The sequence below is a fragment of the Pseudomonas brassicacearum subsp. neoaurantiaca genome (assembly GCF_013608025.1).
Classification (GTDB): Bacteria; Pseudomonadota; Gammaproteobacteria; order Pseudomonadales; family Pseudomonadaceae; genus Aquipseudomonas.
In genome coordinates, this window is record NZ_VDLV01000052.1 from 597 (window position 1) to 58,267 (window position 57,671).

The following is a 57,671-nucleotide window of genomic DNA, read 5'->3' on the forward strand; positions in this document are numbered from 1 at the left end:
GCAAGGCCTGCTGCTCAGCGACTACCGCTACGACGAACAGGGTCGCCTCAAGGCCCAGACCGTGTGGCAGACCCAGCAGCACCAATTGTTCTGGCGCGATTACTCCTACAGCGCCAACGGCAACCTCGCCGCCCTTTCTGACAATCGAAACCGCCGCAGCTACCAATACGACGCGCAAGATCGCCTGGTCCGCATCGACCATGCCCACAGCCAAGGCCCCGAACGCTTCGCCCACGACCCGGCCGGCAACCTCTTGCTGCAAGACCGCCCCGGCCCGACCACCCTCAAGGCCAACCGCCTGCTCATGGAGGGCAACCGTCACTACGACTACGACGCCTACGGCAACCTCATCCGCGAACGCCGCGGCAAAGCCCAATGCCTCGTCACGCACTACCGCTACGACAGCCAACATCGCCTCATCGGCGTCACCACCCCCGACGGCAACGAAACGTCCTACCGCTACGACGCCTTCGGCCGACGCATCGAAAAGACCGTGGCCGGCCAGACCACGGAATTTATCTGGCAAGGCGATCAAGTCATCGCCGAAAGCAGCGACCGCCATTACCAAAGCTACGTCTACGAACCCGGCACCTTCCGTCCATTGGCCCTGCTCGAAGGCGAAGGCCCGGACAACGCCACGCCGTTCCACTACCACAACGACCACCTCGGCACGCCCCAGGAACTGACCAGCCACCAAGGCGAAATCGTCTGGGCCGCGCGCTACAACGGCTACGGCAAACTCACCGAACTGCGCCACGGCGACGGCAAGCGCCTGGAACAACCGCTGCGCTTCCAAGGCCAATATCACGACCGGGAAAGCGGTCTGCATTACAACCGGCACCGGTACTACAATCCGGAGACGGGGCGGTATCTGACGGCTGATCCGATAAAGCTGGCAGGTGGGTTGAATGCCTACCGGTACGTGCCCAACCCGACGGGGTGGGTGGATCCGTTGGGGTTGAATTGTGAACTCCCGGGAAACAAAACTAAGTCTTCAGGTGATGTTGAAAAACCGGAAGATAAGACAAGGGTAAAACAAGGTGAACCGGACGCTCCTGCTCCTACAGTCCAAGCAGAAAAGACAGCTCGAGTTCGTCATTACACCAACAGAAAAGGTTCAACGGGTATTGAGCAGCAAGGAGTCATCCAAGCTCAGGATAACAACAGAGTTTATGTCGAGCCTGCGAATAGGAAGCCACTAAGCGCGTTTGATGCTGAAGATAAGTATCAAATCGGAAGAGGCCGTGGTAGGGATTACATTGAAACAGATGTGCCTGAGTCTAAACTTGAATGGGTAAAAAACCCAAGATATGGCACGATGGAGCTGACTATCAAGGGAAATCTAAAGTTGGAAAACCCAACCTTTAAACGGAGAAAATAATGTTAGAACAGAATAGGAAAATCATTATCCCCGGAGAATCTGCACTTGAAGCCCTAGCTGAAATCGAGTTTATTTTGATATCACTACACAAGATGGGCAGCTATTACAGCGACAAGTCAACTGAAGAATACCACCGCGCCACCACAGAGTTTATTGATAATGAAAAAGTAACACAGAAACTCGCTAAAGTTCGAAGAATTATCAGCGAAGGATTTGATACAACTCTAGGCACAGATGATATGGACGATATCGAACGACACATGGAAGGCCTTAACTTCTGGAAGCCCCAATAAATTTTTCGTTCGAAACATGTTCGCTTGACAGAAAGGAGTTAAATTTCTATAGCAGAAATATCGCCGCCTCCCCCAACAACAGCAGCTCGCGCGACAAAAAACCCCGACCAATAGCTAGGCCGGGGTTTATATAAGGTTTTTAAACCCCATCACCCATCAAAAAACATTAATCGGATAATCCACAAACACCCGCAGCTCATTACCGCTGACGTTGTACTCACTGGACTTCTGCGACACACGCAATACCGAACTGCGCAACCGCACGCTCAGGTCCTTGGCCGGGCCGCCCTGGACCACGTATTTGAACTGGTTGAAGATTTCGCGCTCGGTGCCGCCCTCGCTGGTGGAGGTGGTGATGTTGTCGCCGCGCACGTAAGCCACGTTATAGGTCAGGCCCGGGACGCCGAAGGTGGTGAAGTCCAGGCCGTAGCCCAACTGCCAGCTGCGTTCGTCTTCGGCGTTGAAGTCCGACCAGTAGGAGTTGGCCAGGTAGATGGTATTGCCGCCATCGCCGACACGATTCTGATCCCGCTGGTAACCACCGTAGGCGTAGCCGAGGTTGCTGTCGCCGGTGCTGCGCTGGTGGGCAAGGGTGAAGCTGTGCGGACCGGTGGCGAAGGTGGCCGCCAGGCTCCAGATCTTGTTGTCGTCGCCGGTGACGTTGTTTTCCCGCACGTAGCTGTTATCCAGCTTGGTGCGATAGCCGTTGAAGTCCAGGGTCAGGGATTGGTCCTTGGCCAGCGGGAATACGTAGTTGGCGTTCACGTATTGTTTCTTCAGCACGTCCTCGACGTCCGAGGCGTAGAGCGAAGCCTTGAACTGTTCGGTGAACTGGTAGCTGCCGCCCAGTACGTTGATCGACTTCAAGCCACCGCTGTCACGGCCTTCGGCGCTTTTACGCGACTCGGCGGTGAAACGACCGGCGTTCAGTTCGAGCCCTTTGATTTCCTTGGAGGTGATCAGTGTGCCGGTGTAGCTTTCCGGCAGCAGGCGCCCGTTGTCATAACTTAATACGGGCAAGGCCGGCATCTGGTCGCCGTAGGCCAGTACGGTGTTGGAGACGCGGAACTTCACCGCGGCACCGAACTTGGACAGGTCATCGGCCGCGTTGCCGCTGTCGCCTTTCTTGAAGAAATCGATGCCTTGCGCACCGGTACGTCCTTTGCCGCCGTCCAGACGCAACGCATACAAGCCGAATGCATCCACACCCACGCCCACCGTGCCTTGGGTGAAGCCGGACGAGAACGTACCGATGGCTGATTGGCCCCATTCGGCCTTGTCCTTGTTGCCGTCCTTGTAGTCGCGATTGATATAGGCGTTGCGCAACAGCACTTTCAAGCTGCTGTCTTCAACGAAGCCCTTGGACTCGGCCTGGTCATTGGCCATGGCTTGTGTGGTGCTCAAGATCCCCAGTGCGATCAAACTGATGCGCTTGTTCAACATGATTATTTTCCTTGTACGGGTTGATTCGCACTGCAACCGGCAACCGGAATGGCGCTTTTGCGCTCTTTATTCGGACTCTTGCTCCTGAAAATAATGAAAAGGCCCGCCCACGATGATCGTGTCGGGCCCTTTTATTATTTAAGAGTCATGGCTGTTGGCCACAGGCGTGGACGAATCCTAGTCGCGCCATGAACCCTGTGTCAATTTCGTGAATCATCTGTAATTAGGCGAAAAACGTCTAAGAACAGATCAGTTTGAACAGCCGTCCAGGCCACAGACCACTGTGGGTGCAGATTAGTGAGATGGCATGGCTTGCTTCAGCCATTGGGCGAACGCCTCGGGCTTGCCCAGCCAGGGACCGATATCGATCAGCGTCAGCCGGCCGTCCCGCTCCAAGGCGAGTGTCGGGAAACCCTGCCCGCCAACCTTGGCCAACAAGGCCCGGCTTGCAACGAAATGCGCTTGCACATCGACTTCGATGAATGAACGCCGGAATGCCTCGGCCTCGAAGCCAATGGAGTTGGCCAATTCCAACAGCACCGTTTCGTCAGCAATTCGCCGGCCTTCAACGTAATGGGCCGTTTGCAAGCGCTCCAACAACGCCAGGCCTCGGCCCTCGAGCTGTTCAGCCGCAAGAACCGCCGCAGTCGGAGGCGCCGAGTCGAAGACCGCCTCCTCGTCCCGCAAAAGCCCCTCGAAATAAGCCTCGCCAAACGGCTGCCCGGTGTATTCAGCGATTCTCCGGTCATGGGGCATCACGTAATTGCGCAACTGGGCGGAGACTTTCTGGCGATTAGCGCCGGTCATCATGCCGCCGCCATGGGCAATAACTGGCAATACTGTCCTGGCGGCCTGGATCAGCGGCTTGGCGCCGTAGCACCAGCCGCACAGGGGATCATAGATATAGTGAAGTTGGGTCATGAAGACTTCCGCCGGGGCTTTGGTTTCTGTAGCGGCAGGTTAGCCTTGGAGGACCGCGCGGAAAAACGCCGGAATAGTGTTCAGTCTGTTTCGTGGATCGGTCGAATCTGTGGGAAATCCACAGGCATAAAAAAACGCCGCCCTTGCGGGCAGCGCCTTTATCAATCCGTTGAATTTCTATCCTTGCATCACATCCCACAACGCTTCCATTTCCGCCTCGCTGAACAGGCCAGCGGGGTAGCGTTCCATGATCGTCCGACGCGGATCAGGCTCCCTGATCTGACGCGTTCCATTGGACTTCAACCACTGCGCCACGGCTTGAAGCGACTCACCATTAACGGCCAAAGGATGGCATGTGTGCTCGCTTATCATGTTCATTCCAGCGCCCTCCTGGTTGATGAGCGGCCAATTTATCCAAGGTTTATGACAAAACAACGCAGTTGCTCTCTTCAGAACTGCGAGGATGCCGATACAAGAGCTATGCCAATGTCGTCACGTCGGCAACAAGCCAGACACAAAAAAGCCCGCGCTCCAATCGGGGCGCGGGCTTGCTCTGCTTGGATCCAAAAACAGCGGCGCCAGGCCGCTGCGATGGACATCACCAGGCTGTTACATAGCCACTCATTTCATGCGCGGCGCCGGTTGTTGTTGGGTAAGGCAATGAATATTCCCGCCCCCCAGTAACAGTTCCCGTCCCGGCACCATGATGACTTCATGCTGCGGAAACAGCTTCTGCAAAATCTCCTTGGCAGTGGCGTCCAGCGGGTCGTCGAAACTCGGCGCGATGATGCCGCCGTTGACGATCAGGAAGTTCACATAGGAGCCCGCCAGTCGCACGCTTGGGTTGCGCTCCTGGGAACCTTCTACCGCGTCCACGCCAGCACATTCTTCCTCGGTGGCGTACAACGGCCCGGGGATCGGCATTTTATGCACCGTGAACGGGCGGCCCTTGGCGTCGGTGCTGTTTTGCAGGACATTCATGGCCGCTTGGCAACGCGCGTAGTTCGGGTCCTGCGGGTCGTCGGTCCAGGCGAGCAACACTTCACCCGGGCGCACGTAGCAGCAGAAGTTATCCACATGGCCGTCGGTTTCGTCATTGAACAATCCGTCCGGCAGCCAGATGACTTTATCCACAGCCAGTTGGTCGCCAAGCACGGCTTCGATCTGTTCGCGGCTCATGTGCGGGTTGCGATTGCGGTTGAGCAGGCATTCCTCGGTGGTGATAACGGTGCCTTCACCGTCGACATGGATCGAGCCGCCTTCCAGCACGAAACCTTCAGTGCGGTAACGCGGGCTGCGCTCGATTTCAAGAATCTTGCCCGCCACTTGCGAATCGCGGTTCCACGGCGAATACAGGCCTCCATCGAAACCACCCCAGGCATTGAAATCCCAATCGACGCCGCGTACTTCGCCGTTGTCATTGATCACGAACGTAGGGCCGGTATCGCGGACCCAGGCGTCATCACTGGACATTTCCACCAGGCGGATATTCGGCACATCGAGGCGCGCCCGGGCGTTTTCATACTGCGCGGCGGACACTGCCACGGTCACCGGTTCGAAACGAGCAATCGCCTTGGCGACCGCAACATGGGCGGCCTGCGCGGGCTTGCCGCCCAGGCGCCAGTTGTCCGGGCGCTCGGGCCAGATCATCCAGACCTGGCTCTGGGTCGCCCACTCGGCAGGCATGTGGAAACCGTCCGCGCGCGGAGTGCTGTACAAAGTTGTCATCAATCAGGACTCCAATGAGCCGTCGAGGGTTTTGATCGCGCCGTACAGGTTCGGCCGCCGATCACGGAAAGTGCCCCAGGCACTGCGAATGTGTTCCAGCTCGTCGAGGTCGAAGCTGTGTACTAGCACACCTTCTTCGGTTTCGTTCAGTTCCTGGACTTTTTCACCGAACTGATTGGCGATGAACGACGAGCCGTAGAATGTGATGTCGTAGCCATCCTGCTCTTCATTGCCGATGCGATTGCTCGCCACCAGCGGCATCAGGTTGGCGCCCGCATGGCCTTGTTGAACGCGTTGCCAGTGGTCACGCGACGAGATGGTCTTGTCGTGCGGCTCACTGCCGATGGCGGTCGGGTACAGCAGGATTTCCGCGCCCTGCAGCGCCATGCTGCGGGCGCATTCCGGAAACCACTGGTCCCAACAGATGCCTACGCCAATTTTTGCGTAGCGGGTATTCCACACTTTGAAACCGGTATCGCCAGGATTGAAGTAGTACTTTTCATGGTAGCCAGGACCGTCCGGAATGTGGCTCTTGCGGTAGACGCCCAGGTTCCGCCCGTCGGCATCGATGATCGCAATACTGTTGAAGCGCGCGCGGCCGGCCAGTTCAAAGAAACTGATGGGCAACACCACTTGCAGCTCTTCGGCGATTTTCTGGAAATGCTTGATGGCAACGTTGTCGTCAACCGGAGTCGCCAATTGCAAGTAGTCCGGGTTCGGCTTCTGGCAGAAGTACGGCGTCTCGAACAATTCCTGGATCAGGATAACCTGCGCGCCTTGGGCAGCCGCCTGGCGAACCAGCTTCTCGGCGGTCTCGATATTGGCTTCGAGATCCCAGGAACAGGCCATTTGAGTAGCGGCTACGGTAACGATACGACTCATGAATCATCTCCTGGGCGATGGACAGAGGCGTCTTTATAGCCGATAAAAATCGGCTTTTAAAGGAAATAAAATCAAAAACCCTATAATCAAGACTTAAAATACCGACAAAAATCGATTTTAAGAGCACCGAAAGACCTGTGGGAGCGAGCTTGCTCGCGATAGCGGTAGGCCAACCAAATCACTATCGGCCTTGAACCGTCATCGCGAGCAAGCTCGCTCCCACAGGGGAACAGCGTGGCGTGTCAGATTGGCTATAACCCCTCCTCCAATACCTTCGCCAGCATATCGACGAAGAAATCCACGCTCTGACGGCTGGTGACCATCGGCGGCTTGATCTTGAGAACGTTCAAGTAATCACCGGTCGGTTGCATGAAAATGCCCAGCTCCCTCAAGCGATTGCACAGCGCCGTGGTTTCTTCGGTGGCCGGCTCCAGGGTGTCGCGGTTGCGGATCAGCTCCACGCCCAGGTAGAAGCCCGAACCATGCACCGCTCCGACCAACGGGTATTGGTCGATCAAGGCTTCCAGGCGGGCTTTGAAATGTCCGCCGACCACCCGGGCGTTTTCCCAGAGGTTTTCTTCCTCCATGACATCCAGCACGGCCATGCCGATCTGGCAGCTGACCGGACTGCCGCCGGCAGACGAGAAGAAATACCCTTCGGCTTCCAGCGCCTCGGCGATCTCCCGGCGGGTAATGACCGCACCCAACGGTTGGCCGTTGCCCATGCCCTTGGCCATGGTGATGATGTCCGGCACCACGCCTTGCTCTTCGAAGCCCCAGAAGAATTCGCCCATGCGCCCGTAACCGACCTGCACTTCGTCGGCGATGCAGACGCCACCGCGCTCGCGCACCATCGCGTACACCTGCTTCAAGTAGCCCGGCGGCAGCGCGATGCCGCCGGCGTTGCCGTAGACCGGCTCGCAGATGAAGCCGGCGAGCTGGCGTTTCTGCTCGTCGATTTTCGCTAGGTTGTGTTCGACGCTGCGCACGTAGTCCGGCGCACTGTCGGGCCCACGGAACTCACCGCGATAAGTGTTTGGCGCGGCTACCGGGTGCACCCAGTCCGGACGACTGCTGAGGGCCTTGGGGTTGTCGGCGATGGACGTCGAGACCGCGTCTGCCGCCACCGACCAACCGTGGTACGCCTCCAGCACACTGAGCATGTCGCGCCCGCCGCTGTAGGCCCAGGCCAGGCGGATCGCCAGGTCGTTGGCCTCGGTGCCGCTGTTGACCAGGAACACGCGGTCCATGTTCGACGGCGCCAGCGCCAACAAGCGCTCGGAAAACTCGGCGATCGCTGCGTAGTGAAAACGCGAGTTGGTGTTGAGCAGCGACCACTGCCTGGCCGCCACCGCCGCCATGCGCGGATGGCCGTGCCCCAGCACCGCGACGTTGTTGAGCATGTCGAGGTATGAGCGACCCTGCATGTCGATCAGGTGGTTGCGCCAGCCGCGCTCAATGCGCGGTGGATCGACGTAGTAGTGCTTCTGTGAACGGGCAAAACTCGCATCGCGACGAGCCAGCAGCGCCTCGGGATCGATTTCCGGCTCGGCATCACACGCCAGCCCCAGCAAGGCCGCAGGCGACGGGCAGAGCGCCTGCCACGCTTGCGCCCGCGAGGGCGAGCAGAACAGTGGAGGGTTCAAGTGCGCGCCCCGGCACAGTTGGACCCGCAACGGCCCTGCCACTTCGCCGATCACCTGCCCCTTGACCAACGCGGCCCCGGACAGCAACGACGATGCCACGCCCCACAGGCACACGCTCAACTGCGGGCCGTCGAGCCGCAGCAAGCCATCTACACCGGTGTGCACCACGCCAGCGAAAGGCGACTCCAACGGCGTGCCTTGCGGCACATGCAATTCGACGTGCAGCGGATAAGTATCGGGCTCGATGGCGCTGTCCGGCTGGGTGCGGGACAACCGGTACTGGCCGTAACGGCTGGCCGCCAGGCCGTGCACGGCAGCGGCCTCGCTCAGCAGACGCTGGTCGATCCCCGCCTGCTCCCAGTTGCCGGCCTCGAAATGCGGGCTGAGGACGCCAAGATCGATCAAGGCAAAGTCGCGTCCCACCAGCGTCGGCGACAGCGGCGCGAAGCCCTCGTTGGCAACGGGCGGCAGGCTATGGCCGGCAGCAGTGAGAATCGCCGTCTCCATCAGCTCAAGCGGCACGGAACGGGCGACGTTGAAGATTTCCCACTCATGTTCAAGATTGTCACGTGAGTATCGGTTGTCCGGGTCGATCGCGACTTGTTGTTCGCCGCTGAGTACCAGCACAGCGGCGCGGGCCACGATCAACGGCCAGAGCGCCAGGAGTTCTTCGCGCAGCAACGGATTGGTCGAGTGATAGGCCTTGATCGCGGGCAGGATGAAAAACGGATCGCCATCGGCATGGTGCAGCAGGGCCGCGCAGGTCACCGACAGGTCGGTGACACGCCAGGTGCGGATCAAATCGCCAAAATCAATCACGCCCTGCATCTGCCACTGGCGCTGGCCGTCGCGCTGCCAGACCACGTTGTCATCCGTGATGTCCATGTGGATCGCCTGTATTGGCAGGCTGGCCTTGAGTGGCAGCAAGCGCCGTTCGGCCTGTTGCGCGATGTCGGCGATCAACTGGCGCCGATGATTATCCTGGATCACGGGCAGCAGATGGTCGACCAAGGCCGGGGCATGGCGTGCGTCCCATTGGAGGGTGCGTTCCAGGCCCGGATGGTCGAAGGAGGCAAGGGCCAGGTTCATCTCCGCGCACAGCCGTCCCAACCCTGTTACAAGGTCGGGTGTCAGGTGCTTGAGTTGAGTGAGGGATTGGCCGTCGATGTATTCCAGCAGGCGTACATGGACCGTTTGTCCGGCAACGTCGAGCGTCAGCAGATCCTGGCCGTTCGATGCCTCTATTACGCGCGGTACTTTCACCGTGCTATGCCCCGCCAGTTGCTTGAGCGCAGCATGCTGGGCCTGGAGTTCCTGGATGGCGTAGTCGCCATGGCAGATCTTCAACACGAACCGGCCGCGCTCGCTATCGACGCGGTAGTTGAGGTCCTGATGGCTGCCGAGGGGTCGCAGGTCGCCGCTGAGTCCGTAATTCGAGCGCAACAGCACCAACGCCTCTTCGGCGCTGATCTGTGGGCTTGGCAAACTGGCACGGTGAACCAACGTGGCGAGCGGCATACAACGACCCCTGTGTGGTTTTGTTTTGGATGCCTATCACGCCATTGAGTCGGGGGATTAGCAACCCCCCTCTTTATTTGCTCTGTCGACCACGTGCTTCTTGCGGATATCCGCTTGCACCCTCTTCGTCATGCCGACAAGCTATGCTCCATCGCTGTATCGTCTTATCGAAAAAGGCTTAACCGGATGCGCATTCTCATTACCGGCGGTGCCGGCTTCATCGGCTCGGCTTTAATACGTCATTTGATTGGCCATACTGATCATCAGGTCCTGAACCTCGACAAACTGACCTACGCTGGCAACCTGGAGTCGCTGAGCAGCATCGATCACGATAGCCGCTACGAGTTCGTGCAGGCGGACATCATCGACCAACCGACGATCAGCGCGGTGCTGGCGCGATTCAAACCTGACGCCATCATGCACCTGGCCGCAGAATCCCATGTGGACCGCTCCATCGACGGTCCGGCGGATTTCATCCAGACCAATATCGTCGGCACCTACAGCCTGCTGGAAGCCACCCGCGCCTACTGGCAAACCCTCGGCGAGCCGCAAAAACGAGCGTTTCGCTTCCACCACATTTCCACCGACGAAGTGTATGGCGACCTGCACGGTGTGGATGATTTGTTCACCGAAACCACCGCCTACGCCCCAAGCTCGCCGTATTCGGCCAGCAAGGCCGCGTCCGACCATCTGGTCCGGGCCTGGCAGCGTACGTATGGCTTGCCCGTGCTGCTGACCAACTGCTCGAACAACTACGGTCCCTTTCACTTCCCCGAAAAGCTGATTCCGCTGGTGATCCTCAACGCCCTGGCCGGTAAACCGCTGCCGGTGTATGGCGACGGCCTGCAAGTGCGCGACTGGCTGTTCGTCGAGGACCATGCGCGGGCGCTGCTCAAAGTCGTCACCGAAGGGGTGGTCGGTGAGACCTACAACATCGGCGGCCACAACGAACAAAAGAACATCGACGTGGTGCGCAACATTTGTGCACTGCTTGAAGAACTGGCGCCGCACAAGCCTGAGGGCGTCGAGCACTACGCCGACCTGATCACCTTCGTCAAGGATCGTCCCGGCCACGACCTGCGCTACGCCATCGATGCCGGCAAGATCGAACGGGAGCTCGGCTGGACACCATCGGAAACCTTCGAGACCGGACTGCGCAAGACCGTGCAGTGGTACCTCGAAAACCTGCTGTGGTGCCGGCGCGTCCAGGACGGCAGTTATCAGGGCGAGCGCCTGGGCTCGCTCGACAACAAGGATACGATTGCATGATGAAAGGCATTGTTCTGGCCGGCGGTTCCGGTACGCGGCTGCACCCGATTACCCTCGGGGTTTCGAAACAACTGCTACCGATCTATGACAAACCGATGATTTATTATCCGATCTCGGTGCTGATGCTCGCTGGCATCAAGGAAATCCTGATCATCTCCACCCCACTGGACTTGCCGCAATATCGCAACCTGCTCGGCGACGGTTCTCAGTTCGGCGTGCATTTCAGCTACGCCGAACAGCCCGCCCCCGACGGCTTGGCCCAGGCATTCCTGATTGGCGAGCAATTCATTGGCAGCGACCCGGTGTGCTTGATCCTCGGCGACAACATCTTTCACGGCCAGCATTTCGGCGAGCAGTTGCAGACCGCCGTCAATCGAGAGCGCGGTGCGACAGTGTTCGGTTATTGGGTCAAGGACCCCGAGCGTTTCGGCGTGATCGACTTCGACCCTGAAGGCCGCGCCGTGTCCATCGAAGAAAAGCCCGCGAGGCCCAAGTCCAGCTATGCGGTGACTGGCCTGTATTTCTACGACAACGATGTGATACGGATCGCCAAGACTATCAAGCCGTCCAAACGAGGCGAACTGGAGATTACCGACGTCAATAACGCGTATCTTCATCGCGGGGATTTGCACGTCGAGCGATTTGGACGTGGTTTTGCCTGGCTGGATACCGGTACCCATGACAGCCTGCTGGAAGCCTCGCAATACGTGCAGACCATTGAGCATCGACAGGGCTTGAAGGTCGCTTGCCTGGAAGAAATCGCTTATCAACAGGGTTGGGTCAGTCGAGAGCATGTTCTTGCGCGCGCCCAATATTTCGGCAAGACCGGTTACGGCCAGTACCTGTTCAAGATCGCTGGAGAGACACATTGAACGTCATCGCCACCCGCCTGCCGGACGTGCTGATCATCGAGCCGAAGGTCTTCGGCGACGAACGCGGTTTTTTCTATGAAAGCTTCAATGCCCAGGCGTTCGCCGAAGCCACTGGCCGCGTGGTGCAGTTCGTCCAGGACAATCATTCGCGTTCCGCCAAGGGCGTGCTGCGCGGCCTGCATTACCAGATCGAACAATCCCAGGGAAAACTGGTACGCGTCACCGCAGGCGAGGTCTTGGACGTTGCGGTGGACATTCGCCGCAGCTCACCGACTTTCGGCCAGTGGACAAGCGTACACCTGTCGGGACAGAACCATCGGCAGTTGTGGATTCCACCAGGATTCGCCCATGGATTCGTGGTGCTGAGCGAGTCAGCCGATTTTCTCTACAAGACCACCGATTACTACGCGCCTTCAGCCGAACGCTGCATTCGCTGGGACGATCCGGAACTGGCGATTGACTGGGAACTGCAGGACGCGCCGATCCTGTCGGCCAAGGATCAGGCCGGCAGCGCCCTTCGCGAGGCCGACCTGTTCCCATGAATTCTTCATTGCGCATTCTGATCATCGGCCAGAACGGTCAGCTCTCCCAGGCGCTGCAAACGCGCCTCGCCGCCATGGGCGAACTGATCGTGCTGGGCAGCAACCAGCTCGACATGGCGCGTACGGATCACATTCGCGCGCCCATCGATGCATTGCGGCCCGACCTGATCATCAATGCCGCCGCCCACACCGCCGTCGACCAGGCAGAAAGTGAAGCGCAGCGGGCGTTTGCGATCAACGCCACGGCACCGGGCGTGCTCGCGCGGGCGGCGCTTGAGCTGGGCGTTCCACTGTTTCATTACTCCACTGACTATGTCTTCGACGGCCGCAAGCCCGAGCCCTATACCGAAGACGATGCGCCCAACCCCCTGAGTGTCTACGGTCGCAGCAAACTGGCGGGCGAAGAGGCCATCCGCGAGGCTGGCGGGCAACATCTGATCCTGCGCACCAGTTGGGTGTATTCCAATGCGGGGCGTAACTTCCTGCTGACCATGCAGCGCCTGCTCCAGGAAAAACCTCACCTGCGGGTGGTGGCCGATCAGATCGGCGCCCCAACCTGGGCTGGCACCATTGCCGACAGCACCGCATCATTGATCGAGCATTGGCAGGCCAGACAGTGCGGTGCCTGGGGCACCTATCATCTGACGGCCCAGGGCCAGACGTCATGGTTCGGCTTCGCCCAAGCCATCGGTGAACACCTGGTGGAGCAGCACAAACCTTGCGCCGTGCTTGAGCCAATCCCTTCCAGCGAGTACCCGACGCCGGCGCCGCGTCCGCTGAATTCACGGCTCGACTGCACGCGCCTGTTGCGGGAGTGGGGCGTGAGCCAGCCAGACTGGCGAAGCGCTTTGCAACAGTGCCTTGCCGGACAAGCCTAGGCATAATGCGTCTGTAACCACAGGCGCATCCTGCTCATGAATTCCTCCCTCCCCCGCAGACCCCGTTGGCGCAGCCTGGCCTTGCTCGCATTGTGCCTGGCGCCTTTGCTGTGGCCGCTGGAGCATCTGGCCGAGCGGTATTACCGCAGCGAACTGGCCGGACAGAACCGCCAGACACTTGATCTCTACGTCGCGAACCTGCTGGGCACCCTGCATCGCTACGAAGTGCTGCCGCAGATTCTCGGTGAATTGCCGGCCCTGCGCGCGGCCCTGTCGGCACCGGACGATGGTGTCACCCAGGGCAACGCCAACCGGCTGCTGAAAAACATCAGCGCTCAGACCGGCGCCGAAGTCATGTACCTGATGGACACCACGGGCAAGACCCTGGCGGCGTCGAACTGGGACAAACATGACAGCTTCGTCGGCCGCAACTTTGCCTTTCGCCCATACTACATCGAAGCCATGGCCGGGCGCCTGGGACGCTTCTTCGGCCTGGGCACCACGTCGGGCAAGCGCGGTTATTTCTTTGCCGCAGCAGTCCACGATCGTGAGAAAGTCATCGGCGTGTTGGTGGTCAAGGTTGACCTGGACCACACCGAAAGCCTCTGGGGCAAAACCCCGGAACAACTGCTGGTGACCGACCCCAACGGCGTGGTCATCCTCACCTCACGCCAGGAGTGGCGTTTCCGCTCGACCCGCCCCCTGAGCGATGCGGAAAGCAAGGCGATCAGCGCGATACAACCCTACCCGACACGCGACCCCAAGCCGCTGAACCTCGACGCCAGCGCCTGGCTGCCCCAGACCCAGACCATTGAAGAAACAGGCTGGAGCGTCAGCATCCTCGCCCCGCGCACCCTGATCGATCGCCCGGTGCGCACGGTGGTGATCATCGGCGGCGCAGCGCTTCTGGTCTTGATGCTGTTGCTCGGCCTGATGATGCAGCGTAGGCGCCATTATCTGGACCGCATCGCCTTCGAGGCCAAGGCGCGCCACGAACTTGAAGGCCGGGTCGCGGAACGCACCAGCGACCTGGAAGGCCTCAATCGGCGCCTCAAGCAGGAGGTTCTGGAACGCGAGCACGCCCAACAGGAACTGGTCCGGGCTCAGGATGATTTGGTCCAGGCCGGCAAGCTGTCGGCACTTGGCACCATGTCGGCCAGCATCAGCCACGAACTCAACCAGCCATTGGCGGCGATTCGCAGCTATGCCGAAAACGCCGAGATATTGCTCGACCACCAGCGTACCGAAGACGCCCGTGGCAACCTCAGGCTGATCAACGAACTGACCGGGCGCATGGCGTCGATCATTGCCCACTTGCGCGCCTTCGCCCGTCGCGACCGCCACGCGCCAGAAAGTGTCGCCCTGCAACCCGCGCTGGACGATGCCTTGGCATTGCTCGCCAAGCGGCGGCGCAGTATGGAAGTGGAACTGATACGCGATCTGCCGGCCGCCACACTGTGGGTCGAGGCCGGCGAAACGCGCTTGCGCCAGGTGCTCGGCAATCTCTTGGCAAACGCCTTGGATGCACTGACCGAAAAAGGCCCTCCACGTAAACTCTGGCTCAGTGCCCAGGCGACCGAAACCGGCGTCAACCTGTACATCCGCGATAACGGCCCGGGGTTTTGCATGGAAGCCCTTGGCCGCGCCGGCGAGCCGTTCTACACCACCAAGACCCGTACACAGGGGCTTGGCCTGGGGCTGGCGATCTGCGACACCCTGATGCGCGCCTTTGGCGGCGAGCTGCTGTTCGCCAACCACAAGGAAGGCGGCGCCCTGATCACCCTGAAGCTGCGCGCGGGCGCGCCCGGGGTAAGCCTGCAACCCTCCGAGGACCGTAGTGTATGACCATCGACAACCAGATTGAGGTGGTGCTGATCGACGACGATCCCCATCTGCGTCAGGCCTTGAGCCAGACCCTCGACCTGGCCGGCCTGAAAATCCTGCCCCTGGGCGAAGCCAATGGCCTGGCCGGGCAATTGCCCCGCGACTGGCCGGGCGTGGTGGTCAGCGACATTCGCATGCCAGGCATGGACGGCCTCGAGCTGCTAAGCCAACTGCACGCCCAGGATCCGGAGCTGCCGGTGCTGCTGATCACCGGTCACGGCGACGTGCCGCTCGCCGTGCAGGCCATGCGCGCTGGCGCGTACGACTTCTTGGAGAAACCGTTCGCCAGCGATCATCTGCTCGACAGCGTTCGCCGAGCCCTGGCCTTGCGCCGCCTGGTCCTGGACAACCGCAGCCTGCGGCTGGCCCTGAGCGACCGTCACGAACTCAGCGCCCGGCTGGTGGGCCAGTCGTCGCCCATGTTGCGCCTGCGCGAGCAGATCGGCGCCTTGGCAGCGACCCGCGCCGATGTGCTGATCCTCGGTGAAACCGGCGCCGGCAAGGAAGTGGTGGCCCGCGCCCTGCACGACCTCTCCAGCCGGCGCAACGGGCCATTCGTGGCCATCAATGCCGGCGCCTTGGCTGAGTCGGTGGTGGAGAGCGAATTGTTCGGCCACGAACCCGGCGCCTTTACCGGCGCGCAGAAACGCCGCATCGGCAAATTCGAGTTCGCCAACGGTGGCACGTTGTTCCTCGATGAAATCGAAAGCATGAGCCTGGACGTACAGGTCAAGTTGCTTCGCCTGCTGCAAGAACGCGTGGTGGAACGGCTGGGTGGCAATCAGCAGATCCCGCTGGATATCCGCATCATTGCCGCGACCAAGGAAGACCTGCGCCAGGCCGCCGATCAGGGGCGGTTCCGCGCCGACTTGTATTACCGCCTGAACGTCGCGCCACTGCGCATACCACCGTTGCGCGAACGAGGTGAGGACGTGTTGTTGCTGTTCCAATATTTCGCCGACGAGGCCAGCGCCCGCCACGGCCTGCCGCCCCACGAGCTGCAACCGGCCCATCGGGCGCTGCTGCTGCGCCATGGCTGGCCGGGCAACGTGCGCGAGTTGCAGAACGCCGCCGAACGTTTCGCCTTGGGCCTGGAACTGGCCTTGGATAACAGCGCGCCGGAAAGTCATCCGGGCACGCCGGTGGAAGTGGTCAGCGGCGGCTTGAGCGAGCAGGTGGAGAACTTCGAAAAGACCCTGATCGCCGCCGAGCTGGCCCGCCCACACAGTTCGGTACGCAGCCTTGCCGAAGCATTGGGCATCCCGCGCAAGACCCTGCACGACAAGCTGCGCAAGCATGGGCTGGCCTTCGATAGCAGCCATGGCCCGGCCGAAGAGTCTGATTGAATGCCCGCCCATCTTCCCTTTCAAGCAAGAGGCCCAGCATGAACCGCGACAGCACCTACCTGGAATCGATTCTGCACCGGGACATCCCGTTGACGCGGGACATGGGCCTGAAAGTGCTCGATTGGCAGGGCCGGCGACTGCGCCTGTTCCTGCCTCTTGAAGCCAACGTCAACCACAAGAGCACCATGTTCGGCGGCAGTCTGTACTGCGGCGCGGTATTGGGCGGCTGGGGCTGGCTGCACCTGGCCTTGCGCGAAGAGAGCATTGAAGACGGGCACATCGTGATCCAGGAAGGTCAAATCAGTTATCCGCTGCCGGTCACCCGCGATGCGACGGTTATCTGCGACGCGCCTGATGAAAAAACCTGGAAGCGCTTCCTCGCCACCTACCGGCGCTACGGACGAGCACGACTGGCCCTGCAAACGCGGGTGCTGAATGTGGAGAGCGAAGACGTAGCAGTGCAATTCGAAGGGCAATACGTGCTGCACCGTTGATCCCAGCAGCATAAAACCCGTGGCGAGGGGATTTATCCCCGCTGGGTTGCGAAGCGACCCCAAGAGCGGCTAACGCGTTTTGACTGGTGTATCGGCAGCAGCCCAGCGGGGATAAATCCCCTCGCCACAAGTGGTATCTGATCCTAGGCGCGGGCAAGCTCCAACAATTTCCCGCGCCACGCCGCTTTCGCCGGCAACGCCAGGAAGGAAGCATTCAACAGCGACTCCCGCGCCGGATAGCTGAACGGTTTGCCGTTCAAGTCGAGCACTTCGCCCCCCGCGCCTTCAAGCACACCCTGGGCCGCGGCGGTGTCCCACTGCGACGTCGGCGCCAACCGTGGATAGCAATCGGCCGCGCCTTCGGCCAGCAGGCAGAACTTCAACGAACTGCCGATGTTGGTCAGTTGCAAGTCGCCAAGGTTCTCACTCAAGCCGGCCAACAAGCGCTCCTGCTCCGGGCTGGTGTGGCGCCGACTAGCGACCACGGTGAAAGCGTCTCCAGGCGCCAATTCGTTACGCACGGCAATGGGCAAAGGCTCGGCATCTTTATCGCCACGCCAAGCGCCCAGACCAGCGCCGCCGACATAAAAGCGCCCGTTGGTGGGCATCGAAACCACACCAAACACCACCCGCCCCTCTTCGACCAAGGCGATGTTGACGGTGAACTCTTCGCTGCCGGAAATGAATTCCTTGGTGCCATCCAGCGGGTCCACCAGCCACCAGCATTTCCAGGTCGCGCGCACGCTTTGCGCGATATTGGCGTCCTCTTCGGAAAGGATCGGGATATCTGGTGCCAGCGCGGTCAATCCAGCGACGATGACATCGTGAGCGGCCATGTCGGCGGCGGTGACGGGTGATTCGTCAGCCTTTTGCACGACTTCCACATTGGCACGCCAGAATGGCAGGATCGCCGCGCCGGCCTTGAGTGCCAGCTCGATCACCGGGGCGATCAAGGGATGAGGGTAATTCATGGCAGGTAGGTTCCGCGCTGGGTCAGCAGGTCGCGGGCCAGGTACAGCGCCGCCAGCGCCCGGCCTTCGGTGAATTGTGGATTTTGCGCCAGGGCCCAGAGCTCGGCCAGGTTGACCTTCTCGACGCGCATCGCCTCGGGCTCGTCGCCCTCCAACCGTTCTTCATACAGATCGGTCGCCAACACCACTTGGATTTTCTGGCTCATGTAGCCGGGTGACAGCGACAACTCTGTCAGATGTTCCAGTTGTCGCGCGCCGAAACCGGCCTCTTCCTTGAGCTCCCGTTCAGCCGCCGCCAGCACGTCTTCCCCGGGCTCGATCAATCCTTTGGGCAGGGACAATTCGTAGGCATCGGTGCCGCCGCAGTATTCTTCCACCAACACCGCGTGCTCGGCATCGAGCATCGCCACGATCATCACCGCGCCGTAGCCCGGGCCCTTGCTCGCCAGCCGCTCATAGGTACGCTCCACACCATTGGAAAAACGCAGTTGCAGTTCTTCCACGCAGAACAGGCGGCTGGTGGCGACGATCCGTCGGTCGAGTATGGTGGGTTTCTGGCGCATAAACGGCTCCCTGGGCGATAGCGGGCTACTATACCCGGCCTATCCTGATTGTTTGTGTCGGATATCTGATTAGCGCTGGAGAAGTTTGATGGCTTTATTGCCCTGGCATGAGATCGACACGGTGCTGTTGGACATGGACGGCACCTTGTTGGACCTGCATTACGACAACCATTTCTGGCTGGAGCACCTGCCCCAGCGCTACGCCGAACTGCATGGCGTCAGCCGCGCGATGGCTGAAATGGAACTGCAACCGCTGTTCGAGCGCAACGCCGGCCAGTTGCAGTGGTATTGCCTGGACTTCTGGAGCGAGGAACTGAAACTGCCGGTGCGCGAGTTGAAACTGGAAACCGCGCACTTGATCGCCTTGCGCCCGGACGCCGATACATTCCTGGAGGCGATCCAACGGGCCGGCAAACGGGTCGTGATGATCACCAATGCCCACCGAGACTCGCTGTCCTTGAAACTGGAGCGGATCGAACTGGCTCCGTATTTCGAGCGCTTGATCAGTTCCCACGACTACGGTTTCCCCAAGGAGAACCCGCAGTTTTGGGATGCCTTGCAAGCTGACCTGGATTTCGACCCGGCCCGCAGCCTGTTCATCGACGACACCCTGCCGGTATTGCGCAGCGCCCGGGACTTTGGCGTCGGGCACCTGCTGGCGGTCAGCGAACCGGACAGCCGCAAGGGGCCGAAGGATACGGGGGAGTTTGAGGCGGTCGGGGATTATCGGGACTTGATTGCCGAACTTTGAACCGCACCGCCTTCATCGCGAGCAAGCTCGCTCCCACAGGGACATGTGGTTAACTGTGGGAGCGAGCTTGCTCGCGATGAAGACACCGCAAGTCTGAAGATTACTCAGGGATACGCAGCACCTGCCCAGGATAGATCTTGTCCGGGTGCTTCAGCATTGGCTTGTTGGCTTCGAAAATCTTGTTGTACTTGTTCGCGTCGCCGTATTCGGCCTTGGATATGGCGCTGAGGGTGTCGCCCTTTTTCACGGTCACGAAACGCGCTGCCTTTGCCACCGGGCCGGTCACGGTGATCTGGTCATCGACACTGCCGACGCCCTCGATGTTACCCACGGCCAAGAGGATCTTCTCTTTTTCTTCCTGACTTGCGACCTCACCGGTGACAGTGACTTTGTCGCCCTCGATCGTTGCCTCCACGTTCGGATTGCCCAACCCGACCTTGTTGATGTGTTCCTTCAATTGCTCACTGGCGTTGGCGTTACCGGGGGTCAGCAGGTCGATAAGCTTCTCGCCCGCCTCTTTAACAAAGCTGAAAAGACTCATTGCACGCTCCTTGGGTTTAAGTGTCCAGACGTAGAAGGCTAGACCAGTCGAGACGAGTCCACCGCCCAGCCGACCAATGACCACGCCACGGGCAAGCGCTAGAATCCCAACCTTCCAGCGCCCAGGAGCGAAGATGGACATCAAGCAGCTGAAATTTCTCATCGCGCTCGACGAAACCCGTCACTTCGGCCAGGCCGCCGCTCGTTGCCACATCACCCAACCCACTCTGTCCATGCGCTTGCGCAGCCTGGAAGAAGAGCTTGGCCTGCCACTGGTCAACCGAGGGCAGCGCTTCGAGGGTTTTACCGCGCCCGGTGAGCGGGTGCTGGCCTGGGCTCGCACGGTGCTGGCCGCCTACGACGGGCTTCAGGCCGAAGCGGCGGCCTGCCGGGGCAACCTGGTGGGCACGCTGCGCCTGGGCGTGGTGCCGCTGTCAAACTTCGATCCGCTGTCGATGATGCAGCGCTTGCACGCCGACCACCCCAGCCTGCGTTTCGAATTGTCGTCCCTGAGCTCCGAGCAGATTCTCGAACAGTTGGCGAACAACCGCATCGACCTGGGCATTTCCTATCTGGAACGCCTGGACAACGATCGTTTCGAGGCGCTGCCATTCAGCCATACCCGCATGGGCCTGCTTTACGACCAACGTTTTTTCTTTTTCGATGAGCAACCGCTGAGCTGGGAAGCGCTGGTCGAATTGCCCTTGGGCATGCTCACCAGCGGCATGCACTTTCGCCAATCCATCGACCACAACTTCCACAGTCGGGGACTGTCACCCCAGCCGTTGTTGCAGACCGACGCCGTGCATCAACTGCTACAGGCCGTGCACGGTGGGCTGTGTTGCGCGGTGGTGCCGTTGGAGGGTGGCCTGCACGACATGGCCGAAGACCTGCGGATCCAGCCCATCGAAGGCGCGCAGTCACTCGTTCCACTCGGCCTGATCATGCGTCGCGGCGCCCCGCGTTCGGCGCTGGCGGAGGCCTGTTTCGCGCTCTATCAGAAATCAACAAGCATCTCTTGATCGACGTCATCTATTGGAAGATCAGTAATAGCGATTAGACGTGGCAGATTGCCGCATTTAGTCTTACCACTATTCCTACTTTCAGTGATGCCCATGAACGACAAGCCTCCGGTCTGTCCAGCGCCTGACGTGGAACCCTCCACGCCAGCCGCCAGCCAGAGCTATCGCTACTGCAACCTGGACCACTCCGACTCGGACAGCACCGCGCTGGCCGAGGAAGTGGCGTTGGCGATTGCCTATAACGGCATCAGCCAGGCCGTCATGTTGGTCACGCCCACTGATCTGGAAGATTTCATCGTCGGCTTCAGCCTCGGCAGCGGCATCATCGAGGACCCTGCCGATATCTATGACCTGCAACTGAGCGGTGCGGGTTCCGCACAATACGCCCAGGTCACCATTGCCAATCGCGCCTTCTGGAATCTCAAGCAGCAACGTCGCCAGATGGCCGGCACCAGTGGCTGCGGGCTGTGTGGCGTGGAAGCCGTGGAGCAGGCGCTACCCGATCTCAAGGCGTTGCCCGGGGCGCCGCTGCCTCCGGCGCCATGGCTCGATGGCCTGCGTCAACGTATCAGCCAGTTCCAGCCCCTGGGCCAGCACTGCGGCGCGGTCCATGCGGCATTGTTCATGAATGCCCAGGGCAAACTGCTGCTGGGCCGCGAAGACATTGGCCGACACAACGCCCTCGATAAACTGATCGGTGCGTTGATCCGGCAACAAATCCCAGTAGCCGGCGGCTTGGCGATCGTCACCAGCCGTTGCAGCCTCGAATTGATCCAGAAAGTCTTGCGTGCGGGCATCCAGACCTTGGTCAGCCTGTCGTCGCCCACGGGCCTCGCCGTGCAGTGGGCCCGCCAACACAACCTCAACCTCATCCACCTGCCGCAGAAAAGTGCGCCGCGGGTCTATAGCCCTGCGATGGAGAAACAAGCGTGAGCAACTATCCACAAGCCAACCAGAAACCCGCACCGCGCTACAAGCCCTACAGGGGCCCGGCCGGTGGATGGGGGGCGCTGATCAGCGTTGCCCAGGCCTGGCTGACCAGCGATAACGCGCTGAAGAACATCCGCATGATGCTCAAGACCAACCAGAACGGCGGTTTCGACTGCCCCGGCTGCGCCTGGGGTGATTCGCCGGAAAGCGGCATGGTCAAGTTCTGTGAGAACGGCGCCAAGGCCGTGAACTGGGAAGCGACCAAGCGTCGTGTCGACGCGGCTTTTTTTGCCAAGCACAGCGTGACGTCGTTGCTGGAACAGAGCGACTACTGGCTTGAATACCAGGGGCGCCTGACGGAGCCGATGAGCTACGACGCCGAAACCGACCGCTACAAGCCTATCAGTTGGGACGCGGCGTTCGCGCTGATCAGCAAGCATTTGAAAGGACTGTCCAGCCCGAACCAGGCGGAGTTCTACACGTCGGGCCGGGCCAGCAACGAAGCGGCCTACCTGTATCAATTGTTCGTGCGCGCCTTCGGCACCAACAATTTTCCCGATTGCTCGAACATGTGCCATGAAGCCAGCGGCGTCGCCCTGTCCCAGAGCGTGGGCGTGGGCAAAGGCACGGTCACTTTTGACGATTTCGAACATGCCGACGCGATTTTCGTCTGGGGCCAGAACCCCGGCACCAACCATCCACGGATGCTCGAACCGCTGCGTGAAGCCGTCAAACGTGGCGCCCAGGTGGTGTGTATCAATCCGCTGAAAGAACGCGGCCTGGAACGCTTCCAGCATCCGCAGCATCCACTGGAAATGCTCACCAACGGTGATAAACCGACCAACACCGCCTATTTCCGCCCGGCCCTGGGCGGTGACATGGCTGTATTGCGGGGCATGGCGAAATTCCTGTTGCAATGGGAACGGGACGCGCAGAACAGTGGCGGCCCTGCGGTATTCGACCATGGGTTCCTCAACGAACACAGCGCCAACGTCCTGGAATACCTGGCCGTTGTCGATGACACCTCGTGGGAGCAGATCGTCGAGCAATCCGGCCTGACCCTGGCCGAGATCGAGCAATCCGCGCGTATGTACGCGAAAGCCAGCAACGTGATCATGTGCTGGGCAATGGGCATTACCCAGCACCGCCATTCGGTGGCGACGATCCAGGAAATCGCCAACCTGATGATGCTGCGAGGCAACATCGGCAAGCCAGGCGCGGGGCTCTGCCCGGTGCGGGGCCACAGTAATGTGCAGGGCGACCGGACCATGGGAATCAACGAGCGTCCGCCCGTTGCTTTCCTCGACACCCTGGAGCGGCGTTTCCAGTTCAAGGTGCCGCGTGAACACGGCCACAACGTGGTCGAGGCGATCCACGCCATGGCCGAAGGCCGGGCGAAAGTTTTCGTCGCGCTGGGTGGAAACTTTGCCCAGGCTACGCCAGACAGCCACCGGACCTTCCAGGCCTTGGGCAATTGCGACCTGACCGTCCAGATCAGCACCAAGCTCAATCGCAGCCACTTGGCCCATGGGAAGGAGGCGCTGATCCTGCCATGCCTGGGTCGTACCGACATCGACCTGCAAGCCGAAGGCTCGCAAGCCGTGACCGTGGAAGACTCCTTCAGCATGGTTCACGCCTCGAATGGGCAATTGCAGCCACTGTCGAACCAGATGCGCTCCGAGCCCTGGATCATCGCCGGTATCGCCGCCGCCACGCTGGGCAGTCGCCCAGTGGATTGGAACTGGCTCGTGGCCGACTACAGCCGCATCCGCGATTTGATCGCGGAGACTGTTCCTGGCTTCAAGGATTTCAACGAAAAACTCAAGAACCCCGGCGGTTTCTACCTGGGCAACAGCGCCGGCGCCCGTCGCTGGAACACCCCTTCGGGCCGGGCCAACTTCAAGCCCAACCGGCTGCCGACGGACCTGATCCATGAACGCACCCGCGCGACAGGCCAACTGCCGGACCTGATCTTGCAATCCATGCGTTCCCACGATCAGTACAACACCACGATCTATGGGTTGGATGACCGTTATCGCGGCGTCAAAGGCCAGCGCGACGTGTTGTTCGTGAACGAAGCGGACATCATCCGCCTGGGCTTCAAGCCGGGACAGAAAGCTGACATCGTTTCGCTTTGGGATGATGGCCGTGAGCGTCGGGTCAAAGGCTTTACGTTGTTGGCCTTCGACATTCCCGCAGGGCAGGCCGCAGCCTATTACCCCGAAGTGAATCCTTTGGTGCCGCTGGAAAGCACTGGCGACGACAGCTTTACCCCCACCTCGAAGTTCGTGGCGATCCGCCTCGAAGCAGCGAGCGAAAACGGGTTGATCCTGGCCAAGTCCGCCTGAGGCAACTCTCGAGTAGCACGTATCCCACATACTTTCAGACGCCCACAAAAAAGGCCGTTTTCCAAGGAAAACGGCCTGTCTGAAGTAGCTAAAGACCGGCAAAATTAGGTTAAGTTCCAGCCTAAAAACAATAACTTAGAGAATTGTGCACAAGTCGTGTTACTCGTCGGATTTCGATTGTAACCAAGCGAAGCCAGCCTCAGGATCGCGCCGTCATCCCTTTGAGGCTCCTCTATGAAGTTCTCCTCCATTCTCTTGTTGTCCCTTGGCCTGATCAGTGGCGTCGCGTCTGCCGGCGGTACCGCCGAAGCAGGTGTAGGCGGCGCATTGGGCGGGGTTTTGGGTTCGGTCGTCGGCCAGTCCCTGGGCGGCAACACCGGCTCCACTATCGGCGCAGCCCTTGGCGGCGCGGGCGGTAGCGCAGTCGGTGCAGACAGACATAGCCGCGGCGAAGCGGCGATCGGCGGCGCATTGGGCGCAGCCGGCGGTAACGTGGTCGGCCGCAGCGTAGGCGGCACCACCGGTAGCCTGATAGGTGCCGCAGCTGGCGGTGGCGCCGGTGGAGCGCTGGGCAACTACATGGGCAAGGATGATGATGACGACCGTTATGAAGGTCGCCGTGGCGATCGTCGCTACTATCGTGACGGCCACCCGGGTCGCGGCCACGCCTACGGCCATCGCAAGCATCATCATCGCTACTACCGCGACTAACGGCTGACTTTCCTGCCAGCCGGTAAAAGATCGCAGCCTTCGGTCGTTCTCCCCAGAGACTGACCGGAGGCTGCGATTTTTCGTTTCAGGCCACCAACCGTTCCAACGCTGCGCGTAATCGATCCGGAATCGCCACGGGCCGATTCGACGTCCTATCCACGAACACGTGCACGAAACGCCCCGCCGCACAGGCTTCTTCCTCACCCTCCTTGAACACCGCCAGCTCGTATTGCACCGAGCTGTTGCCCAGCTTGCCGACCCGCAGGCCGACCTCGATCCGGTCCGGAAACGCGATCGAGGCAAAGTAGTCGCAGGCCGAACTCACCACGAATCCCACCACTTCTCCTTCATGGATATCCAGCCCGCCGGTTTCGATCAGGTAGGTGTTCACTGCCGTATCGAAAAAGCTGTAGTAGGTAACGTTATTGACGTGACCGTACACATCGTTGTCGTGCCAGCGCGTGGTGATGGGCTGGAAGTGCAAGTATTCCGTGCGTTGGGGCATCAGTTGTCCTTGGGTCATTCGGTTTTGGAACGCTGGGCAGGCCTCGGCATTATCGCTGGGAGAATCCTTTGCCTTGCGCAGCCAGCTCGCCGATCAAACGGGCGGGTTTCCATTGATCGCCCTGCTTGGTTTCAAGCTCCAACAAACGCGCGTGGATATCTTCAAGCCCTTGTTGGTCAGCCCAGGCCATCGGGCCGCCCTTGTCTGCCGGGAAGCCATAGCCGTTGAGGTAAACCAGATCGATGTCGTGAGACGACTCGGCGATGCCTTCCTGCAGAATCTTCGCACCTTCGTTGACCAGGGCCAGCAAGCAGCGCTCGAGAATTTCCTCGGCGCCTATCTCGCGCCGCTGAAAGCCCAACTCTTCGCTGACCCGCTGCACCAGCGCATCGACCTCGACATCGTGTTCAGCCTGACGGCTGCCTGGCTCGTAGTGATAGTACCCGTTGCCGCTCTTCTGGCCGAACCGGCCCAACTCGCACAGGCGGTTGTCCACCTGCACCTCGGGCGCATCCTGCCCCTGGCCCGCCAGCTCCCGCGCACGCCATTCCAGATCGATCCCAACCACGTCATACATGCGAAACGGCCCCATGGCGAAGCCGAAGCCTTGCAGCGCCGCATCGACCTGATGGGGGAAAGCCCCTTCCAAGAGCATCTTGCGCGCTTCAAGCACATAGGGGTGCAGCATCCGGTTGCCGATGAACCCGTGGCAATTGCCCGACACGACACTCACTTTGCCCATGCGTTTGCCCAACGCCAGAGCTGCGTCCAGAACCGCTTTTGATGTCTGCGCGCCGCGAACGATTTCCAGCAGCTTCATGATGTGCGCCGGACTGAAGAAATGCAGGCCCAGGACCTGGGTTGGCCGGCGCGTGGCGGCGGCAATGGCATCGATGTCCAGCGCCGAAGTGTTGCTTGCAAGGATAGCCTCGGGCTTGAGCATGCCATCCAGCTCGCGGAATATTTTCTGCTTGAGTTCGAGGTTCTCGTAGACCGCTTCGATGACGAGGTCCACATTGCGGATCGCCGCGTAGTCATTCGCACGCGTTATCCGGGCGACCCGGGCATCGGCTTCGCTTTGTTCAAGTCGACCCTGGCGTACGTTATGGGCATAAGTCTCGGCCACCGTGGCCAATGCCTGCTCAAGCATTTGTGGATTGTTGTCGACCCATTGCACGGTGACGCCGGCATTGGCCAGGCACATCACGATGCCACGGCCCATGGTGCCCGCGCCGACCACGGCAGCACGCTGGATATCGAAGGTTGTCTGGCTCATGTTTGCTCTCTTGTTGGCGATCCAAGGACAGCCATCACCATAGTCAGCCACCGAAGATTTTAGAAATTTATTCGTGTGATGCACGGCATTCAGCGGATGGATGCAGGTCACAGGTGCGCTTGGGCCCAACGACGAACCTCGGCATACGGATATGCTTCCAGCACGGCATACCCCTGGATCGTCCGGGCCTTCAGTTTGGTGAAGAGCGGTACGCTGATGCCGCAGAGAAACCGGGTCAGGCGCTCGGCAGAAGGCCTGTCGCCGGTGTGCTGCTCATGCCTGTGGATAAAGTCCCCACACAGGCTTTCGAAACTTTTGTCCACAAGGGACGGCATCGATGGCGGTTCCGGCAAACAAGCGACATGTCCGTGGCATACCGAACAGTGACCACACTCTTGTGGCGCATCGTCATCACCGAAATACCGCGCCAATCGACAGCCAAGGCAACTCGCCGTGGCGAACAACGCCAGCATGGCGTGAATCCGGGCGACCTCTGTTTCCTCGTGACGAGTGAAATCAGCGTGGAGCTCGGCACTCAATAGCCCTGAATCGAAATCGGCGTCGAGAACGTTATAAACCTCGGTCATCTGCTTGCTTTCCAGCTCGATCCAGCCTTGTTCCTGGAAATAATCCAGAGCCTTGACCACTCGATTCCGCTCCGCGTGATATTGCTGGTACATCCTCTCGAAATTCACCGTCGCCCAAGTACGGGCGCGACTGGAGGTCTGGATGATGGCCGAGACAAAGTCCCTTCGCTCACCTTCGAAGCGCTCAAGCAATGCTTGCGGCTCGGTCAGGAATTTGAAGCGATATTCCGCGTAATAGGCATAGCGCGGTGCAATCAGACCGCGCAGCTCCAGTTGAACCAGCAGCGTCTTGAGCGGCAACTGCCGGATATTGCTCTTGTCCGCCAACGGCCCCAGCAAAAACTCCCATTGCCCGTCACCAGCAGCGGCCTTCAACTCATCGAGCACGCAGCGAATGCCGGTAAGCTCAGGCGTATCGCCATAGACGAAATTCTCGAGAATGTTGAGGCTGTCCCGGTTGGCCAGTACCAGGCAATCGGACGGCTGTCCGTCCCGTCCGGCACGGCCGATTTCCTGGCTGTAGTTCTCGATGGATTTGGGCAGGTCGAAATGCACTACGTTGCGGATGTCGCTTTTGTCGATACCCATGCCGAACGCGATCGTAGCGACGATGCAGTTGGACTGCCCGCCCATGAATCGCCGTTGGATGGCTTCGCGCTGATCATGGGGCAGGCCGGCGTGATAAGCCTCAGCCTGGATGCCATGATAACTGAGGTGTTCGGCGATCTGCTCGGCGGTTCGCTGCAAGGTAACGTAGACGATACTCGGCTGCCCGGCGCGTTCGCCCAGCCATTGCAGCAAACGTTCACGCTTGTCCTCACTGCGCACGGGCTCAACCAGCAGATTGAGATTCGGCCGATAGAAGCCAGTCGTCACCACGTCGTCAGCAGCGATGGCGAACTTGGCTTGCATATCGGCGATGACCTTGGGCGTAGCAGTGGCCGTCAGCAACAACGCCTGGGGAATGTTGAACTGGCGCTGGTAATCGGGGAGCTTCAGATAATCGGGGCGAAAGTTGTGCCCCCATTCGGAAATGCAGTGAGCCTCATCCACCACCAACAACGAAATCGGCACCTGCTGCAGGAAATTGCGAAAGCGCTCATTCTTCAACCGTTCCACCGAAACCATAAGGATCTTCAGCTCACCTGAGCGGGCCCGTGCCATGGCATCGCTGGCTTCGTCACGACTCTGGGCCGAATCGATACTCGCCGCCGGGACGCCGTGGCGCTTGAGAAACGCCAACTGGTCCTGCATCAACGCCAGCAGCGGCGAGACCACCAACGTCAGGTGCGGCAATAACAGCGCCGGTAGTTGATAGCAAAGCGACTTGCCGGATCCCGTCGGAAAAATGGCCGCTGCCGACCGACCGGCGAGGATCGCGCCGATGGTCGCTTCCTGACCGAGGCGAAACTGTGGATAACCGAAGACCTGTTCCAGGGTGCTGTGCATAAGCGGTCGCTCCTTTGACTGCTGTGGAGCCCAAAGCCTAGTCGGGTAGCGCAGCGAGTCGAGAAAAGGTCGGGGGGAAAACGATACTGGATGATACAGCGTGAACGTCCTTGCGCTTTGCCACGAGACGATACAAATCCGCGCACCTTGCTTCAAGCCTTGTGCACACGGAGCTTCAGACCTCCCGGGCTGAACCGTAGAATGGCTGCCTTCTTTTCGGTGGAAACGATTCGCCCTAAACTTTCCAACTCTACAGCCGCGCCATTCCCATCAGTCGGATCCCTCAACATGCACTTCGCCCCAGACTTCCCCGACGACCTTGTCATGCGCCAACTCATGGAGCTGCTCCATGAGGAAATCAGCCTGCCGGAACGCAAGACCCTTCGCCTGGAGACCGCAATCAATCATGATCTGGGCTGCGATGGCGCGGATGCGAGGCATTTGATGGAGACACTGGAAGAACGATTCGCCATCGAGCTCATCGACTATGACGCCTATCGCTATTTCCAGCCGGAAGGATTCGATGTGTTTCAAAAGCGCCGGGCGAAGGGCCGGGGGACCAAAATGCCGCTGACCATCGGCATGCTTTACAAGGCAATAAAGGCGCAGCGATGGGATACGCAGGCACTGGAAGAAAAATAGTCGCACACAAAAAAGCCGCCCTCGAAGGGCGGCTTTTTCATTGACCAATCAAGCCTTACAGCTGCGGACCTGCCGCCTTGATCGCGTCGCTCACTTCGAACTTCTTGAAGTTCTCGATGAACAGGCCGGCCAATGCCTTGGCGGCTTCGTCGTAGGCGGCTTTGTCGGCCCAGGTGTTGCGTGGGTTCAACAGGCCAGTCTCGACGCCTGGAACAGCCAGCGGCACGTCCAGGTTGATGATGTCCAGGTGTTCGGTTTCAGCACCGATCAGCGCGCCGCTCTGGATCGCTGCGATCACCGCACGGGTGGTCGGGATGTTAAAGCGCTTGCCGACGCCGTAGCCGCCGCCGGTCCAGCCGGTGTTGACCAGGTAGACCTTGGAGCCGAAACCACGGATACGCTTGATCAGCAGCTCAGCGTATTCGCCGGCCGGACGCGGGAAGAACGGCGCGCCGAAGCAGGTGGAGAAGGTCGACTTGATGCCACTGCCCGAACCCATTTCGGTCGAGCCCACCAGTGCGGTGTAGCCGGACAGGAAGTGGTAGGCGGCTTGTTCTTCGCTGAGGATCGACACCGGCGGCAGCACGCCGGTCAGGTCGCAGGTCAGGAAGATCACGGCGTTTGGCTCGCCACCGAGGTTTTTCGGTGCGCGTTTTTCGATCAGCTCACGCGGGTAGGCGGCGCGGCTGTTCTGGGTCAGGCTGTCATCGGCGTAGTCGGCTTTCTTGGTGACCGGGTCGAGGACCACGTTCTCCAGTACGGCGCCGTGCTGGATAGCTTTCCAGATAACCGGCTCGTTCTTCTCGGACAGGTCGATGCACTTGGCATAGCAACCGCCTTCGATGTTGAAGACCACGCCCACGCCCCAGCCGTGCTCGTCGTCACCGATCAGGTAACGGCTTTCATCGGCGGACAGGGTGGTCTTGCCGGTGCCCGACAGGCCGAAGAACAGGGTCACATCGCCCTCTTCGCCCATGTTGGCGGCGCAGTGCATTGGCAGCACGTCAACAGCCGGCAGCAGGAAGTTCTGCACAGAGAACAGGGCTTTCTTCATCTCGCCGGCGTAGCGCATGCCAGCGATCAGAACTTTCTTGGCCGCGAAGTTGATGATCACGGTGCCGTCGGAGTTGGTGCCGTCACGCTCAGGCTCGCAGACGAAGTTAGGCGCGTTGAGGATCTGCCACTCGTCCTTGCCGCCGGCGTTGTACTGCTCCGGGTTGATGAACAGGCAGCGGCCGAACAGGTTGTGCCAGGCAGTCTCGGTGGTCATCTTGACCGGCAGGTAGTGCGCAGGATCGGAACCTACATGCACATGGGAAACAAAACGCTCGCGCTCGCCCAGGTAGGCTTCGACGCGGTTCCACAGGGCATCGAACTTGTCGGCCGGGAACTTGCGGTTGATCGGGCCCCAGGCAATGGCGTCCTGGGTGGTTGGCTCTTCCACGATGAAACGGTCGACTGGCGAGCGACCGGTACGATGACCGGTACGTACAACCAGCGCGCCAGTATCGGCAAGCTCGCCTTCACCGCGATTCAGGGCTTCTTTGACCAGATCATCGACACTCAGATCGGTGTACACGGCGTTATTGGCTTGCGTCATGAGATTCCCCGTCGGCCCGTGGCCGAGTGCTCCAAACGTTTTGTAGTAGGAAGTCGCGCACTACTACCCGAAAAAAGTGGGCCGGATTATGCCAGAAAAGCCCAAAAAAAGTAGGGCCCTCCCGTCAGTACGGCGTAAATCCGGCGTTTGCCAGGAGATTTACCTGCGCTGAACCGTTTTAGTGACGAGTATCTGACGGTGTGTCGACACCCGCACCGGCGAACAATTGGGCGATGTCCGCGGCATCGAACAGGTAGCGCTCATTGCAAAACTGGCAATCGATTTCAATGGCGCCGCCATGCTCGATCACCAGTTGCTGCGCATCTTCCAGACCCAGACTGACCAGCGCATTGCCGGAACGTTCACGGGAGCAACTGCATTTGAAGCGCAACGGCTGGCCGTCGAACAAGCGAACCTGCTCTTCGTGGTACAGGCGATGCAGGACGGTTTCGTTATCCAGCCCCAGCAATTCATCGGCGCTCAAGGTGCTGGCCAGAGCGGTGACGTGCTGCCAGCTGGCGTCGCGTTCTTCCGAGTCACGGATGCGGTCGGCAGGCAGTTGCTGCAGCAGCAACCCACGGGCGCGCCGCCCGTCGGCATAGAGCCAGAAACGGGTGTTGGTCTGCTGGGACATGACGAAGTAATTGGTGAAGCACTCAGCCAGCGTCGCGCCGTCGAGATCGACGATGCCCTGGTAGCGCTTGCCATGACTTGGGTCGACCGTCAGGGCCAGCACGCCGTTGGGCATCAGATCGGCCAAGGTCGCGTCGGGCGCGATCTGCTCCGCGTGATACCGGGCCAGGCCACGGATTTCGCGCTCGCTGGAGCACTCGATCATCAGCAGAGGCACCGGACCTTCGGAGCGCGCCTGGAGGATCAGCAAGCCATCGAATTTCAAGGTACCCACCAGCAACGCCGCAGCGGCCATCAGCTCGCCGAGCAACTGCGCGACCGGCTCCGGATAGGGGTGCTTGGCAAGGACTTCGGCGTAGCTACGCTCCAACGCCACCAGCTCGCCACGGGCGTCGCTGTCATCGAAGATGAAACGCTGGGTGTAGTCGGTATCCGGTAAATCAGTCATAAGGTCTGGTATCTGAGGTGATGACAATTGATGACGGGCATTTTATGGGCATTCAGGGTGGGTTCCAAGCAAGGCGTGACTTTGCCTGGTGGTAAGACTGAGCATCTATCTGCATGTGCAGCGCTGTTGTGGCGAGGGAGCTTGCTCCCGCTCGGTTGCGTAGCGACCGCAAGATTCTGGGGCCGCTGCGCAGCCCAGCGGGAGCAAGCTCCCTCGCCACGGGTTACCGGTGTGGCCGATGCTTTAATCGTTGTTGCTGCCATGGAACTTGAACAGATCCCGGCGCTGCTTCTTGCTCGGCTTGCCATCCGTACTGACACCCAGGGCGCCGGCCTTGCGCTGGGCGGCTGCGGCTTCACGCTTGGCGATGCTGGCTTCGGTCTCGCGGTACAGCGTTTGAGCTTCCGGCGCACCGCGACGCACGATGGACAAGGCTTCGACAACCACGGTTTTTTCATCGAAACCGGTACGGATGACGTATTCATCACCGATACGTGGCTCTTTGCCAGGCTTGCAACGCTCGCCCCGGTGATGGACCTTGCCGCTTTCAATGGCGGCCTTGGCCAAGGCTCGGGTCTTGTAGAATCGTGCCGCCCACAACCATTTATCGAGACGGACCTTGTCATCCTCTTCGCTTTTTTGTGCCACTGGAATTCCTCTTTCTAACGAATAGCTGGAACTGTACTACCGTTTTTGTCGGGCGCACGAATCCGTCGCGACGGATAGAATGCTCGCCGAACCGCCCGTCCGCAGGGCCGGCGTCGGCATCGGTTACACATTCAAACGGGTGCGTAGATAACTGTCGCCATTTTGTGATTATTCTGCGTGAATACCGCGATTAGCGGAGTCCGCGATCCGATGTGCCAATTTCAGGTTGTTTTTATTGAAGACATTTGACCATCTGACCGTCGTCGGTCTGCGCGAATGGGTGGCGCTCCCGGACTTGGGAGTCGCCGGCCTGCGCGCAAAAATCGACACCGGAGCCAGTACTTCCAGCCTGCACGCTACCGACATCGAGCCATTCGAGCGCGACGGTGAAAAATGGGTGCGTTTCACTGCGCACCTGGGCACGGTGGTGCAGTTGCGCCATCGCCGCTGCGAAGCGCCGCTGGTAGCGCGCAAGACCATCAAGAGTTCCAACGGCCACGCCCAGGTCCGCTACGTGATCAGCACCACGTTGGCGCTGGGTGATCGGTTCTGGCGGGTCGAGTTCACCCTCGCCTGCCGAAAATCCATGCGTTATCGCCTGTTGCTCGGCTCCAAAGCCTTGATTGACGGCCAGTTGGTGGTCAATCCAGGCATCAAATACGTTCAAGACAAGCCGGCATTCCCGGTGTCCACTACCTCTGCCACAGGTGTTGCATGAAGATCGCTGTGCTGTCGCGAAACCCGCGTCTGTATTCCACCCGCCGCCTGGTCGAGGCCGGGACCGAACGTGGCCATGAAATGGTGGTGATCGATACCCTGCGCGCCTACATGAACATCGCCAGCCACAAGCCGCAGATCCATTACCGGGGCAAGCCACTTGAAGGCTTCGATGCGGTGATCCCGCGCATCGGCGCGTCGGTGACCTTCTACGGCTGCGCGGTATTGCGCCAGTTCGAAATGATGGGCGTGTATCCCCTCAATGAATCCGTCGCGATTGCCCGCTCGCGAGACAAGCTGCGCTCGCTGCAATTGCTGTCTCGGCGCGGTATCGGCTTGCCCGTGACCGGCTTCGCCCACTCTCCGGATGACATTCCCGACCTCATCGCGATGGTCAATGGCGCCCCTCTGGTAATCAAGGTACTGGAGGGCACCCAGGGCATTGGCGTGGTGCTGTGTGAAACCGCAACGGCGGCGGAATCGGTGATCGAGGCGTTCATGGGCCTCAAGCAGAACATCATGGTCCAGGAATACATCAAGGAAGCCGGCGGTGCGGACATTCGCTGCTTCGTGGTCGGCGATAAGGTGATCGCCTCGATGAAGCGCCAGGCCCGGCCCGGTGAGTTCCGTTCCAACTTGCATCGCGGCGGCAGTGCGAGCCTGATCAAGATTACTCCCGAAGAGCGCATGACCGCCCTGCGCGCCGCCAAGGTCATGGGGCTCGCCGTAGCTGGCGTGGACATCCTGCGCTCCAATCACGGGCCGTTGGTCATGGAAGTCAATTCCTCGCCAGGCCTGGAAGGCATCGAGACCACCACCAGCAAGAACGTGGCGGGAATCATCATCGAGCATCTGGAAAAGAATGGTGGGCCGAACATGACCCGGACCAAGGGCAAGGGGTAATCCATTTACAAATTACTGTGGGAGCGAGCTTGCTCGCGATGACGGTGTCAGCCTGCATCAAATTCGCTGATCCACCGCATCGCGAGCAAGCTCGCTCCCACAGGTTTTGCGCCTTTCGAGCGATTCCGCTACACCGCATCCCGAGGCAGCATCAGGCCCAACGGCAACCGGACCCGCGCTTCCAGTCCGCCACCGACGCGGTTGCGCAGCTCTACATTGCCGCCGTGCATCGCGGCGATGCGCTTGACGATTGCCAAGCCCAGCCCCGTCCCCTTTCCACCCCGGGCGCGATCACCCCGGGTGAAGGGGTTGAAGATGGCTTCCAGCTCCGAGGGATCGATCCCGGCGCCACGGTCCATGACGCTCAGCACCACGTAAGGCGCGCTGGTGTCGCCGGAGACATAGGCCGCGACTTCGACGCCAGCGCCAGCATGGTTCAAGGCATTGCCGATCAGGTTGTTCAGCAAACGCTTCATCGACACCCGGCGCAACGGAAACGGCTGGATCGGCTCCAGGCGCAGCTGTACTTTTTCGTCGTTCTGGTTATAGGGCGCCACCACTTCCCGCACCAACTCACTGAGGTCCACTTCCTCCACGGATTCATCACGACCGTCGCGAATGAACGCCAGGAACTGGTCAAGAATCGCGTCCATGTCTTCGATGTCGCGAACCATCTCGTCGGTCAGGTCGGTGTGCTCGCCCATCAGTTCCAGGGAAAGCCGCAACCGGGTCAGCGGCGTACGCAAGTCATGGGAAACGCCCGCAAGCATCAGTTCACGCTCGCGCCCGGCCTGTTCGACATCCTCGGCCATCTGGTTGAAGGCGCGGTAGACCTCGGTCATCTCGCTTGGGGTATCGCTGATGGGCAATCGTACGCTTCGACCCTGACCCAGTTGCCGGGCGGCGTACACCAGGCGCTTGAGCGGTTGGTTGAGCTGGCTGACGAAGATCCATGCCGAAGCCGTCGATAACAGGCCGATCGCCAGGAACCAGCCCAGCACGTTCCAGATTTTCTGGCCACGCAGTGGATGCGGGTACAGAGGCACCTTCAACCAACCGTCACCCAGGCTCGGGGCACGCACCCACAATGCCGGAGGCGAATGCATGCGCAGACGCACCTCGGTGTCGGCGCCCAGTTCGGCCTGCATCTGTCGTTGATAGATTTCGCTGTACGGCCAGTGCTGCTCCCCTTCCGGCACGCCAGCACCAACGACCCGGATCAATGTTGCCGCCTCGGCAATCTTGGCTCGATTGGTTTCGTCAGCCGCCCAATAGGCACGCAAGGTCAAGGCCACGCCGTGACTGTATTGGCGGTCCACCAGCACATCCTCGTTCATCAGCAGGTAGACCAGCGTCAGCGCCTTGGAAAAAAGCACGACGATCAGCACCAGCCAGAGGGTGCGGGAGAAAAAACTCTGGGGGAACCAAACGGGGGTTTTCATGAATAACCGCTACACACTTGCAGGAGCGAGCGATGCTCGCACAATGACGGACCGCGAGTCGCCTGGAAGAAGACATTTCAACCAGCCAGGCTACCCGCTCCTACAAATCGCCGATCACTTGCTGGCGGCGCCATCCGGCACGAACACATAACCGACGCCCCAGACCGTCTGGATATAACGCGGTTTGGATGGATCGGGCTCGATCATCCGGCGCAGGCGGGATATCTGCACGTCGATGGAACGCTCCAGCGCGTCCCACTCACGACCACGGGCCAGGTTCATCAGTTTGTCGCGGGTCAACGGCTGGCGGGCGTTCATCACCAAAGCCTTGAGCACGGCGAACTCACCGGTGGTGAGCATATGGATCTCGTCGCCACGCTTGAGCTCGCGGGTGGCCAAGGACAGTTCATAGTCGCCGAAGGTCACGCTTTCGTCTTCGCTGCCCGGCGCGCCAGGCACCGGGGCCGACTGGCGACGCAAGACCGCCTTGACCCGGGCCATCAGCTCGTCGGGGTTGAACGGCTTGGCCAGGTAATCGTCGGCGCCCAGTTCCAGCCCCTTGATGCGGCTCAGCTCGTCGCCCTTGGCAGTGAGCATGATGATCGGGATCTGGTTGTTCGCGCCCCGCAGGCGACGGCAAGCGGTCAAGCCGTCCTCGCCAGGCAGCATCAGGTCGAGGACCACGAGGTTGAATACCTCACGGGCCAGCAGGCGATCCATTTGCTCGGTGTTCGGTACGGTACGGGCGCGGTAGCCCTTGCTGACGAAAAAACGCTCCAGCAGGCTGCTCAGCCCGGGATCGTCGTCAACAATCAGAATTTTTTCGCCTTCAGCAGTTTGTGCAGTGCTGCTCATAGGAAGCTCCTTTGATCTTGGCGCGCATTATGGCCTAGCTGCCGTTATACGCACCGTGTGCATTGTTAGCAGATTTTTCCTCTATCTCCAGCAATCCACCCATCAAACCCTCGGTTCACGACACCCCCGAACAACGGAACGCTGGTTATAATGCGCGGCCTTTGTGCCAGGACCAGGCCGGATCTTTACACCGGCGCAGCACTTTTTTACCCCTGGCCAGGCAGCACTTTTTGAATTTCGCGGGTCAACAGGCAGCCTTTTGACCCAGGCAGCGGCGCATGCCAGGCCGCTCTACCAGTCTCGCCGAGCCCGGCTTCTGCGGCGGCGAGCCTGATTTCACAATTTGTCAGGTGGTTTTATGGACAGCATCAACAGCCGCATCGCCGAGGAACTCGGCGTCCGCCCACAACAGGTCGAAGCGGCCGTCGCGCTACTCGATGAAGGCTCCACGGTCCCTTTCATAGCCCGTTACCGGAAAGAAGTGACCGGCAGCCTCGATGACACCCAGTTGCGTCATCTGGAAGAGCGCCTGCGCTACCTGCGCGAACTCGACGAACGGCGCATCAGCATCCTGGCGAGCATCCAGGAGCAAGGCAAGCTGACCCCGCAACTCGAACGCGACATCAAGCTGGCCGACACCAAGACCCGCCTCGAAGACTTGTACCTGCCCTACAAGCAAAAACGCCGCACCAAGGGCCAGATCGCCTTGGAAGCCGGCCTCGGCGAGCTGGCCGATGGCCTATTCAATGATCCAACCCTGGCCCCGGAAACCGAGGCCGCACGCTTTGTCGATGCCGAAAAAGGCGTGGCGGACGTGAAGGCCGCGCTGGAAGGCGCCAAGTACATCCTCATGGAGCGCTTCGCCGAAGACGCCAACCTGTTGGAGAAACTGCGCAACTTCCTCAAGCAGGAAGCCATCCTCAGCGCCCGCGTCATCGCCGGCAAGGAAGAGGAAGGCGCCAAGTTCCGCGACTACTTCGAGCATGACGAACCGCTCAAGAGCATGCCGTCCCACCGTGCCCTGGCGATTTTTCGTGGCCGCAACGAAGGCATTCTCAGTTCAGCCCTGAAGGTCGGTGAAGAACTGCCCGGCACCATGCACCCGTGCGAAGGCATGATCGGCCAGCAATTCGGCATCCAGAACCAGAACCGCGCCGCCGATAAATGGCTGGCCGAGGTGGTGCGCTGGACCTGGAAGGTCAAGCTCTACACCCACCTGGAAACCGACTTGCTCGGTGAGTTGCGAGACAACGCCGAGACCGAGGCGATCAACGTATTCGCCCACAACCTGCACGACCTGCTGTTGGCCGCACCGGCCGGCCCGCGCGCCACCCTGGGCCTCGACCCAGGCCTGCGCACCGGCTGCAAGGTGGCGGTGGTGGACTCGACCGGCAAACTGCTGGACCACGCCACGGTCTACCCGCACGTGCCGCACAACAAGTGGGACCAGACCATTGCCGTACTCGCCGCCCTGTGCGCCAAGCATTCGGTGGACCTGATCGCCATCGGCAACGGCACCGCCAGCCGCGAGACCGACAAGCTGGCCGCCGAGCTGATCAAGAAATACCCGGCCATGAAAATGACCAAGGTCATGGTCTCCGAGGCCGGTGCTTCGGTTTATTCGGCGTCGGAACTGGCTTCCAAGGAATTCCCGGACCTGGACGTGTCGATTCGCGGCGCGGTGTCGATCGCCCGTCGCCTGCAGGATCCGTTGGCGGAACTGGTGAAAATCGATCCGAAATCCATCGGCGTCGGCCAATACCAGCACGACGTTTCCCAACTGAAACTCGCCCGTGGCCTGGACGCCGTGGTGGAGGATTGCGTGAACGCCGTGGGCGTGGACGTGAACACCGCTTCGGTGGCGCTGCTGGCGCGTATCTCCGGCCTGAACGCCACGCTGGCGCAGAACATCGTCACCCACCGTGACGAACATGGCGCGTTCAAGACCCGCGCCGCGTTGAAGAAAGTCCCGCGCCTGGGTGAAAAAACCTTCGAGCAGGCCGCCGGCTTCCTGCGCGTCATGAACGGCGACAACCCGCTCGACTCTTCCGCAGTCCACCCGGAAGCCTACCCGCTGGTGCAACGCATCGCCGCCCAGACCGACCGCGACATCCGCTCGCTGATCGGCGACGCCGCGTTCCTCAAGCGCCTGGACCCGAAGAAATTCACCGACGAAACCTTCGGCCTGCCTACCGTGACCGACATCCTGCAAGAGCTGGAGAAACCGGGACGCGACCCGCGTCCTGAGTTCAAGACCGCCGAATTCCAGGAAGGCGTCGAAGACCTCAAGGACCTGCAACCGGGCATGATCCTCGAAGGCGTGGTGACCAACGTGACCAATTTCGGCGCGTTCGTCGACATCGGCGTGCACCAGGACGGTCTGGTCCACATCTCGGCGCTGTCGGAGAAGTTCATCAAGGACCCGCGCGAAGCCGTGAAGGCCGGTGACGTGGTGAAAGTGAAGGTCATGGAAGTCGATATCCCGCGCAAACGCGTTGGCCTGTCGATGCGCATGAGCGACACGCCGGGCGAGAAGGTCGACGGTGCCCGCGGTGCTCGCCCAGGCGCCGCGCCGCGCCAGTCGCAGAACACCGCGCCGCGCAAGGAAACCGCCACGGCGGCCCCGGCGAATAACGCCATGGCCTCGCTGTTCGCCAACGCCAAGCAATTGAAGAAACGCTGATGGACGCGCCGGCCGGGTTGGTGGAGAGCGCGTTCTTCAAGCTGCTCGGCTGCCGTCTGCACAGCCTTGGGGACGGGGTGGCACAAGTCGCCCTGGGCCTCGAACCCGAGTTGCGCAATCGCGGTGGCAAGCTGCACGGCGGCGCGCTGTTCAGCCTGGTGGACATCGCCATGGGCCTGGCTTGCTCCAGCGTCCATGGCTTCGACCAGCAGAGCGCGACCATCGAGTGCAAGATCAACTACATCCGCGCCGTGTCCGACGGCGAGGTGTTGTGCACCGCCCGGGTCATCCACCCGGGCCGGCGCACGCTGGTGGTCGAGGCCGATGTGATGCAGGGCGACAAGCTGGTCGCAAAAGCGCAAGGCACGTTCGCTGTCCTGTAGCTCCCTGTCATCGATTTAGGGTAATTTCGACGCCACGAATGCGGTGTCGGGCTTTCCTGTGGGAGCGAGCTTGCTCGCGATAGCGGTGGACCAGTCACTATTAAGTTGACTGACATACCGCTATCGCGAGCAAGCTCGCTCCCACAAAGGGACGGCGGCGATCTTCTTCAGCCGTATGAAAACCAGGCGAAAACGCCAGTTTTAACTTCACCCTTGTAGACCGTCTTGCCCACCCCCATATTGGGGCGACTGACGCGTGAAGGAATTCAACTTGAGCGACCTTTTAAACCGCCGCCTGGCCCTGCTCGGCGAGCGCGCCAACCTCTCCCTGCTCGAGCAGTGCCTGCACGGTATCGAGCGTGAATGCCTGCGCGTCACGGGCGACGGGCGCCTGGCGCAGACCCCGCACCCCGAGGCCCTGGGCTCGGCGCTGACCAACGAACAGATCACCACCGACTATTCCGAGTCGCTGCTGGAGTTCATCACCCCGGCCCTGGCCAACCCGGCTGATACCCTGCATAGCCTCGACAGGATCCACCGGTTCGTCTACAGCAAGCTCGGCGACGAATACCTGTGGAGCCCCTCGATGCCGTGTCCGTTGCCGGCCGAGGAAGAAATTCCGATCGCCTATTACGGCACCTCGAACATCGGTCGACTCAAGTACGTCTACCGCAAGGGTCTGGCGCTGCGCTATGGCAAGACCATGCAGTGCATCGCCGGGATCCACTACAACTTCTCCCTGCCGGAAAAGCTCTGGCCCCTGCTCCGTCAGGACGAGGCCATCGGCGCGAGCGACCGGGACTTCCAGTCGTCGGCCTATATCGCCCTGATTCGTAACTTCCGTCGCTACAGCTGGCTGTTGATGTACCTGTTCGGTGCCTCGCCGGCCCTCGACGTCGGTTTCCTGCGTGGCCGACCGCATCAGTTGGAACACCTGGATCCGGAAACCTTGTACCTGCCCTACGCCACCAGCCTGCGCATGAGCGACCTGGGTTACCAGAGCAACGCCCAGGCCGGCCTCACGCCTTGCTACAACGACCTGGCGAGTTACACCGACAGCCTGCGCAAAGCGGTGGCAACACCGTACGCGCCGTACGTCAAAGTCGGCACGCACCAGAACGGCGAGTGGGTGCAGCTCAACACCAACATCCTGCAGATCGAAAACGAGTACTACTCCAACATCCGTCCCAAGCGCGTGACCTATACCGGGGAGCGGCCGATCCAGGCGCTCATGGCTCGCGGGATCCAGTACGTCGAAGTCCGCTGCCTGGACATCAACCCGTTCCTGCCGATGGGCATCGACCTCACCGAGTCGCGATTCCTCGATGCGTTCCTGCTGTATTGCGGCCTCAATGACAGCCCGCAGCTGGAAAACAACGAGTGCAGCAACGCCACCAGCAACTTCCTGACGGTGGTCAAGGAGGGTCGCAAGCCGGGCCTGCAATTGCAGCGCCAGGGCCAAGCGGTGGACATGCAGGCCTGGGCCTTGGAACTGCTGGAAAAAATCGCTCCGCTGGCCGCGCTGCTCGACCAGAGCCACGGTGGCGACGCCCACCGCCAGGCGCTGGACGCGCAACAGGCAAAAGTACGCGATCCGTCGCTGACGCCATCCGCCCAGGTGTTGGCCGCCATGGCCGAGCATCAGGAAAGCTTCGCCCAGTTCTCCCTGCGCCAGAGCAAGGCCCACGCCGAGTTCTTCCGCGCCGAGCCGCTGGCCACCGAAGAGCAAGCCACGTTCGAACAGACTGCTCGCCAATCCCTGGCCCAGCAAACCGAGCTGGAGCAAAACGAAGTCGGGGATTTCGACGTGTTCGTGGGTTCGTACCAGGCGAGCATCCTGGCGATCAGTAACTGAATCGCCGCTGCCAAGAATACTTTTGTGGCGAGGGAGCTTGCTCCCGCTCGGCTGCGCAGCAGCCGTAAAGATGGGGCCTGCTGCGCAGTCCAGCGGGAGCAAGCTCCCTCGCCACAGGGGTTTCGTACCTTCTCGATAGACTTTTTCGCAGATAAGCTAATTCGAAAAAGTTATTTATTTCTTAATTCTTAGATCATTTAGTCTCCTCCAACGCCGACTCTCCGGCGGCCTGTTGAGGAGCTTCATCATGTCTTTGAGTTTCCCCCTTCGCCTTCTCGCGGCCGCCTCCCTGGCTGCGGCGAGTCTTTTTGCCCAGGCGGCCGACCTGACCGTCGCCTACCAGACCACCGTGGACCCGGCGAAAGTCGCCCAAGCCGACGGAGCCTATGAAAAAGCCACCCAGGCCAAGATCGCCTGGCGCAAGTTCGACAATGGCGCCGACATCATCGCCGCCATCGCCTCGGGCGATGTGCAGATCGGTTACCTCGGTTCCAGCCCGCTGACCGCCGCCATCACCCGCAAGGTTCCGGTGGAAACGTTCCTCATCGCCACCCAGATCGGCGCCGCTGAAGCCTTGGTCGCCCGTGACGGCTCCGGCATCAAGACCCCACAAGACCTGATCGGCAAGAAGATCGCCGTGCCGTTTGTCTCCACCGGTCATTACAGCCTGCTCGCCGCGCTGAAGCACTGGAACATCGACCCGTCGAAAGTCACCGTGCTCAACCTCGCGCCACCGGCCATTATCGCGGCGTGGAAACGCGGCGACATCGACGCCACCTACGTCTGGGACCCGGCCTTGGGCGTAGCCAAGGAAAACGGCAAGGTGCTGATCACTTCAGCAGAACTGGCCCAGTTCGGCGCACCGACCTTCGACGCGTGGATCGTGCGCAAGGATTTCGCCCAGCAGCATCCCGAGATCGTCACCGCTTTCGCCAAAGTCACCCTGGACGCCTACGCCCAGTACCGCAAGGACCCGCAAGCCTGGCTCGCCGATGCGTCCAACATCGACAAACTGGTGAAGCTCTCCGGCGCCAAGGCCAGCGATATCCCGCTGCTGTTGCAAGGCAACGTATTCCCGCTGGCCGCAGACCAGGTGGTGAGCCTCGGCGCTCCAACCACCCAGGCGATCACCAATACCGCCGCGTTCCTCAAGGAGCAAGGCAAGGTCGAAGCCGTGCTGCCGGATTACGCGCCGTACGTCAGCGCCAAATACATCACTCGCTGATAGAAAAGGAGACGCCGAGATGGCCTTGCTACAGCTGGAGCGCATCAGCGCTCAGTACCCCGGCGCGACGAAACCGGTACTGGCGGATATTTCGTTGACCCTGGGCCCGCAGCAGTTGCTGGTCGCCCTCGGCCCATCCGGCAGCGGCAAGACGTCGCTGCTGAACCTGATTGCCGGGTTCGTCGAGCCCAGCGCCGGGCAGATCACCCTCGACGGCGTGCCGGTGTCAGGTCCCGGCGCCGAACGTGGCGTGGTGTTCCAGGACGATGCGCTGTTGCCCTGGCAGGACGTGCTGGCAAACGTCGGTTTCGGCCTGGAACTGGCCGGGGTCGCCAAGGAAAAACGCGAGGCCCGCGCCCGGGAAATGCTCGCCTTGGTGGACCTCGCCGGTTTCGAAAAGCGCCGTGTCTGGCAGCTGTCCGGCGGCCAGAAACAACGCGTCGGCCTGGCCCGCGCATTGGCGGCCGACCCTCGCGTGCTGTTGATGGACGAACCTTTCGGCGCCCTGGACGCCTTCACCCGCGAGCAGATGCAAGAGCTGCTGCTGCAAGTCTGGCAACGCACCGCCAAGCCGGTGTTCCTGATTACCCACGACATTGAAGAAGCCGTGTTCCTGGCCACCGATCTGATTCTGCTTGCGCCGGATCCCGGGCAGATCGTCGAGCGCCTGAGCCTGGATTTCGGCCGCCGCTACGGCGCTGGCGAATCGGCTCGATCCATCAAGTCCGATCCACGCTTCATCGAGACCCGCGAGCACGTGCTTGCCAAGGTGTTTTCCCAACGCAGCGCCACTCGACAACAGGAGCGCGCATGAGCAGCTATGAAGTTCCAGCCGTGGCCGGCGATGCCGTGACCTCGCGCGCGGCCGCCCCCGTTCGGCGCAGCCTGAGCACACGCTCAATCAGCGGGCTGACGCTGGTGGTATTGCTGTTTCTCTGGTGGGCGATCACCGCCACCGGGCTGATCGAACCGTTGTTCCTGCCGCCGCCCTCCGCCGTGCTGCAGAAGGGTTGGCTGCTGGCGACCAGCGGCTACATGGATTCGACACTCTGGCAACACCTGGGCGCAAGCCTCGGGCGGATTGGCCTGGGCCTGTTGTTCGCGGTGCTGACGGCCGTGCCGGTGGGCATCGCCATCGGCGCCAACCGTATCGCCCGTGGCGTACTCGATCCGCTGATCGAGTTCTACCGACCGATTCCTCCCCTGGCCTACCTGCCGCTGATCGTGATCTGGTGCGGCATCGGCGAGCTGTCGAAAGTCCTGCTGATCTACCTGGCGATCTTCGCCCCGATCGCCATCGCCACCGCCACCGGCGTGCGCACCGTCGACCCGGCCAAATTGCGCGCCGCGCAATCCCTGGGCGCCACGCGGGCGCAGCTGATTCGTCATGTGATCGTGCCCAGCGCATTGCCGGACATTCTTACTGGCATTCGCATCGGCCTGGGCGTGGGTTGGTCGACGCTGGTCGCCGCTGAACTGATCGCGGCCACCAGCGGCCTGGGGTTCATGGTGCAGTCGGCGGCGCAGTTCCTGGTCACCGATGTCGTGGTGCTGGGAATCCTGGTGATCGCACTGATCGCCTTCGCCATGGAAATGGGCCTGCGCGCCCTGCAACGCAAGCTGGTGCCATGGCACGGCCAGGCCCATTGATACGCAATGACCACGCCGACCATTCGGCGCCCATCCGAGAGAGCCACCATGAGCCGCCCGACCCTTACCCCTTTGAGCATTGCCCTCGGCGCGCAGATCAGCGGGATCGACATCAGCCAACCGCTGAGCCCCGAAGAGCGCGACTTCATCGAGCAGGCGCTGCTGGAACATCAGGTGCTGTTTTTCCGCGACCAGCCGATCGAACCGCCGCAGCAGGCGCGTTTCGCGGCGTATTTCGGTGACCTGCACATTCATCCGATCTACCCCAACGTACCGGATCAGCCCGAAGTGCTGGTGCTCGACACCGCCGTCACCGACGTTCGCGATAACGCCGTATGGCACACCGACGTGACCTTCCTGCCGACCCCGGCCCTGGGCGCGGTGCTCAGCGCCAAGCTGTCGCCGGCGTTTGGCGGCGACACGTTGTGGGCCAGCGGCATCGCGGCTTATGAAGCGCTGTCGGCACCGTTGAAAAGCTTGCTGGAAGGTCTGACAGCGACGCACGACTTTACCCGTTCGTTTCCGCTGGAGCGCTTTGGCAACTCGCCTCAAGACCTGGTGCGCTGGGAAGAGGCACGGCGCAAGAACCCGCCGCTGTCCCATCCGGTGATTCGCACTCATCCGGTGAGCGGTCGTCGCTCGCTGTTCGTCAACGAAGGCTTTACCACTCGCATCAACGAGCTCTCGGAAGGTGAAAGCGAGGCGATCCTGAAACTGTTGTTCGCCCACGCGACACGTCCGGAGTTCACCGTGCGCTGGCGCTGGCAGGCCAATGACGTGGCGTTTTGGGACAACCGCGTGACCCAGCATTTCGCCGTGGACGACTACCGCCCCGCCCGGCGCGTAATGCACCGGGCGACGGTGTTGGGGGATGTGCCGTTTTTCAGGTGAGTGCCTTGCCCGAATGGTTTTCCGGGGTAACGCATATCCCCGTGGCGAGGGAGCTTGCTCCCGCTCGACTGCGCAGCAGTCCCATTTTGCGGCTGCTGCGCAACCGAACGGGAGCAAGCTCCCTCGCCACAGAGTTATGTGTTTGCCGTCCTTGCAGAGCTGTCACTCCGCCGTCGAAGGCTTCTCCCACAGATTGATCCCGCCCTCTTGGGCAAAGCGGTCGATCTCGGCCAGTTCTTCGGCGCTGAAATCGAGATTGCGCAGGGCCCCGACGTTCTCGACGATCTGCTCCGGCCGGCTGGCACCGATCAGGGCGGAGGTGACCCGTGGATCGCGCAACGTCCAGGCCAGGGCCATTTGAGCCAGGCTCTGGCCGCGACGCTGGGCGATTTCATTGAGCGCACGGACGTGAGCAATGTTTTCCTCGGACAGATGCGAAGCTTGCAACGAGCCACCTCCCGGGCGATTCACCCGCGCATCGGCCGGAATGCCCTTGAGGTATTTGTCGGTCAGCAGGCCCTGGGCCAGCGGCGTGAAAGCAATGACGCCCGTGCCGAGTTCCTCGGTGGCGTCCAGCAAGTCTTTTTCCACCCAGCGATTGAGCAGGTTGTAGGCCGGCTGGTGGATCAGCAGCGGGACTTTCCATTCCTTGAGCAGCGCGGCCATTTCCCGGGTCTTCACGCCCGAGTACGAAGAAATGCCAATGTACAAAGCCTTGCCTTGCTGCACGGCGGTTGCCAGCGCGCTAGCCGTTTCCTCCAGCGGTGTGTCGGGGTCGAAACGGTGGGAATAGAAAATGTCCACGTAGTCCAACCCCAGGCGCTGCAGACTCTGATCGAGACTGGCGAGCACGTATTTGCGCGAACCGCCGCCCTGTCCATAAGGGCCAGGCCACATGTCCCAACCAGCCTTGCTGGAGATGATCAGTTCATCGCGGTACTGCTTGAAGTCTTCACGCAACAGCCGACCGAAATTGACTTCGGCGCTGCCATAGGGCGGGCCGTAGTTGTTGGCGAGGTCGAAGTGATTGATGCCCAGGTCGAACGCCGTGCGCAGCAAGGCTCGCTGGGTATCGATCGGCGTACTGTCGCCGAAGTTGTGCCACAAGCCGAGTGACAGGGCCGGCAGCACCAGTCCGCTGCGACCGACGCGGCGGTAGGGAATGGACTCGTAGCGGTTTTGCGCAGCGGTGTAGGTCATCGAAAAGGCTCTCTGTGCGAACGACGAATGGCAAAAGCTAACATTTCACAGACGCATCGGTCAGGCCGAAAGTTCGCAGATCCCTGTGGGAGCGAGCCTGCTCCGGGCGGCGATCCGACGATAACGGTGGATCAGCCAAAAAAACTATCGACTGCAATGGCCTCATCGCGAGCAAGCTCGCTCCCACAAGGTCCTTGGTAGCCAAACCTTAACGCGCCTGCGCAAACACCTCCGCGACCCAATCGACGAACACCCTTACCCGTGGCGACATGTGTCGGTTGTGCGGATAAAGCACCGACACCGGCATGGAAGGTGGCGGCGTCGCGGCGTGGACTTCCTGGATCAGGCCCTGCCGGATCGGCTCCTCCATCCGGTAATGCGGGCACTGGATCAGGCCCATGCCGGCAATGGCCGAAGCGGCGTAGATTTCCGCGCCAGACACCGACAACGTGCCCCCGATCGATACCTCCTTGAGATCGCCGTCGACCATGAATTCGAACGGATACAGCTTGGCGGTCGTGCGGGAGACGTAATTCACTGCCTTGTGATGCTTCAAGTCGTCGAGGCTTTTCGGTTCACCGTATTGGCGCAAGTAACCGGGGCTGGCGCAGGTGACCTGCCGAAGGTTGGCGACACGCCGGCCAATCAATGATGAGTCCGCCAGCGTGCCGGAGCGCACGACGCAATCGACGCCTTCGGCAATCAGGTCGACGAAACGATCCGCCTCGGTGATGAACAGTTCTATCTCGGGATAGCGGGCCATGAATTGCGGCAACGCAGGGATCACGAAATACCGCGCCTGGGTGCCGTGCAGGTCCACCCTGAGCTTGCCTTTGGGTGCCACGCCGCGAAACGCCAGTTCGGCTTCTTCCAGCTCGGCCAGCAACTGCACGCAGCGTGGGTAATAGGCTTCGCCATCGAGTGTCGGGCGTACCTTGCGCGTGCTGCGCTCGAGCAAACGCACACCCAGCCAGGCCTCGAACTGATTGAGCGTATGGGTCAGCGTGGCCCGTGGCATGTTCAAGTCTTCAGCCGCCAGGGTGAAACTGCTGCGCTCGTAGATGCGGACAAACACCCGCATGGCCTTGACCTGATCCATCGAAATCCTGCGCTCTGATTGTTGAAGATTATTGAACAGTCAAGCCAACTTTCCGGCATTTATCGGCGCGAGTAAACATGTGAACCTGCTTCCAACCCATCACCACACCTCAAGGGGATTCTTGCCATGACTGTCCAAAACGCCAAAGTTGCCATCGTGACCGGCGCCTCCCGTGGCATCGGCGCCGAGATTGCCAAGCAACTGGCCAGCGACGGCTTTGCCGTCGCCATCAACTTCGCCAGCAGCGCCACCGAAGCTTCCAAGCTGGTCGTGCAGTTGCGCCAGGCCGGGCACCAGGCCATAGCGGTGAAGGCCGACGTGTCGGTGGCCGCCGATGTCAGCCGAATGTTCGATGAAGTCGAAGCGCAACTGGGCAAGGTCGATGTGCTGATCAACAACGCCGGCATTCTTCAGGTCATGCCCTTGGCGCAGCACAGCGACGAATTGTTCGACCGTACGTTCGCCATCAATACCCGCGGCACCTTCAACACCTTGCGCGAAGCCGCGACTCGGCTGAACGACGGCGGCCGCATTGTCAATTTCTCCAGCAGCACCGTGGCCCTGAACCTGCCTGGCTATTCGGTGTACATCGCCAGCAAGGCCGCTGTGGAATCGCTGACCCAGGTATTCGCCAAGGAACTGCGCGGTCGCCAGATCACGGTCAATGCCGTCGCGCCGGGGCCGGTCGCCACCGAGCTGTTCATGCACGGCAAAAGCGAAGAGCAGGTCCAGCACTACGCGAAGATGCCGCCCTTGGAGCGCCTCGGCCAGCCGGAAGACATTGCCAGCATCGTGTCTTTCCTGGTCAGCCCGGCTGCCGGTTGGGTGAATGGGCAGATCCTGCGGGCCAACGGTGGGCTGGTTTGAGGCTTCGCTCGATCAACGCACCAGATGCAAGAACTGCATGTGCCGCTCGTACTGGTCGAGAATGTCGTTGATGACCTGCTCCTTGGAGTAGCCCACCAGGTCGTAATCCTGGCTGCCTTCGCTCAGGTGCACTTCGGCACGGTAGTAACGCCGATTGTTGATTTGCTTGGAGCCCATGCCACCTCGGGCGAAGGACGGCGTGAAGTAGCCGCGCATCTGCACTTGGTAGATGAACGGATGCTGCTCGCCATGGCCGATTTCCAGGCTGACGCTGTCGGCCGCCGGGTCGGGTTGGGTCAGCACGGTCAGCCCCTTCTCGATGAACACCGCTTTCACATCTTCGATGGCCGGCCGCACCGTGGTATCGAGGAAGCGGTACACCTCGTCGCGAGAGGGAAAATGCACGGCCTGGCTCAGGCGTTGGCGCCAGCCGCCAGTGCCCCGTCGCGAAGCTGAGACGGGTGCCAATGAATGCAATTGCGCGATCTGCTTCTGGGATTCGAGGTAGAACGCCTTGTGCAGGCCCCACATCATCAGCAAGAGAATCAGTGAAAAGGGCAAGGAAGTCAGCACCACCGCGGACTTGAGCGCATCGATGCTGCCGGAAAACAGCAAGGCGCTGGTCACCAGCGCGGTCATTGCGCCCCAGAAAACCCGCAGCCATTTCGGTCCGTCTTCATCCGGATTGCCGCCCCTGGCCGAAAGCGTGGACAGCACAACGGTGCCGGAGTCGGCGGAGGTGACGAAAAACACAAAGCTGATAAACACCGTGACAGCGATGACGGTCTTGCTCCACGGGTAGGTTTCCAGCAGCAGGTAAAGGCTCATCGACGGATTGTCCACCGCCGACATTCCCAAGGCGCTCATGCCATGGTTCAACACTTGGTCGAGGGCGCTGTTACCAAAGATCGACATCCACGCCAGGGTGAAACCGAGGGGGATCAACAGCACGCCGAAGACGAATTCGCGAATCGTCCGACCACGGGAAATACGCGCGATGAACAGCCCCACGAACGGCGACCACGCAATCCACCAAGCCCAATAGAACACCGTCCAACCGCCCAGCCAATCGCTCGGTTTGTCGTAGGCGTACAGGTCGAAACTTTTCATCGGCAGGGCGCCGAGGTAGTCGCCGACGTTCTGGATCAGCGTGTTGAGCAAGTGCTGGGTCGGCCCGGCAAACAGCACGAACAACAGCAACGCGCAGGCCAGCAGCATGTTGATGTCGGACATCACCCGCACGCCCTTGTCGACGCCGGCCACGGCGACGATGATCGCCGCACCCATCATCAGCACGATCAGGCCGACCTGGATCCACTGGGTGTGAGCGATGCCGAACAGGTAATCCAACCCGGAATTGAGGTGCAGCACACCAAAACCCATGTCCGCACCGAGACCGAAGACCGTCGCGATAATGCCGAAGCCATCCACGGCATAGCCGATCGGACCGTTGATGCGCTTGCCAATCAATGGATACAACGCCGATCGCAAGGCCAGCGGCAAATTGTGCCGATAGGCGAAATACGCCAAGGCCATGCCAACAAAAGCAAACACCCCCCAGCCGTGCAGGCCCCAGTGCAAGAAAAGGATCTGCATGGCCTGGCGCGCCGCATCGGCGGTACCGGCTTCGCCTTGGGGCGGCTGCGCCAAGTGGGTCAGCGGCTCGGAGACGCAAAAGAAAAACAACGTGATGCTGATCCCTGCGGCGAACAACATGCCGGCCCAGGACAAGTAGCTGAATTCGGGCTCGTCGTGGTCGGCACCGAGCTTGATCTTGCCGTAGCCAGACAACGCGGTGACCACCACGAAGATCAAATACAGGGTCATCGCCAGCAAGTAGTACCAACCGACCGTATTGGCCGCCCAGTTCTGTGCCGCCAGCAGCCAGGCACCGGCCTGACCGGGCATGGCAATCACGACCAGGCCGAACAACACGATGAAGGTCGCGGCGAAGTAAAACACCGGCGGATTCATGCGGACCAGGCCGCTGGGTGGAAGGGACGACGTACTCATCGACGAAGTACCTCGCAAAGTGAAATCGTGACGTGCGCAAACGGACTCGGCAAAGGCAAGCCTCCTGTTGTGAGCGGGCAGCAAACCAATGGTTTAACTTGAATGAACGTTCAAGTTAAACATGAATAGCTAGCTAAGGACTAATCGCAGGGCTAAACGGCACGTTTCCTACCCTAGCCCATGGCTGGGTATGACGTTGTCTGGCGGGCATTCGTTCAGTGTTCAAGGGCAGATACCCCTGTGGGAGCGAGCTTGCTCGCGATGACGGCCTGACCTCCAATATCTCTATTGACCGCTGCACCGCCATCGCGAGCAAGCTCGCTCCCACAGGTCCGGCACAAGCCAAACCGGCGGCAGTGTCGCCGCATCCACGCCCGAACAGAAACATGTCGGTTGCCCCTGAATATCCACGTGCCTATAGTCCAGGCATCGCCTACAACCAGTACGGACCCATGATCAAAGAACAGCTGTCTCGCTTTCATCGTCTTGACCTGCTCGGCCACCCGACACCTCTGGAAAAACTCGACCGCCTCTCCGAGTGGCTCGGCCGGGACATTTACTTTAAGCGCGACGACCTGACGCCGCTGGCGCTGGGCGGCAACAAGCTGCGCAAGCTCGAATACCTGGCCGCCGACGCCATCGCCCAGGGCGCCGATACCCTCATTACCGCCGGGGCAATCCAATCCAACCATGTACGCCAGACCGCAGCCTTGGCCGCGAAGCTGGGCCTTGGCTGCGTGGCGCTGCTGGAAAACCCTATCGGTACCGAGGACAGCAATTATCTGGGCAATGGCAATCGTCTGCTGCTGGAGCTTTTCGATGCCAAGGTCGAGTTGGTCGACAACCTGGACAACGCCGACGACCAATTGCAGGCCCTCGCTGGCCGTTTGCGCAGCAACGGCAAGAAACCCTATCTGGTGCCGATTGGTGGTTCGAATGCCTTGGGTGCGCTGGGGTATGTACGCGCCGGCCTGGAGCTGGCCGAACAGATCAAGGACACCGGGCTCGATTTCTCCGCCGTGGTACTGGCCTCGGGCAGTGCCGGCACGCACAGCGGCCTGGCGCTGGCCTTGAGCGAAAGCCTGCCTGCGCTTCCGGTCATTGGCGTAACGGTTTCGCGCAGCGAGGAGGATCAGTTTCCAAAGGTACAAGGCTTGGCCGAGCGTACCGCCGAGCTGCTTGAAATGGCTCTTCCGGAGGCCTTCAAGGTCAATTTGTGGGATGAGTATTTCGCGCCCCGCTATGGCGAGCCGAATGCCGGAACACTGGCAGCGGTCAAGCTGCTGGCGAGCCAGGAGGGACTCCTGCTCGATCCGGTCTATACCGGCAAGGCCATGGCCGGCTTGCTCGATGGCATCGGCCGCGACCGTTTCGATGACGGCCCGATCATCTTCCTGCATACCGGCGGCGCGCCGGCTTTGTTTGCCTATAACACGGCATTCTGAAATTACTGAATCCTATGTGGGAGCGAGCTTGCTCGCGATGACGGTCTGTCAGCGTCATAAATTTTGCCGGAACCACCGCTATCGCGAGCAAGCTCGCTCCCACAGGTTTCCATTCCAATTTGGCATATATTGCTGATTTAATATTATTTTCCAATCTATAAAACCCACCCTATAGTCTCGCCGCAAGCGCATTTGCCGCGAGACGTCCAGGCTGCTTTAAGGCAGGATGTGGCAATCTTTTCGGATCGCGGCTACGCCTTATCTCAGCCAAATAACGTCGTCATAAGAAAACACAGGGGCTTGTCATGAATTTTTCCGCATTACGTCGCAACCTGCTGGTGGGTTCGCTGGGCCTGGCATTGAGCGCCGGCCTGCTGGGGCAAGCGGTTGCCGGTGAGCAACTGCAAAAAATCAAGGACGCTGGTGAAATCAAGATTGGCCTGGAAGGCACTTATCCACCGTTCAGTTTCGTTGATGACAGCGGAAAACTGACCGGCTTCGAAGTGGAGTTCTCCGAAGCCCTGGCCAAGGAGCTGGGTGTGAAGGTCAAGCTGCAGACCACACCATGGGCCGGCATTCTCGCCGCCCTGGAATCCAAGCGTCTGGACGCGGTGGTCAACCAAGTGACCATCTCCGAGGAGCGTAAGAAGAAATACGACTTCTCCGAGCCGTACACTGTTTCCGGTATTCAAGCGCTGGTGCTGACCAAGAAAGCCGATGAGCTGAACATCAAGAAAGCGGCTGATCTGGACGGCAAGAAAGTCGGCGTGGGCCTGGGCACCAACTACGAACAGTGGGTCAAGGCCGAGGTACCGGGCGCCCAAGTCAAAACCTATGACGACGATCCGACCAAGTTCCAGGACCTGCGCGTCGGCCGTATCGATACCATCCTGATCGACCGTCTGGCCGCCCTGGAATATGCCAAGAAAGCCAAGGACACCACCGTCACCAGCGAAGCCTTCTCCCGCCAGGAATCCGGTATCGCCCTGCGTAAAGGCGAGCCTGAGCTGCTGGCCGCGGTGAACAAGGCCATCGAAAAACTGCGCGCCGACGGCACGCTGAAAAAACTGTCGGAAAAATACTTCAGCGCTGACGTCACCCAATAATGGAAGCAGCTCTTCAACTCGCGCTGGACTCCGCGCCCTTCCTGCTCAAGGGCGCGTATTACACGGTCATCCTCAGCCTGGGCGGCATGTTCTTCGGCTTGTTGCTGGGGTTCGGCCTGGCGCTGATGCGCCTGTCGAGCTTCAAGCTGGTGAACTGGATCGCCCGCATCTACGTGTCGTTCTTTCGCGGCACGCCGTTGCTGGTGCAGCTGTTCGTGATCTATTACGGGTTGCCGCAGTTGGGCGTCGAGCTGGACCCGCTGCCGGCGGCGCTGATTGGTTTCTCGCTGAACATGGCGGCCTATGCGTGTGAAATCCTGCGAGCCGCCATCAGCTCCATCGAGCGCGGCCAATGGGAAGCGGCGGCGAGTATCGGCATGACCCGTGCGCAGACGCTGCGCCGGGCCATCCTGCCGCAAGCCGCCCGCACCGCCCTGCCACCGTTGGGCAACAGTTTCATTTCCCTGGTCAAGGACACCGCGCTGGCGGCGACCATCCAGGTACCGGAGCTGTTTCGCCAGGCGCAGTTGATCACCGCCCGCACCTTCGAAATCTTCACCATGTATCTTGCCGCCGCGCTGATCTATTGGGTTCTTGCCACCGTGCTTTCGCACCTGCAGAACGTACTGGAAGCCCGGGTCAATCGGCACGACCAGGAGTCCTGACCCATGATTGTCGTGGAAAAACTGACAAAGCAGTTCAAGGGTCAGGTGGTGCTCAACGGCATCGACTTGAAGATCGAAGAAGGCGAAGTGGTTGCGATCATCGGCCCCAGCGGCTCGGGCAAGACCACATTCCTGCGCTGCCTGAACTTCCTGGAAGAACCCAGCAGTGGCCGGATCAAGGTCGGCGACATCGAGATCGATGGCAGTCGCCCGCTGAACCAGCAGCAGGGCCTGGTGCGTCGCTTGCGCCAGCAGGTGGGCTTCGTGTTCCAGAACTTCAACCTGTTCCCTCATCGCACGGCATTGGAGAATGTCACCGAAGGCCCGATCGTGGTGAAAAAGACGCCGCGCGCGGAAGCCGAGGGGTTGGGTCGCAAGCTGTTGGCCAAGGTTGGGTTGGCCGGCAAGGAAAACGCCTATCCGAGGCGCCTGTCGGGCGGTCAGCAACAGCGCGTGGCAATTGCCCGGGCGTTGGCAATGGAACCCGCGGTGATCCTCTTCGATGAGCCAACCTCGGCCCTCGACCCGGAATTGGTGGGCGAAGTATTGGCGACCATTCGCGGCCTCGCCGAAGAAAAGCGCACCATGGTCATCGTGACGCATGAGATGGGTTTCGCCCGGGATGTGGCAAACCGCGTGGTGTTCTTTGATAAAGGCGTGATCGTCGAACAAGGCGAAGCCAAGGCATTGTTCGAGGCCCCGAAAGAAGAACGTACTCGACAGTTTCTCAGCAAGTTCCTCTCAGCCGGTCACGGCGCACAATAAGTCAGCAACATTGGCATTACTTCCACGGAAGGAAGTAAGACTACTTGCCAGACATAGAAACGCCCACTACAAACTTACAATCCCCGCCCGCAACTTATTATCTAATATATCAAGTCAATATTTCTGACCAGCTCCGCCTCAAACGTATAGAAACCTCAATCCCGGCGCGCCGAGGAAAAGCGCACCGAGCAACACGTATTCGTAACAGCAACGCGTAGGACATTTCTGAAGCCTGACATAATCAACTTTTGCGCAAGCGCCTCTATTGACACTGTAACTCCTGAGCCTATATCTAGGTGCAAACAGGTGAAGCGCATTATTTATCCCCCAACAAAGTTGGATAAAACAACATGCAACTCACCCAAGCAATTGGATAACGCGTCATTATTCGCGCCTTCTCGCTTTTCGGAACGTAGTGCGTTTAGACATCAAGGAGAACACCATGACATGTACGTCGCTTACCCCTGAATTGGCCGCACCCACCCTGGCCAGTAGCGGCATCAATATCACCAGCGCCGCGCACCTGGAAGTCGTCGTCCCGCCCTACCCCGACATGGACGCAGGCGACCTGGTCGAACTGTTCTGGGACAACTGCTACGTCGGCTCCCGCCTGCTTACGAAGACGGATGTTGGCGAAAGCATCCGCTTGCGGGTACCTGAGAGCTTCATCGTCAACGGGACCTGCCGCGTCCACTACCGTGTCATGCAAATCGGACGAGGGCCGGCGCTCTCTGCCGCGCGACAGGTTCAGGTCAAGCTGGACTGCCCCGGCGGCCAGCCTTCGGCCTTGACCGGTGATGAAAACCAGAGCCTGGCGCCGGTGCGGATTCCCCAAGCCATCCGCCGCCAAGGCGTGAACCCGAACCAGATCAAACGTGGCGTGCCGCTGACCATCGAGCCCTACTTGAACATGGCCGCCGACGATGCGATTACCGTGCGCTGGGGCGACGTGCGCATGGATCTACCGGGGATAAAGCCTTGCGAGGTGGGCCAACCGGTCCACGTCTGGGTGCCCCCGGAAATCATCATGGAAGCAGGCGAGGACCTGCGCCTGGAAGTGACCTATTGCATCATCGACCGGGTGGGCAACAACTCCCGCTGGGCTCCGCCGCGGACACTGAAAATCGGCTGCGCCAATCCGTATCTGAAGAATCCGCCGAAAGCCCCGCTCATGGCCGCTGAACCGCGACACCGGGCGCCTTGATGCGTTTTCTCATGCAGTCGTATCTGCACAGGCAACACCGCATGACAAATCCAACCTATAGTTATTCCTAAAGGTTAGTTCAAAAACGATATCTACACGTTTAGGGTATATAAACCGGACCACCGGACATTCTGGATTTTCGCTCGCCGCATTCATCGCGGTGTTTTCTTGAGATGTGAGGTGGGTATGGTACGGAACACAATCACCCCAGTGCAGAGCGCCAAGGCCCTGCACGCAGCCACGGAGCGGCTGTGATGTCCGATTTGGCCCAGGCAAAGGTCCAGAGCGACCAAGACATCGCGCCGCTGTTACTGCCGGCACAGATACTGCGCAACGATGCGGAAGCGATCGAGGCCGCTCATCAATTGGCCCAGGTCGCGCGCCAGCAAGCCGCGCGTCGCGATCAGCAGCGCAAGTTGCCTTGGTCGGAAATCGAGCAATTCACTCGTAGCGGGCTCGGCAGCATTGCCGTTCCTCGCGAATACGGCGGACCGCAAGTCTCCTCAGTTACCGTTGCCGAAGTGTTCGCAATCATTTCGGCGGCAGACCCGGCCCTCGGCCAGATTCCACAGAACCAGTTCGGCGTGCTCCAACTGATTCTCGCCACCGGCACCGAACGACAAAAGAAGATTCTCCTGCAGAGCCTGCTCGAAGGCTGGCGCATCGGCAATGCCGGACCGGAGCGCGGCACCCGCAACACCTTGGAGCTCAAGGCGCGGATCACGGCCGACGGCGACGGTTTTGTCATCAATGGCCAGAAGTTCTATTCCACCGGCGCGCTGTTCGCCCATTGGGTCGCCGTCAAGGCTTTGAATGACGAGGGTCGCCAGGTGTTGGCCTTCATTCGACGTGGTACTCCAGGCCTGCGCATCGTCGATGACTGGTCGGGCTTCGGCCAGCGCACCACGGCCAGCGGCACGGTGCTGCTGAACAATGTGCGGGTCGACGCCGAGCTGGTGTTGGACAACTGGCGCATCAATGACACGCCCAACGTGCAAGGCGCATTTTCGCAACTGATCCAGGCGGCGATTGACCTGGGCATCGCCCGGGGCGCCATCGATGACGCAATCGCGTTCGTCCGTGAACGCGCCCGTCCTTGGATCGAGGCCAAGGTCGAGCGGGCCAGCGATGACCTGTACGTCATCGCCGATGTCGGCAAGCTGAAGATCGAACTGCACGCCGCCGAGGCGTTGCTGCGCAAGGCCGGGCGAGTCCTCGATCAGGTCAACGCCGCGCCGATCACCGAACAGTCCGCGGCCCGCGCCTCGATAGCCGTGGCCGAAGCCAAGGTGCTGACCACCGAGATTGCCCTGCAAGCCAGCGAAAAGCTCTTCGAACTGGCCGGCAGCCGCGCGACCCTCGCCGAATTCAATCTTGATCGCCACTGGCGCAACGCGCGGGTCCACACCCTGCACGACCCGGTGCGTTGGAAATACCACGCGGTCGGCGACTACCGCTTGAACGGCACCTTGCCGGCCCGGCATTCCTGGATCTGACGACCCGACCTCTGGAGCAGCACATGACGCTTTCCCAACACGTCGCGGTGATTACCAGCGATGAACAAGCCCTGATTGTCGCCAGCGACCTGGCCGAAGATTTCAAGCGCGACAGTGCCCTGCGCGACCGCGAACGGCGCCTGCCGCACCCGGAACTCGAGGCGTTCTCACGCTCTGGCCTGTGGGGCATCAGCGTGCCCAAGGCCTATGGCGGCGCGGGCGTATCCAACGTCACGCTGGCCAAGGTCGTTGCGCTGATCTCCCAGGCCGACGGCTCGCTCGGCCAGATTCCGCAAAATCATTTCTATGCGCTGGAAGTGCTGCGGGTCAACGGCAGCGAAGCCCAGAAGCAGCGGTTGTACGCCGAGGTGCTGGCCGGCCAGCGGTTCGGCAATGCCCTTGCCGAGCTCGGGACCCGGACGGCCCATGACCGCATCACCCAGCTGCGCCGCGACGGCGATGGTTATCGCATCAATGGTCGCAAGT

52 protein-coding genes (1 of these 52 only partly in view) are annotated in these 57,671 nt (G+C 60.6%); 32 read left to right on the forward strand and 20 right to left on the reverse strand.

The window, feature by feature from the left end:
* A partial coding sequence (locus tag FHK92_RS23425) for an RHS repeat-associated core domain-containing protein (RefSeq protein ID WP_258232727.1) occupies positions 1–1,381 on the forward strand: 1,381 nt, incomplete at its 5' end.
* Positions 1,381–1,674, forward strand: a complete 294-nt coding sequence (locus FHK92_RS23430; RefSeq protein ID WP_181290211.1) for a hypothetical protein — start codon at positions 1,381–1,383, stop codon at positions 1,672–1,674. The genes FHK92_RS23425 and FHK92_RS23430, both read left to right, overlap by 1 nt.
* A 156-nt stretch (positions 1,675–1,830) precedes the next feature.
* Here FHK92_RS23430 and FHK92_RS23435 read toward each other — a convergent pair whose 3' ends face one another.
* From FHK92_RS23435 to FHK92_RS23460, 6 genes are all read right to left on the reverse strand, one after another.
* Positions 1,831–3,117 carry an OprD family porin gene (locus FHK92_RS23435; protein WP_181290212.1) on the reverse strand — a complete coding sequence of 429 codons (1,287 nt, stop codon included), beginning with the start codon at positions 3,115–3,117 and terminating at the stop codon, positions 1,831–1,833.
* Positions 3,118–3,411: 294 nt separating this feature from the next.
* Positions 3,412–4,038, reverse strand: coding sequence for a DsbA family protein (locus FHK92_RS23440; RefSeq protein ID WP_181290213.1), 627 nt, complete (start codon positions 4,036–4,038; stop codon positions 3,412–3,414).
* A 177-nt stretch (positions 4,039–4,215) separates the two neighbouring features.
* Positions 4,216–4,416 (reverse strand): hypothetical protein, encoded by a 201-nt coding sequence (locus FHK92_RS23445; RefSeq protein WP_181290214.1) that lies wholly within the window; start codon positions 4,414–4,416, stop codon positions 4,216–4,218.
* Between the two features lie 243 nt (positions 4,417–4,659).
* Positions 4,660–5,766: an agmatine deiminase gene (gene aguA, locus FHK92_RS23450; RefSeq protein WP_181290215.1), complete on the reverse strand. Its 1,107-nt coding sequence runs from the start codon at positions 5,764–5,766 to the stop codon at positions 4,660–4,662.
* A 3-nt stretch (positions 5,767–5,769) separates the two neighbouring features.
* Positions 5,770–6,648 (reverse strand): N-carbamoylputrescine amidase, encoded by an 879-nt coding sequence (aguB, locus tag FHK92_RS23455; RefSeq protein ID WP_181290216.1) that lies wholly within the window; start codon positions 6,646–6,648, stop codon positions 5,770–5,772.
* Between the two features lie 251 nt (positions 6,649–6,899).
* Entirely contained in the window at positions 6,900–9,812 is a 2,913-nt protein-coding gene (locus tag FHK92_RS23460; protein ID WP_181290217.1) for an aminotransferase, read from the reverse strand.
* 186 nt (positions 9,813–9,998) lie between these two features.
* On the opposite strand from FHK92_RS23460, the gene rfbB reads away from it, so the two are divergent.
* Genes rfbB through FHK92_RS23495 form a run of 7 tightly spaced genes read left to right on the forward strand, consistent with a single transcriptional unit; the run spans position 9,999 to position 17,097 of the window.
* The gene (gene rfbB / locus FHK92_RS23465; RefSeq protein WP_181290218.1) at positions 9,999–11,081 is read left to right on the forward strand and encodes a dTDP-glucose 4,6-dehydratase; all 1,083 of its coding nucleotides are present in this window, start codon (positions 9,999–10,001) and stop codon (positions 11,079–11,081) included.
* Positions 11,078–11,953 (forward strand): glucose-1-phosphate thymidylyltransferase RfbA, encoded by an 876-nt coding sequence (gene rfbA, locus FHK92_RS23470; protein WP_181290219.1) that lies wholly within the window; start codon positions 11,078–11,080, stop codon positions 11,951–11,953. Before rfbB ends, rfbA begins: the two co-directional genes overlap by 4 nt.
* The gene (gene rfbC / locus FHK92_RS23475; protein WP_181290220.1) at positions 11,950–12,495 is read left to right on the forward strand and encodes a dTDP-4-dehydrorhamnose 3,5-epimerase; all 546 of its coding nucleotides are present in this window, start codon (positions 11,950–11,952) and stop codon (positions 12,493–12,495) included. Before rfbA ends, rfbC begins: the two co-directional genes overlap by 4 nt.
* Positions 12,492–13,373 carry a dTDP-4-dehydrorhamnose reductase gene (rfbD, locus tag FHK92_RS23480; RefSeq protein ID WP_181290221.1) on the forward strand — a complete coding sequence of 294 codons (882 nt, stop codon included), beginning with the start codon at positions 12,492–12,494 and terminating at the stop codon, positions 13,371–13,373. Before rfbC ends, rfbD begins: the two co-directional genes overlap by 4 nt.
* A gap of 36 nt (positions 13,374–13,409) precedes the next feature.
* Entirely contained in the window at positions 13,410–15,218 is a 1,809-nt protein-coding gene (locus FHK92_RS23485) for a sensor histidine kinase (protein ID WP_181290222.1), read from the forward strand.
* Positions 15,215–16,603 carry a sigma-54-dependent transcriptional regulator gene (locus FHK92_RS23490; protein ID WP_181290223.1) on the forward strand — a complete coding sequence of 463 codons (1,389 nt, stop codon included), beginning with the start codon at positions 15,215–15,217 and terminating at the stop codon, positions 16,601–16,603. Before FHK92_RS23485 ends, FHK92_RS23490 begins: the two co-directional genes overlap by 4 nt.
* Before the next feature lie 38 nt (positions 16,604–16,641).
* Entirely contained in the window at positions 16,642–17,097 is a 456-nt protein-coding gene (locus FHK92_RS23495; protein WP_181290224.1) for a YiiD C-terminal domain-containing protein, read from the forward strand.
* Positions 17,098–17,240: 143 nt separating this feature from the next.
* Here FHK92_RS23495 and cysQ read toward each other — a convergent pair whose 3' ends face one another.
* Together cysQ and nudE are read right to left on the reverse strand one after the other, a co-directional pair.
* Complete coding sequence (gene cysQ, locus FHK92_RS23500; RefSeq protein WP_181290225.1) at positions 17,241–18,068, reverse strand: 3'(2'),5'-bisphosphate nucleotidase CysQ; 828 nt, start codon at positions 18,066–18,068, stop codon at positions 17,241–17,243.
* A complete protein-coding gene (nudE, locus tag FHK92_RS23505) occupies positions 18,065–18,631 on the reverse strand; it encodes an ADP compounds hydrolase NudE (protein WP_181290226.1) in 567 nt (188 codons plus the stop codon). The genes cysQ and nudE overlap by 4 nt, the downstream gene beginning before the upstream one ends.
* Positions 18,632–18,719: 88 nt before the next feature.
* On the opposite strand from nudE, the gene yrfG reads away from it, so the two are divergent.
* Positions 18,720–19,382, forward strand: coding sequence for a GMP/IMP nucleotidase (gene yrfG, locus FHK92_RS23510; RefSeq protein WP_181290227.1), 663 nt, complete (start codon positions 18,720–18,722; stop codon positions 19,380–19,382).
* A 100-nt stretch (positions 19,383–19,482) separates the two neighbouring features.
* Here yrfG and lysM read toward each other — a convergent pair whose 3' ends face one another.
* Positions 19,483–19,923 (reverse strand): peptidoglycan-binding protein LysM, encoded by a 441-nt coding sequence (gene lysM / locus FHK92_RS23515; RefSeq protein WP_181290228.1) that lies wholly within the window; start codon positions 19,921–19,923, stop codon positions 19,483–19,485.
* Between the two features lie 133 nt (positions 19,924–20,056).
* Between lysM and FHK92_RS23520 the strand changes: the two genes are divergently transcribed.
* The 4 genes from FHK92_RS23520 to FHK92_RS23535 all read left to right on the forward strand — a co-directional run bounded on the left by FHK92_RS23520 (position 20,057) and on the right by FHK92_RS23535 (position 24,933).
* On the forward strand, positions 20,057–20,944 hold the full coding sequence (locus FHK92_RS23520; protein WP_030141536.1) for a LysR family transcriptional regulator: 888 nt from the start codon (positions 20,057–20,059) through the stop codon (positions 20,942–20,944).
* A gap of 93 nt (positions 20,945–21,037) precedes the next feature.
* Positions 21,038–21,877, forward strand: a complete 840-nt coding sequence (gene fdhD / locus FHK92_RS23525) for a formate dehydrogenase accessory sulfurtransferase FdhD (protein ID WP_181290229.1) — start codon at positions 21,038–21,040, stop codon at positions 21,875–21,877.
* Positions 21,874–24,222, forward strand: coding sequence for an FdhF/YdeP family oxidoreductase (locus FHK92_RS23530; protein ID WP_181290230.1), 2,349 nt, complete (start codon positions 21,874–21,876; stop codon positions 24,220–24,222). Before fdhD ends, FHK92_RS23530 begins: the two co-directional genes overlap by 4 nt.
* A 234-nt stretch (positions 24,223–24,456) precedes the next feature.
* Positions 24,457–24,933: a glycine zipper domain-containing protein gene (locus FHK92_RS23535; protein ID WP_181290231.1), complete on the forward strand. Its 477-nt coding sequence runs from the start codon at positions 24,457–24,459 to the stop codon at positions 24,931–24,933.
* A gap of 85 nt (positions 24,934–25,018) precedes the next feature.
* Here the strand turns inward: FHK92_RS23535 and FHK92_RS23540 are convergent, their stop codons facing one another.
* From FHK92_RS23540 to FHK92_RS23550, 3 genes are all read right to left on the reverse strand, one after another.
* On the reverse strand, positions 25,019–25,438 hold the full coding sequence (locus tag FHK92_RS23540; RefSeq protein ID WP_181290232.1) for an acyl-CoA thioesterase: 420 nt from the start codon (positions 25,436–25,438) through the stop codon (positions 25,019–25,021).
* A 49-nt stretch (positions 25,439–25,487) separates the two neighbouring features.
* Positions 25,488–26,714 (reverse strand): 3-hydroxyacyl-CoA dehydrogenase, encoded by a 1,227-nt coding sequence (locus tag FHK92_RS23545; protein ID WP_181290233.1) that lies wholly within the window; start codon positions 26,712–26,714, stop codon positions 25,488–25,490.
* 107 nt (positions 26,715–26,821) lie between these two features.
* The gene (locus FHK92_RS23550) at positions 26,822–28,750 is read right to left on the reverse strand and encodes a RecQ family ATP-dependent DNA helicase (protein WP_181290234.1); all 1,929 of its coding nucleotides are present in this window, start codon (positions 28,748–28,750) and stop codon (positions 26,822–26,824) included.
* A gap of 288 nt (positions 28,751–29,038) precedes the next feature.
* Here FHK92_RS23550 and FHK92_RS23555 point away from each other — a divergent pair, with 288 nt between their 5' ends.
* Entirely contained in the window at positions 29,039–29,392 is a 354-nt protein-coding gene (locus FHK92_RS23555; RefSeq protein WP_181290300.1) for a DUF1493 family protein, read from the forward strand.
* A 55-nt stretch (positions 29,393–29,447) separates the two neighbouring features.
* On the opposite strand, the gene FHK92_RS23560 is transcribed toward FHK92_RS23555, so the two are convergent.
* The 3 genes from FHK92_RS23560 to FHK92_RS23570 form a co-directional block, all read right to left on the reverse strand.
* Positions 29,448–30,992 carry a phosphoenolpyruvate carboxykinase gene (locus tag FHK92_RS23560; protein ID WP_181290235.1) on the reverse strand — a complete coding sequence of 515 codons (1,545 nt, stop codon included), beginning with the start codon at positions 30,990–30,992 and terminating at the stop codon, positions 29,448–29,450.
* 178 nt (positions 30,993–31,170) lie between these two features.
* The gene (gene hslO, locus FHK92_RS23565) at positions 31,171–32,073 is read right to left on the reverse strand and encodes an Hsp33 family molecular chaperone HslO (RefSeq protein ID WP_181290236.1); all 903 of its coding nucleotides are present in this window, start codon (positions 32,071–32,073) and stop codon (positions 31,171–31,173) included.
* 243 nt (positions 32,074–32,316) lie between these two features.
* Complete coding sequence (locus FHK92_RS23570; RefSeq protein ID WP_181290237.1) at positions 32,317–32,721, reverse strand: RNA-binding S4 domain-containing protein; 405 nt, start codon at positions 32,719–32,721, stop codon at positions 32,317–32,319.
* Positions 32,722–32,956: 235 nt separating this feature from the next.
* Here FHK92_RS23570 and rimB point away from each other — a divergent pair, with 235 nt between their 5' ends.
* The gene (gene rimB / locus FHK92_RS23575) at positions 32,957–33,439 is read left to right on the forward strand and encodes a retropepsin-like aspartic endopeptidase RimB (RefSeq protein WP_039592641.1); all 483 of its coding nucleotides are present in this window, start codon (positions 32,957–32,959) and stop codon (positions 33,437–33,439) included.
* Positions 33,436–34,341, forward strand: a complete 906-nt coding sequence (gene rimK, locus FHK92_RS23580) for a 30S ribosomal protein S6--L-glutamate ligase (RefSeq protein ID WP_030141550.1) — start codon at positions 33,436–33,438, stop codon at positions 34,339–34,341. The genes rimB and rimK overlap by 4 nt, the downstream gene beginning before the upstream one ends.
* A gap of 128 nt (positions 34,342–34,469) precedes the next feature.
* On the opposite strand, the gene FHK92_RS23585 is transcribed toward rimK, so the two are convergent.
* Together FHK92_RS23585 and ompR are read right to left on the reverse strand one after the other, a co-directional pair.
* Positions 34,470–35,783 (reverse strand): ATP-binding protein, encoded by a 1,314-nt coding sequence (locus tag FHK92_RS23585; protein WP_181290238.1) that lies wholly within the window; start codon positions 35,781–35,783, stop codon positions 34,470–34,472.
* Positions 35,784–35,897: 114 nt separating this feature from the next.
* Positions 35,898–36,638 (reverse strand): osmolarity response regulator transcription factor OmpR, encoded by a 741-nt coding sequence (gene ompR, locus FHK92_RS23590; protein WP_025211284.1) that lies wholly within the window; start codon positions 36,636–36,638, stop codon positions 35,898–35,900.
* A 358-nt stretch (positions 36,639–36,996) separates the two neighbouring features.
* Between ompR and FHK92_RS23595 the strand changes: the two genes are divergently transcribed.
* From FHK92_RS23595 to tauD, 7 genes are all read left to right on the forward strand, one after another.
* A complete protein-coding gene (locus tag FHK92_RS23595; RefSeq protein WP_030140495.1) occupies positions 36,997–39,321 on the forward strand; it encodes a Tex family protein in 2,325 nt (774 codons plus the stop codon).
* The gene (locus tag FHK92_RS23600) at positions 39,321–39,704 is read left to right on the forward strand and encodes a PaaI family thioesterase (RefSeq protein ID WP_181290239.1); all 384 of its coding nucleotides are present in this window, start codon (positions 39,321–39,323) and stop codon (positions 39,702–39,704) included. The genes FHK92_RS23595 and FHK92_RS23600 overlap by 1 nt, the downstream gene beginning before the upstream one ends.
* A gap of 271 nt (positions 39,705–39,975) precedes the next feature.
* The gene (gshA, locus tag FHK92_RS23605; RefSeq protein WP_181290240.1) at positions 39,976–41,559 is read left to right on the forward strand and encodes a glutamate--cysteine ligase; all 1,584 of its coding nucleotides are present in this window, start codon (positions 39,976–39,978) and stop codon (positions 41,557–41,559) included.
* 247 nt (positions 41,560–41,806) lie between these two features.
* Entirely contained in the window at positions 41,807–42,784 is a 978-nt protein-coding gene (tauA, locus tag FHK92_RS23610) for a taurine ABC transporter substrate-binding protein (protein WP_181290241.1), read from the forward strand.
* A gap of 19 nt (positions 42,785–42,803) precedes the next feature.
* Entirely contained in the window at positions 42,804–43,598 is a 795-nt protein-coding gene (gene tauB / locus FHK92_RS23615) for a taurine ABC transporter ATP-binding subunit (RefSeq protein WP_181290242.1), read from the forward strand.
* Entirely contained in the window at positions 43,595–44,434 is an 840-nt protein-coding gene (gene tauC / locus FHK92_RS23620) for a taurine ABC transporter permease TauC (protein ID WP_181290243.1), read from the forward strand. Before tauB ends, tauC begins: the two co-directional genes overlap by 4 nt.
* A 48-nt stretch (positions 44,435–44,482) precedes the next feature.
* On the forward strand, positions 44,483–45,325 hold the full coding sequence (gene tauD / locus FHK92_RS23625; RefSeq protein ID WP_181290244.1) for a taurine dioxygenase: 843 nt from the start codon (positions 44,483–44,485) through the stop codon (positions 45,323–45,325).
* A 162-nt stretch (positions 45,326–45,487) separates the two neighbouring features.
* On the opposite strand, the gene mgrA is transcribed toward tauD, so the two are convergent.
* Positions 45,488–46,525, reverse strand: coding sequence for an L-glyceraldehyde 3-phosphate reductase (gene mgrA / locus FHK92_RS23630; RefSeq protein WP_181290245.1), 1,038 nt, complete (start codon positions 46,523–46,525; stop codon positions 45,488–45,490).
* 208 nt (positions 46,526–46,733) lie between these two features.
* Positions 46,734–47,624, reverse strand: coding sequence for a LysR family transcriptional regulator (locus FHK92_RS23635; protein ID WP_181290246.1), 891 nt, complete (start codon positions 47,622–47,624; stop codon positions 46,734–46,736).
* A 126-nt stretch (positions 47,625–47,750) separates the two neighbouring features.
* On the opposite strand from FHK92_RS23635, the gene FHK92_RS23640 reads away from it, so the two are divergent.
* Entirely contained in the window at positions 47,751–48,491 is a 741-nt protein-coding gene (locus FHK92_RS23640; RefSeq protein ID WP_181290247.1) for an SDR family oxidoreductase, read from the forward strand.
* 12 nt (positions 48,492–48,503) lie between these two features.
* On the opposite strand, the gene betT is transcribed toward FHK92_RS23640, so the two are convergent.
* A complete protein-coding gene (gene betT / locus FHK92_RS23645) occupies positions 48,504–50,465 on the reverse strand; it encodes a choline transporter BetT (RefSeq protein ID WP_181290302.1) in 1,962 nt (653 codons plus the stop codon).
* Between the two features lie 491 nt (positions 50,466–50,956).
* On the opposite strand from betT, the gene FHK92_RS23650 reads away from it, so the two are divergent.
* The 7 genes from FHK92_RS23650 to FHK92_RS23680 form a co-directional block, all read left to right on the forward strand.
* Entirely contained in the window at positions 50,957–51,949 is a 993-nt protein-coding gene (locus tag FHK92_RS23650) for a D-cysteine desulfhydrase (RefSeq protein WP_181290303.1), read from the forward strand.
* 305 nt (positions 51,950–52,254) lie between these two features.
* On the forward strand, positions 52,255–53,055 hold the full coding sequence (gene tcyJ / locus FHK92_RS23655; RefSeq protein WP_003196665.1) for a cystine ABC transporter substrate-binding protein: 801 nt from the start codon (positions 52,255–52,257) through the stop codon (positions 53,053–53,055).
* The gene (tcyL, locus tag FHK92_RS23660; protein ID WP_181290248.1) at positions 53,055–53,720 is read left to right on the forward strand and encodes a cystine ABC transporter permease; all 666 of its coding nucleotides are present in this window, start codon (positions 53,055–53,057) and stop codon (positions 53,718–53,720) included. The genes tcyJ and tcyL overlap by 1 nt, the downstream gene beginning before the upstream one ends.
* Positions 53,721–53,723: 3 nt before the next feature.
* Positions 53,724–54,485, forward strand: a complete 762-nt coding sequence (gene tcyN, locus FHK92_RS23665) for an L-cystine ABC transporter ATP-binding protein TcyN (protein WP_181290249.1) — start codon at positions 53,724–53,726, stop codon at positions 54,483–54,485.
* Positions 54,486–54,927: 442 nt separating this feature from the next.
* The gene (locus FHK92_RS23670; RefSeq protein ID WP_181290250.1) at positions 54,928–55,689 is read left to right on the forward strand and encodes a hypothetical protein; all 762 of its coding nucleotides are present in this window, start codon (positions 54,928–54,930) and stop codon (positions 55,687–55,689) included.
* A gap of 254 nt (positions 55,690–55,943) precedes the next feature.
* Entirely contained in the window at positions 55,944–57,185 is a 1,242-nt protein-coding gene (locus tag FHK92_RS23675) for an SfnB family sulfur acquisition oxidoreductase (RefSeq protein WP_181290251.1), read from the forward strand.
* A 23-nt stretch (positions 57,186–57,208) separates the two neighbouring features.
* On the forward strand, positions 57,209–57,671 hold the start of the coding sequence (locus FHK92_RS23680; RefSeq protein ID WP_181290252.1) for an SfnB family sulfur acquisition oxidoreductase. It continues 731 nt past the right edge of the window; only the first 463 of its 1,194 coding nucleotides appear in the window; its start codon is at positions 57,209–57,211; its stop codon lies off the right edge, out of view.

Bases quoted from the DNA above. Each gene is read 5' to 3' on its own strand.
- FHK92_RS23430 (WP_181290211.1), top strand. From the start codon at position 1,381: ATGTTAGAACAGAATAGGAAAATCATTATCCCCGGAGAATCTGCACTT.
- FHK92_RS23435 (WP_181290212.1), bottom strand. From the start codon at position 3,117: ATGTTGAACAAGCGCATCAGTTTGATCGCACTGGGGATCTTGAGCACC.
- FHK92_RS23440 (WP_181290213.1), bottom strand. From the start codon at position 4,038: ATGACCCAACTTCACTATATCTATGATCCCCTGTGCGGCTGGTGCTAC.
- FHK92_RS23445 (WP_181290214.1), bottom strand. From the start codon at position 4,416: ATGAACATGATAAGCGAGCACACATGCCATCCTTTGGCCGTTAATGGT.
- aguA (WP_181290215.1), bottom strand. From the start codon at position 5,766: ATGACAACTTTGTACAGCACTCCGCGCGCGGACGGTTTCCACATGCCT.
- aguB (WP_181290216.1), bottom strand. From the start codon at position 6,648: ATGAGTCGTATCGTTACCGTAGCCGCTACTCAAATGGCCTGTTCCTGG.
- FHK92_RS23460 (WP_181290217.1), bottom strand. From the start codon at position 9,812: ATGCCGCTCGCCACGTTGGTTCACCGTGCCAGTTTGCCAAGCCCACAG.
- rfbB (WP_181290218.1), top strand. From the start codon at position 9,999: ATGCGCATTCTCATTACCGGCGGTGCCGGCTTCATCGGCTCGGCTTTA.
- rfbA (WP_181290219.1), top strand. From the start codon at position 11,078: ATGATGAAAGGCATTGTTCTGGCCGGCGGTTCCGGTACGCGGCTGCAC.
- rfbD (WP_181290221.1), top strand. From the start codon at position 12,492: ATGAATTCTTCATTGCGCATTCTGATCATCGGCCAGAACGGTCAGCTC.
- FHK92_RS23485 (WP_181290222.1), top strand. From the start codon at position 13,410: ATGAATTCCTCCCTCCCCCGCAGACCCCGTTGGCGCAGCCTGGCCTTG.
- FHK92_RS23490 (WP_181290223.1), top strand. From the start codon at position 15,215: ATGACCATCGACAACCAGATTGAGGTGGTGCTGATCGACGACGATCCC.
- FHK92_RS23495 (WP_181290224.1), top strand. From the start codon at position 16,642: ATGAACCGCGACAGCACCTACCTGGAATCGATTCTGCACCGGGACATC.
- cysQ (WP_181290225.1), bottom strand. From the start codon at position 18,068: ATGAATTACCCTCATCCCTTGATCGCCCCGGTGATCGAGCTGGCACTC.
- nudE (WP_181290226.1), bottom strand. From the start codon at position 18,631: ATGCGCCAGAAACCCACCATACTCGACCGACGGATCGTCGCCACCAGC.
- yrfG (WP_181290227.1), top strand. From the start codon at position 18,720: ATGGCTTTATTGCCCTGGCATGAGATCGACACGGTGCTGTTGGACATG.
- lysM (WP_181290228.1), bottom strand. From the start codon at position 19,923: ATGAGTCTTTTCAGCTTTGTTAAAGAGGCGGGCGAGAAGCTTATCGAC.
- FHK92_RS23520 (WP_030141536.1), top strand. From the start codon at position 20,057: ATGGACATCAAGCAGCTGAAATTTCTCATCGCGCTCGACGAAACCCGT.
- fdhD (WP_181290229.1), top strand. From the start codon at position 21,038: ATGAACGACAAGCCTCCGGTCTGTCCAGCGCCTGACGTGGAACCCTCC.
- FHK92_RS23535 (WP_181290231.1), top strand. From the start codon at position 24,457: ATGAAGTTCTCCTCCATTCTCTTGTTGTCCCTTGGCCTGATCAGTGGC.
- FHK92_RS23540 (WP_181290232.1), bottom strand. From the start codon at position 25,438: ATGCCCCAACGCACGGAATACTTGCACTTCCAGCCCATCACCACGCGC.
- FHK92_RS23545 (WP_181290233.1), bottom strand. From the start codon at position 26,714: ATGAGCCAGACAACCTTCGATATCCAGCGTGCTGCCGTGGTCGGCGCG.
- FHK92_RS23550 (WP_181290234.1), bottom strand. From the start codon at position 28,750: ATGCACAGCACCCTGGAACAGGTCTTCGGTTATCCACAGTTTCGCCTC.
- FHK92_RS23555 (WP_181290300.1), top strand. From the start codon at position 29,039: ATGCACTTCGCCCCAGACTTCCCCGACGACCTTGTCATGCGCCAACTC.
- FHK92_RS23560 (WP_181290235.1), bottom strand. From the start codon at position 30,992: ATGACGCAAGCCAATAACGCCGTGTACACCGATCTGAGTGTCGATGAT.
- hslO (WP_181290236.1), bottom strand. From the start codon at position 32,073: ATGACTGATTTACCGGATACCGACTACACCCAGCGTTTCATCTTCGAT.
- rimK (WP_030141550.1), top strand. From the start codon at position 33,436: ATGAAGATCGCTGTGCTGTCGCGAAACCCGCGTCTGTATTCCACCCGC.
- FHK92_RS23585 (WP_181290238.1), bottom strand. From the start codon at position 35,783: ATGAAAACCCCCGTTTGGTTCCCCCAGAGTTTTTTCTCCCGCACCCTC.
- ompR (WP_025211284.1), bottom strand. From the start codon at position 36,638: ATGAGCAGCACTGCACAAACTGCTGAAGGCGAAAAAATTCTGATTGTT.
- FHK92_RS23595 (WP_030140495.1), top strand. From the start codon at position 36,997: ATGGACAGCATCAACAGCCGCATCGCCGAGGAACTCGGCGTCCGCCCA.
- FHK92_RS23600 (WP_181290239.1), top strand. From the start codon at position 39,321: ATGGACGCGCCGGCCGGGTTGGTGGAGAGCGCGTTCTTCAAGCTGCTC.
- tauA (WP_181290241.1), top strand. From the start codon at position 41,807: ATGTCTTTGAGTTTCCCCCTTCGCCTTCTCGCGGCCGCCTCCCTGGCT.
- tauB (WP_181290242.1), top strand. From the start codon at position 42,804: ATGGCCTTGCTACAGCTGGAGCGCATCAGCGCTCAGTACCCCGGCGCG.
- tauC (WP_181290243.1), top strand. From the start codon at position 43,595: ATGAGCAGCTATGAAGTTCCAGCCGTGGCCGGCGATGCCGTGACCTCG.
- tauD (WP_181290244.1), top strand. From the start codon at position 44,483: ATGAGCCGCCCGACCCTTACCCCTTTGAGCATTGCCCTCGGCGCGCAG.
- mgrA (WP_181290245.1), bottom strand. From the start codon at position 46,525: ATGACCTACACCGCTGCGCAAAACCGCTACGAGTCCATTCCCTACCGC.
- FHK92_RS23635 (WP_181290246.1), bottom strand. From the start codon at position 47,624: ATGGATCAGGTCAAGGCCATGCGGGTGTTTGTCCGCATCTACGAGCGC.
- FHK92_RS23640 (WP_181290247.1), top strand. From the start codon at position 47,751: ATGACTGTCCAAAACGCCAAAGTTGCCATCGTGACCGGCGCCTCCCGT.
- betT (WP_181290302.1), bottom strand. From the start codon at position 50,465: ATGAATCCGCCGGTGTTTTACTTCGCCGCGACCTTCATCGTGTTGTTC.
- FHK92_RS23650 (WP_181290303.1), top strand. From the start codon at position 50,957: ATGATCAAAGAACAGCTGTCTCGCTTTCATCGTCTTGACCTGCTCGGC.
- tcyJ (WP_003196665.1), top strand. From the start codon at position 52,255: ATGAATTTTTCCGCATTACGTCGCAACCTGCTGGTGGGTTCGCTGGGC.
- tcyL (WP_181290248.1), top strand. From the start codon at position 53,055: ATGGAAGCAGCTCTTCAACTCGCGCTGGACTCCGCGCCCTTCCTGCTC.
- tcyN (WP_181290249.1), top strand. From the start codon at position 53,724: ATGATTGTCGTGGAAAAACTGACAAAGCAGTTCAAGGGTCAGGTGGTG.
- FHK92_RS23670 (WP_181290250.1), top strand. From the start codon at position 54,928: ATGACATGTACGTCGCTTACCCCTGAATTGGCCGCACCCACCCTGGCC.
- FHK92_RS23675 (WP_181290251.1), top strand. From the start codon at position 55,944: ATGTCCGATTTGGCCCAGGCAAAGGTCCAGAGCGACCAAGACATCGCG.